Source organism: Rubellimicrobium arenae (genome assembly GCF_017916275.1).
GTDB lineage: Bacteria > Pseudomonadota > Alphaproteobacteria > Rhodobacterales > Rhodobacteraceae > Rubellimicrobium > Rubellimicrobium arenae.
The window spans coordinates 55,016-108,772 of record NZ_JAFMST010000008.1; the positions used below are offsets into that span (position 1 = coordinate 55,016).

The 53,757-nt window shown below is 66.3% G+C and carries 64 protein-coding genes and 2 tRNA genes (2 of these 66 only partly in view); 11 read left to right on the plus strand and 55 right to left on the minus strand.

Features of this window, described 5'->3' with window-relative positions:
• Positions 1-217: the 3' portion of a bactofilin family protein gene (locus tag J3P31_RS13745; RefSeq protein ID WP_210529054.1), read on the plus strand. It extends 158 nt beyond the left edge of the window; the window shows 217 of its 375 coding nt (coding positions 159-375); the start codon falls outside the window, past its left edge; the stop codon is at positions 215-217.
• A 248-nt stretch (positions 218-465) separates the two neighbouring features.
• Here the strand turns inward: J3P31_RS13745 and J3P31_RS13750 are convergent.
• Both J3P31_RS13750 and J3P31_RS13755 read right to left on the minus strand, forming a co-directional pair.
• Positions 466-542, minus strand: a tRNA-Arg gene (locus J3P31_RS13750).
• A gap of 99 nt (positions 543-641) precedes the next feature.
• Positions 642-2,111, minus strand: a complete 1,470-nt coding sequence (locus J3P31_RS13755; RefSeq protein WP_210529055.1) for a sensor histidine kinase — start codon at positions 2,109-2,111, stop codon at positions 642-644.
• A 206-nt stretch (positions 2,112-2,317) separates the two neighbouring features.
• Here J3P31_RS13755 and rpmH point away from each other — a divergent pair, with 206 nt between their 5' ends.
• From rpmH to J3P31_RS13805, 10 genes are all read left to right on the plus strand, one after another.
• A complete protein-coding gene (rpmH, locus tag J3P31_RS13760; RefSeq protein ID WP_210529056.1) occupies positions 2,318-2,452 on the plus strand; it encodes a 50S ribosomal protein L34 in 135 nt (44 codons plus the stop codon).
• Entirely contained in the window at positions 2,443-2,799 is a 357-nt protein-coding gene (gene rnpA / locus J3P31_RS13765; RefSeq protein ID WP_246849533.1) for a ribonuclease P protein component, read from the plus strand. The genes rpmH and rnpA overlap by 10 nt, the downstream gene beginning before the upstream one ends.
• Positions 2,796-3,017 carry a membrane protein insertion efficiency factor YidD gene (gene yidD, locus J3P31_RS13770; RefSeq protein WP_210529058.1) on the plus strand — a complete coding sequence of 74 codons (222 nt, stop codon included), beginning with the start codon at positions 2,796-2,798 and terminating at the stop codon, positions 3,015-3,017. Before rnpA ends, yidD begins: the two co-directional genes overlap by 4 nt.
• Before the next feature lie 32 nt (positions 3,018-3,049).
• On the plus strand, positions 3,050-3,937 hold the full coding sequence (ttcA, locus tag J3P31_RS13775; protein WP_210529059.1) for a tRNA 2-thiocytidine(32) synthetase TtcA: 888 nt from the start codon (positions 3,050-3,052) through the stop codon (positions 3,935-3,937).
• Positions 3,938-4,019: 82 nt separating this feature from the next.
• Entirely contained in the window at positions 4,020-5,531 is a 1,512-nt protein-coding gene (locus tag J3P31_RS13780) for a putative bifunctional diguanylate cyclase/phosphodiesterase (RefSeq protein ID WP_210529060.1), read from the plus strand.
• A 467-nt stretch (positions 5,532-5,998) separates the two neighbouring features.
• Entirely contained in the window at positions 5,999-7,885 is a 1,887-nt protein-coding gene (gene yidC / locus J3P31_RS13785; protein WP_210529061.1) for a membrane protein insertase YidC, read from the plus strand.
• Complete coding sequence (yihA, locus tag J3P31_RS13790) at positions 7,885-8,535, plus strand: ribosome biogenesis GTP-binding protein YihA/YsxC (protein ID WP_246849517.1); 651 nt, start codon at positions 7,885-7,887, stop codon at positions 8,533-8,535. Before yidC ends, yihA begins: the two co-directional genes overlap by 1 nt.
• A 25-nt stretch (positions 8,536-8,560) precedes the next feature.
• Entirely contained in the window at positions 8,561-9,439 is an 879-nt protein-coding gene (argB, locus tag J3P31_RS13795) for an acetylglutamate kinase (RefSeq protein ID WP_210529063.1), read from the plus strand.
• Positions 9,436-10,086, plus strand: a complete 651-nt coding sequence (locus J3P31_RS13800) for a 4Fe-4S dicluster domain-containing protein (protein ID WP_210529064.1) — start codon at positions 9,436-9,438, stop codon at positions 10,084-10,086. Before argB ends, J3P31_RS13800 begins: the two co-directional genes overlap by 4 nt.
• Positions 10,083-10,586 (plus strand): SixA phosphatase family protein, encoded by a 504-nt coding sequence (locus J3P31_RS13805; RefSeq protein ID WP_210529065.1) that lies wholly within the window; start codon positions 10,083-10,085, stop codon positions 10,584-10,586. Before J3P31_RS13800 ends, J3P31_RS13805 begins: the two co-directional genes overlap by 4 nt.
• Here the strand turns inward: J3P31_RS13805 and J3P31_RS13810 are convergent.
• The 53 genes from J3P31_RS13810 to J3P31_RS14070 form a co-directional block, all read right to left on the minus strand.
• Positions 10,583-11,368, minus strand: a complete 786-nt coding sequence (locus tag J3P31_RS13810) for an amino acid ABC transporter ATP-binding protein (RefSeq protein ID WP_303645126.1) — start codon at positions 11,366-11,368, stop codon at positions 10,583-10,585. The two genes, J3P31_RS13805 and J3P31_RS13810, sit on opposite strands and share 4 nt — an antisense overlap.
• Positions 11,369-11,379: 11 nt before the next feature.
• On the minus strand, positions 11,380-12,696 hold the full coding sequence (locus J3P31_RS13815; RefSeq protein ID WP_210529066.1) for an amino acid ABC transporter permease: 1,317 nt from the start codon (positions 12,694-12,696) through the stop codon (positions 11,380-11,382).
• A 2-nt stretch (positions 12,697-12,698) separates the two neighbouring features.
• The gene (locus J3P31_RS13820; RefSeq protein ID WP_210529067.1) at positions 12,699-13,913 is read right to left on the minus strand and encodes an amino acid ABC transporter permease; all 1,215 of its coding nucleotides are present in this window, start codon (positions 13,911-13,913) and stop codon (positions 12,699-12,701) included.
• A gap of 75 nt (positions 13,914-13,988) precedes the next feature.
• A complete protein-coding gene (locus J3P31_RS13825) occupies positions 13,989-15,005 on the minus strand; it encodes an amino acid ABC transporter substrate-binding protein (RefSeq protein ID WP_210529068.1) in 1,017 nt (338 codons plus the stop codon).
• Between the two features lie 205 nt (positions 15,006-15,210).
• A complete protein-coding gene (locus J3P31_RS13830; protein WP_210529069.1) occupies positions 15,211-15,936 on the minus strand; it encodes an ATP12 family chaperone protein in 726 nt (241 codons plus the stop codon).
• On the minus strand, positions 15,933-16,964 hold the full coding sequence (locus J3P31_RS13835) for an RluA family pseudouridine synthase (protein ID WP_210529070.1): 1,032 nt from the start codon (positions 16,962-16,964) through the stop codon (positions 15,933-15,935). The genes J3P31_RS13830 and J3P31_RS13835 overlap by 4 nt, the downstream gene beginning before the upstream one ends.
• Positions 16,961-17,320: a fluoride efflux transporter FluC gene (locus J3P31_RS13840; protein WP_210529071.1), complete on the minus strand. Its 360-nt coding sequence runs from the start codon at positions 17,318-17,320 to the stop codon at positions 16,961-16,963. The genes J3P31_RS13835 and J3P31_RS13840 overlap by 4 nt, the downstream gene beginning before the upstream one ends.
• A gap of 81 nt (positions 17,321-17,401) precedes the next feature.
• Entirely contained in the window at positions 17,402-18,724 is a 1,323-nt protein-coding gene (locus tag J3P31_RS13845) for a replication-associated recombination protein A (RefSeq protein ID WP_210529072.1), read from the minus strand.
• 37 nt (positions 18,725-18,761) lie between these two features.
• Entirely contained in the window at positions 18,762-19,352 is a 591-nt protein-coding gene (locus J3P31_RS13850; RefSeq protein ID WP_210529073.1) for an acyl-homoserine-lactone synthase, read from the minus strand.
• 62 nt (positions 19,353-19,414) lie between these two features.
• Positions 19,415-20,026, minus strand: a complete 612-nt coding sequence (locus J3P31_RS13855; RefSeq protein WP_210529074.1) for an autoinducer binding domain-containing protein — start codon at positions 20,024-20,026, stop codon at positions 19,415-19,417.
• Between the two features lie 153 nt (positions 20,027-20,179).
• Positions 20,180-20,599, minus strand: a complete 420-nt coding sequence (rplQ, locus tag J3P31_RS13860; RefSeq protein WP_210529075.1) for a 50S ribosomal protein L17 — start codon at positions 20,597-20,599, stop codon at positions 20,180-20,182.
• A gap of 125 nt (positions 20,600-20,724) precedes the next feature.
• Positions 20,725-21,741, minus strand: a complete 1,017-nt coding sequence (locus J3P31_RS13865; protein ID WP_210529076.1) for a DNA-directed RNA polymerase subunit alpha — start codon at positions 21,739-21,741, stop codon at positions 20,725-20,727.
• 124 nt (positions 21,742-21,865) lie between these two features.
• Complete coding sequence (gene rpsK, locus J3P31_RS13870) at positions 21,866-22,258, minus strand: 30S ribosomal protein S11 (protein ID WP_037277351.1); 393 nt, start codon at positions 22,256-22,258, stop codon at positions 21,866-21,868.
• Positions 22,259-22,270: 12 nt separating this feature from the next.
• Complete coding sequence (gene rpsM, locus J3P31_RS13875; protein WP_210529077.1) at positions 22,271-22,639, minus strand: 30S ribosomal protein S13; 369 nt, start codon at positions 22,637-22,639, stop codon at positions 22,271-22,273.
• 214 nt (positions 22,640-22,853) lie between these two features.
• Positions 22,854-23,537: an adenylate kinase gene (locus J3P31_RS13880; protein ID WP_210529078.1), complete on the minus strand. Its 684-nt coding sequence runs from the start codon at positions 23,535-23,537 to the stop codon at positions 22,854-22,856.
• Between the two features lie 37 nt (positions 23,538-23,574).
• Positions 23,575-24,939, minus strand: coding sequence for a preprotein translocase subunit SecY (gene secY, locus J3P31_RS13885; protein ID WP_210529079.1), 1,365 nt, complete (start codon positions 24,937-24,939; stop codon positions 23,575-23,577).
• Between the two features lie 103 nt (positions 24,940-25,042).
• Positions 25,043-25,534 (minus strand): 50S ribosomal protein L15, encoded by a 492-nt coding sequence (gene rplO / locus J3P31_RS13890; protein ID WP_210529080.1) that lies wholly within the window; start codon positions 25,532-25,534, stop codon positions 25,043-25,045.
• 600 nt (positions 25,535-26,134) lie between these two features.
• Positions 26,135-26,326 carry a 50S ribosomal protein L30 gene (gene rpmD / locus J3P31_RS13895; RefSeq protein WP_210529081.1) on the minus strand — a complete coding sequence of 64 codons (192 nt, stop codon included), beginning with the start codon at positions 26,324-26,326 and terminating at the stop codon, positions 26,135-26,137.
• A gap of 3 nt (positions 26,327-26,329) precedes the next feature.
• Positions 26,330-26,893: a 30S ribosomal protein S5 gene (gene rpsE, locus J3P31_RS13900; RefSeq protein ID WP_210529082.1), complete on the minus strand. Its 564-nt coding sequence runs from the start codon at positions 26,891-26,893 to the stop codon at positions 26,330-26,332.
• Between the two features lie 11 nt (positions 26,894-26,904).
• Positions 26,905-27,264 carry a 50S ribosomal protein L18 gene (gene rplR / locus J3P31_RS13905; protein ID WP_210529083.1) on the minus strand — a complete coding sequence of 120 codons (360 nt, stop codon included), beginning with the start codon at positions 27,262-27,264 and terminating at the stop codon, positions 26,905-26,907.
• 12 nt (positions 27,265-27,276) lie between these two features.
• Positions 27,277-27,816: a 50S ribosomal protein L6 gene (gene rplF, locus J3P31_RS13910; protein WP_210529084.1), complete on the minus strand. Its 540-nt coding sequence runs from the start codon at positions 27,814-27,816 to the stop codon at positions 27,277-27,279.
• Positions 27,817-27,826: 10 nt separating this feature from the next.
• Complete coding sequence (gene rpsH / locus J3P31_RS13915; RefSeq protein ID WP_210529085.1) at positions 27,827-28,219, minus strand: 30S ribosomal protein S8; 393 nt, start codon at positions 28,217-28,219, stop codon at positions 27,827-27,829.
• 10 nt (positions 28,220-28,229) lie between these two features.
• Entirely contained in the window at positions 28,230-28,535 is a 306-nt protein-coding gene (gene rpsN / locus J3P31_RS13920) for a 30S ribosomal protein S14 (RefSeq protein ID WP_210529086.1), read from the minus strand.
• A 19-nt stretch (positions 28,536-28,554) separates the two neighbouring features.
• Positions 28,555-29,118: a 50S ribosomal protein L5 gene (rplE, locus tag J3P31_RS13925; RefSeq protein ID WP_210529087.1), complete on the minus strand. Its 564-nt coding sequence runs from the start codon at positions 29,116-29,118 to the stop codon at positions 28,555-28,557.
• Positions 29,118-29,426: a 50S ribosomal protein L24 gene (gene rplX, locus J3P31_RS13930; RefSeq protein ID WP_210529088.1), complete on the minus strand. Its 309-nt coding sequence runs from the start codon at positions 29,424-29,426 to the stop codon at positions 29,118-29,120. The genes rplE and rplX overlap by 1 nt, the downstream gene beginning before the upstream one ends.
• Complete coding sequence (gene rplN, locus J3P31_RS13935) at positions 29,426-29,794, minus strand: 50S ribosomal protein L14 (RefSeq protein WP_002722508.1); 369 nt, start codon at positions 29,792-29,794, stop codon at positions 29,426-29,428. Before rplN ends, rplX begins: the two co-directional genes overlap by 1 nt.
• Before the next feature lie 70 nt (positions 29,795-29,864).
• Positions 29,865-30,104 (minus strand): 30S ribosomal protein S17, encoded by a 240-nt coding sequence (gene rpsQ / locus J3P31_RS13940; RefSeq protein ID WP_210529089.1) that lies wholly within the window; start codon positions 30,102-30,104, stop codon positions 29,865-29,867.
• 5 nt (positions 30,105-30,109) lie between these two features.
• A complete protein-coding gene (gene rpmC / locus J3P31_RS13945) occupies positions 30,110-30,322 on the minus strand; it encodes a 50S ribosomal protein L29 (RefSeq protein ID WP_210529090.1) in 213 nt (70 codons plus the stop codon).
• Positions 30,323-30,566: 244 nt separating this feature from the next.
• Positions 30,567-30,980 (minus strand): 50S ribosomal protein L16, encoded by a 414-nt coding sequence (gene rplP, locus J3P31_RS13950; protein WP_210529091.1) that lies wholly within the window; start codon positions 30,978-30,980, stop codon positions 30,567-30,569.
• 13 nt (positions 30,981-30,993) lie between these two features.
• Positions 30,994-31,728, minus strand: a complete 735-nt coding sequence (rpsC, locus tag J3P31_RS13955) for a 30S ribosomal protein S3 (RefSeq protein WP_210529092.1) — start codon at positions 31,726-31,728, stop codon at positions 30,994-30,996.
• On the minus strand, positions 31,728-32,120 hold the full coding sequence (gene rplV, locus J3P31_RS13960; RefSeq protein ID WP_210529093.1) for a 50S ribosomal protein L22: 393 nt from the start codon (positions 32,118-32,120) through the stop codon (positions 31,728-31,730). The genes rpsC and rplV overlap by 1 nt, the downstream gene beginning before the upstream one ends.
• Before the next feature lie 3 nt (positions 32,121-32,123).
• Entirely contained in the window at positions 32,124-32,402 is a 279-nt protein-coding gene (gene rpsS, locus J3P31_RS13965; RefSeq protein WP_210529094.1) for a 30S ribosomal protein S19, read from the minus strand.
• Between the two features lie 3 nt (positions 32,403-32,405).
• Positions 32,406-33,245: a 50S ribosomal protein L2 gene (gene rplB / locus J3P31_RS13970; protein ID WP_210529095.1), complete on the minus strand. Its 840-nt coding sequence runs from the start codon at positions 33,243-33,245 to the stop codon at positions 32,406-32,408.
• Positions 33,246-33,372: 127 nt separating this feature from the next.
• A complete protein-coding gene (locus J3P31_RS13975; RefSeq protein WP_210529096.1) occupies positions 33,373-33,672 on the minus strand; it encodes a 50S ribosomal protein L23 in 300 nt (99 codons plus the stop codon).
• Complete coding sequence (rplD, locus tag J3P31_RS13980; protein ID WP_210529097.1) at positions 33,669-34,286, minus strand: 50S ribosomal protein L4; 618 nt, start codon at positions 34,284-34,286, stop codon at positions 33,669-33,671. The genes J3P31_RS13975 and rplD overlap by 4 nt, the downstream gene beginning before the upstream one ends.
• Positions 34,276-35,136 carry a 50S ribosomal protein L3 gene (rplC, locus tag J3P31_RS13985; protein WP_210529098.1) on the minus strand — a complete coding sequence of 287 codons (861 nt, stop codon included), beginning with the start codon at positions 35,134-35,136 and terminating at the stop codon, positions 34,276-34,278. The genes rplD and rplC overlap by 11 nt, the downstream gene beginning before the upstream one ends.
• Before the next feature lie 13 nt (positions 35,137-35,149).
• Complete coding sequence (gene rpsJ, locus J3P31_RS13990; protein ID WP_139083083.1) at positions 35,150-35,464, minus strand: 30S ribosomal protein S10; 315 nt, start codon at positions 35,462-35,464, stop codon at positions 35,150-35,152.
• Positions 35,465-35,592: 128 nt separating this feature from the next.
• A complete protein-coding gene (gene tuf, locus J3P31_RS13995) occupies positions 35,593-36,768 on the minus strand; it encodes an elongation factor Tu (protein ID WP_210529099.1) in 1,176 nt (391 codons plus the stop codon).
• Between the two features lie 91 nt (positions 36,769-36,859).
• Positions 36,860-38,977: an elongation factor G gene (fusA, locus tag J3P31_RS14000; RefSeq protein WP_210529100.1), complete on the minus strand. Its 2,118-nt coding sequence runs from the start codon at positions 38,975-38,977 to the stop codon at positions 36,860-36,862.
• A gap of 9 nt (positions 38,978-38,986) precedes the next feature.
• On the minus strand, positions 38,987-39,457 hold the full coding sequence (gene rpsG, locus J3P31_RS14005; RefSeq protein WP_210529101.1) for a 30S ribosomal protein S7: 471 nt from the start codon (positions 39,455-39,457) through the stop codon (positions 38,987-38,989).
• An 11-nt stretch (positions 39,458-39,468) separates the two neighbouring features.
• Positions 39,469-39,840, minus strand: coding sequence for a 30S ribosomal protein S12 (rpsL, locus tag J3P31_RS14010; protein ID WP_209841671.1), 372 nt, complete (start codon positions 39,838-39,840; stop codon positions 39,469-39,471).
• Between the two features lie 378 nt (positions 39,841-40,218).
• Positions 40,219-44,430, minus strand: coding sequence for a DNA-directed RNA polymerase subunit beta' (rpoC, locus tag J3P31_RS14015; protein ID WP_210529102.1), 4,212 nt, complete (start codon positions 44,428-44,430; stop codon positions 40,219-40,221).
• 80 nt (positions 44,431-44,510) lie between these two features.
• Positions 44,511-48,650, minus strand: a complete 4,140-nt coding sequence (gene rpoB, locus J3P31_RS14020) for a DNA-directed RNA polymerase subunit beta (protein ID WP_210529103.1) — start codon at positions 48,648-48,650, stop codon at positions 44,511-44,513.
• Between the two features lie 243 nt (positions 48,651-48,893).
• Entirely contained in the window at positions 48,894-49,271 is a 378-nt protein-coding gene (gene rplL, locus J3P31_RS14025; protein ID WP_210529104.1) for a 50S ribosomal protein L7/L12, read from the minus strand.
• A 69-nt stretch (positions 49,272-49,340) separates the two neighbouring features.
• A complete protein-coding gene (rplJ, locus tag J3P31_RS14030) occupies positions 49,341-49,853 on the minus strand; it encodes a 50S ribosomal protein L10 (RefSeq protein WP_210529105.1) in 513 nt (170 codons plus the stop codon).
• Between the two features lie 254 nt (positions 49,854-50,107).
• Positions 50,108-50,809, minus strand: coding sequence for a 50S ribosomal protein L1 (gene rplA, locus J3P31_RS14035; RefSeq protein WP_210529106.1), 702 nt, complete (start codon positions 50,807-50,809; stop codon positions 50,108-50,110).
• 2 nt (positions 50,810-50,811) lie between these two features.
• Complete coding sequence (gene rplK, locus J3P31_RS14040) at positions 50,812-51,264, minus strand: 50S ribosomal protein L11 (protein WP_210529107.1); 453 nt, start codon at positions 51,262-51,264, stop codon at positions 50,812-50,814.
• Between the two features lie 140 nt (positions 51,265-51,404).
• Complete coding sequence (gene nusG / locus J3P31_RS14045) at positions 51,405-51,938, minus strand: transcription termination/antitermination protein NusG (protein ID WP_210529108.1); 534 nt, start codon at positions 51,936-51,938, stop codon at positions 51,405-51,407.
• 173 nt (positions 51,939-52,111) lie between these two features.
• A complete protein-coding gene (secE, locus tag J3P31_RS14050) occupies positions 52,112-52,309 on the minus strand; it encodes a preprotein translocase subunit SecE (RefSeq protein ID WP_210529109.1) in 198 nt (65 codons plus the stop codon).
• Positions 52,310-52,373: 64 nt separating this feature from the next.
• The gene (locus J3P31_RS14055; protein ID WP_210529110.1) at positions 52,374-52,916 is read right to left on the minus strand and encodes a 2'-5' RNA ligase family protein; all 543 of its coding nucleotides are present in this window, start codon (positions 52,914-52,916) and stop codon (positions 52,374-52,376) included.
• A gap of 55 nt (positions 52,917-52,971) precedes the next feature.
• The gene (locus tag J3P31_RS14060) at positions 52,972-53,343 is read right to left on the minus strand and encodes a hypothetical protein (protein WP_210529111.1); all 372 of its coding nucleotides are present in this window, start codon (positions 53,341-53,343) and stop codon (positions 52,972-52,974) included.
• 158 nt (positions 53,344-53,501) lie between these two features.
• A tRNA-Trp gene (locus J3P31_RS14065) sits at positions 53,502-53,577 on the minus strand.
• A 44-nt stretch (positions 53,578-53,621) separates the two neighbouring features.
• Positions 53,622-53,757: the 3' end of a tellurite resistance TerB family protein gene (locus tag J3P31_RS14070; protein ID WP_210529112.1), read on the minus strand. The gene runs 539 nt beyond the window's last position; 136 of the gene's 675 nt are visible here — the last part of the coding sequence; the start codon falls outside the window, past its right edge; the stop codon is at positions 53,622-53,624.

Here is a 53,757-nt window from a genome sequence, read left to right on the forward strand (position 1 = left end):
CGATTCGGTCGTGATCGAGGAGCGTGGCACCGTCAACGGAGAGGTGCAGGCCGCGGCCGTCGGCGTGAAGGGCACCTTCACGGGCCATATCTCGGGCGGGGCGGTGCGGGTTCATGCCACGGCGCGTCTGTCGGGGACCATCCGCTACGAGACGCTGAGCATCGATAGCGGGTCCGAGATCACGGCAACCTGCGAACGCGCTCAGACAGGCAGCTGATTCAGCCCTTCCACGGCCAACCCCAGCCCCTGCCCGCTCCGGCGACCTTCAGGCTGTCGTTCGGATTGCCGATCCGCGACCGCACCCAAGTTCCCGCTTGAACGAGGGCCGTCGGAGCAGACCCTAGTCACAGCCGGACACACCCGCTTCCCCTGCTGCCTTGGGACGTTCAGCTTGCAGGCAGCGTCATTGCCGCAGCCCTGCCGTGAACGCTGCAACTCATAGACTAGGGAGGACTTGGGAGTTTCTGGCGCGCTGGGGAGGATTCGAACCCCCGACCCCTTGATTCGTAGTCAAGTACTCTATCCAACTGAGCTACCAGCGCGCGGCAGAGTGGGGCGGATGTAACCGTGCCAGCGGGGGTTGGCAAGAGCCATTCGGCATCCGGATCGCTGGTTGCCGCAAGGTCCACCTGCGTGGGCCGTCACTCGGCTGCTTCGGAGCTTCCGCGATGGAGCGGCTCCTCCTCGCTCCCTTCTTCAGGGAGAGCCACGGCCGGGTTGGGCGGGGCCAGATGGACGTCTTCCTTGGGCAGCCGGATCGCGAACTGCGTGCCGCTCGGATCGCTACGACGCAGCTGAAGCTGACCCCCATGGCCCTGGATGATCTCGTTCGCGATGGCGAGGCCCAGGCCCGTCCCGCCCTTGGTGGCGCCGCCCTGGAACGCCTGGAACAGATGCTCGCGCGCACGGGGCGGGAGGCCCGGACCCGTGTCGGTCACGAAGATCCACCAGGCCTCGTCATCCTCCTCGGCCGAGAGTCCGATCTCGCCCGGCTTGCCGCTGGCCGCGATCGCCTGCCGGGCGTTCCGCACGAGGTTGAGGATCACGCGATACAACTGCTCCCCGTCGGCGCGCACGGTCATTCCGGCGGGAATGTTCTCGCTGAAGGAGATGTCGGCTTCGCCCGCCGCGAGCCTTTCCCCATCCACCACCTCGGCCACGATGGCCGCCAGGGGCACGCGGGTCAGGCGGGGCGGCGGCTCCTCGACGCGGCCGAAGGCGAGCGTCGATTCGCAAAGGCTGATCGCCCGCGACAGGGAGGCCACGATCTTGGGAGCCATCCGCCGCACCAGCGGGTCCTCGGTCTCCTCGAGGCGGTCCACGAAGAGCTGGGCGGACGCCAGGATGTTGCGAAGGTCGTGGCTGATCTTGGCCACGGCGCTGCCCAGCTGCGCCAGTCGCGCCCGCTGCCGAAGCGCCCCGGTCAGCTGCGTCTGCATGCTCCGCAAGGCCTCCTCGGCTTCCCGCAGCTCGGTCACCGAGGCGGTGGGCGCGATGATCCGGCGCGCATCCTCGGGCGCGGCGGCGTAGGCGCGCATATGCCCCACGACCCGGTCGATCGGACGTAGCAGCAGCACGCGCACCGCAAAGAACAGCAGCGCGGCGGTGAGGATCGTGATCACCGCCGACAGCGTCAGCACGCGCACCCCGTCTTCGATCATCGCGCGGCGGAGGGGCGCCTGGTCCAGTGTGACCTCGATCAGGATGCCCCCCTTCTGCACGGGACTGCCGATCACCCGGATGATGCGGTCCTCCGAATCGGCCAGGGTAGCCAGGGCGTCGCGGATCAGCGTCATGGCCGACGCGTCGCGCAGGTCGTAGGTCGCATAGATCGGCTCGGGGATCGGAGAGCTGAGCGCCAGCTGCCGCATCTCGTCCCGGCGCAGGACGACGTTGTAGACGCCGGCGTTGTCCAGCAGCTCCTGCTCGAGCGATTCGTCCAGGGAATCGGCGGCCAGAAGGGCCAGCGAGGCGATCTGCGCCGCTTCGAGCCGCAGTTCGAGGTAGTTCACCCGCGACCGGGCGACGGACGGCACGAAGATCAGGACCTCCGCCAGCATGACGAAGGCCGCCGTCAGGATCAGGAACCGCCCCGAGAGCGAGTTCAGCATGGCCCGGGCCTCATCGATCTTCGCGCCTTACCTAGAGCACGCTCGCGGATTTGTGTATGCCGCGCGAGGTAAACGGCCGAATAACGTCCGAGGTCCCATGAACGCCCTGCGGCGCGTTGACAGGGGACGCCCCTGACTCTATGGGACGGGCTTCGGATGATGCGCGCGGGCCGTGAGGGCCCGGTCGCGCCTTAGGAGTTCGCGACATGAAACGCACCTTCCAACCCTCGAACCGCGTGCGCAAGGCCCGTCATGGTTTCCGTGCCCGCATGGCCACCAAGGGCGGCCGCAAGGTCCTGAACGCCCGCCGCGCCCGCGGCCGCAAGGTCCTCTGCGCCTGAGCCTGCACCCGCAGGTCCTGACCAAGCGCGCCGATTTCATGCGCGCTTCCAGTGCCCTGCGTGCCTCGACCCCTGGCTTCACGCTCCAGGCCCGCCCGCGGGCCGAGGGCGAGGCCGAGGGCGTCAGGGTCGGCTTCACCTGCTCCAAGAAGGTCGGCAACGCCGTCGCCCGCAACCGTGCCAAGCGCCGGCTGCGCGAGGTGGCGCGCTCCATCCTGACCAGCGAAGGTCGGGCCGGATGGGATTATGTCCTGATCGGCCGCCCCCAGGTGACCGCCGCCCTGCCCTTCGCGCAGCTCCTGTCGGACCTGTCGCGCGCGCTCGCCCGCGTGCATCGCGCGCCATGACCCCGGCGGCCCGAGTGCTGGCCGTGCCGGTGCGGGCCTATCGCCTTGTGCTTTCGCCGTGGGTCGGCCACGGCTGCCGCTATACCCCCACCTGCTCGGCCTATGCCTTGCAGGCGCTGGAGCGGCATGGGGCAGTCAAGGGCGGCTGGCTCGCGCTTCGGCGGATCGGGCGCTGCCATCCCTGGGGCGGGTTCGGCGTGGACGACGTGCCCGACTGAAGGTATTCGCGGACCGCCTCCGGAGACGCGCCATGCTCGACGACATCGATGCCCCCGACGACATCCATCCGCTCTTTGCGGGTGCCCCCAAGAGCACGGAATTCCGCAAGCTCCGCAAGCGGCTCGTGCAGGACGTGCGCGAGGCCATCGACAGCTACGGCATGATCGAGCCCGGCACGCGCTGGCTCGTCTGCCTGTCCGGCGGCAAGGACAGCTACACGCTGCTCGCGATCCTGCACGAGCTGCAATGGCGTGGCCTCCTGCCGGTGGACCTGCTGGCCTGCAACCTCGATCAGGGGCAGCCCGGCTTTCCGGCGACGGTCCTGCCCGAATTTCTGGCCCGCATGAACGTGCCGCATCGGATCGAGTATCAGGACACCTATTCGGTCGTGACCTCCAAGATCCCCGAGGGCAAGACCTACTGCTCCCTGTGCTCGCGCCTGCGGAGGGGAAACCTGTATCGCATCGCGCGGGAGGAGGGCTGCTCGGCCGTCGTGCTGGGGCACCACCGCGACGACATCCTCGAGACCTTCTTCCTCAACCTGTTCCACGGCGGGCGGCTCGCCACGATGCCGCCCAAGCTCCTCAACGAGGAGGGCGACCTTTTCGTGCTGCGCCCCCTGGCCCATGTGGCCGAGGCGGATTGCGACCGCTTCGCCCGGGCGATGAACTATCCGATCATTCCCTGCGACCTTTGCGGCAGCCAGGAGGGCCTTCAGCGCGTGCAGGTCAAGGCGCTCCTGGACGATTGGGAACGCCGCTCTCCGGGGCGGCGGCAGAAGATGTTCCGGGCGCTGACCACGGTCCGCCCCTCGCACCTGCTCGATCCTGATCTGTTCGACTTCCTAAGCCTGGCCCGGAACCCCGAGCGCAAGGGCAAGCCGGACGGCGATCGCGACGGGATTCCTACCCTTCGTTAACTGTATTCTCAGACTCTCTGCCTAAGCGTGTGCGCCAGGGCGGCACGGAATCGCCGGACTGCCAGGAACGCAGGAGGCGTGAATGCCGATCGTCAGCCGACTGGTCAAAGGCGCGCATCACCTGCGCGCGCAGCCATATCCTTGCGCCATGGCCCTGGCGGCCCTGACGGCCGGAGCCTTTGGGGGTGGCTGGCCTCTCCTGTCGGCAGGCGCAGTGATCTGCGTGGGGCTGGTTCTCGCGCCCCTGGCGGACCCCGAGGCCCATGAGCGACAGGACGGGATCACCGGGCTGGGCCTTCGGACCGATCTCGTCGATGCGCTTGAGGCGAATCTTCACGAGGCGAGGCGCACCGGCCTCGGCACCGCGACCATGGTCCTTGAGATCGAGCATTTCCGCCAGATCGAGACACAGCACGACCGCCGGGACGTCGAGCGAATCCTCCGGATCACCGCCGACAGGCTGGTGGCCGCTCTGGAGGCCGACACCTTCGCGCGGCTGGAGGGTGCCACCTTCGCGGTGGCGCTGGCAACGGCCGGAGACCTGGGCCAGGCGCTGCGCCTGGCAGGACATGTTCAGCGGACCCTGTCCGAGCCCATCGCCCTTGGCGGCAGGAACCTTCACCCGACGATCTCGGTCGGCCTCGCGTTGCAGGACAGGACCAAGGCGCCGACCGGCGAGTCGATGCTCCAGGCGGCCACGATCGCCCTGCTTGAGGCTCAGCGCAGCGGTCCGGGGGCCATCCGAAGCTACTCGGATGCCATGAGGGCCCGAATCGGATCGCGTGACGACCTCGTCCGAGAGGTCGCCGGAGCCCTGGACCGAGGGGAGATCCGGCCCTTCTTCCAACCTCAGGTCTGCGCCCGGACGGGCGATCTCAGCGGCTTCGAAACGCTCGCCCGCTGGCAGCACCCGTCCCGCGGGCTGATTCCACCGATGGAGTTCCTGCCCGCCGTCGAAGAGGCCGGGCTCATGGGCCGGCTGGGCGAAGTGATGCTTCAAAGCGCGCTGCGCGCCCTCCACGATTGGGACTCGGCAGGGGTCCGCGTGCCCCATGTTGGCGTGAACCTCTCGTCCACGGAGCTTCGGGATCCCCGGCTCGTCGACCGCATCAGCTGGGAACTGGACCGGTTCGATCTTTCAGCGGATCGCTTGGTCATCGAAGTGCTGGAAACAGTGGTTGCCGCCCATTCGGATGACATGCTGATCCGCAACCTGGCGGGTCTGGCCAAGATCGGCTGCTGCCTCGACCTCGATGATTTCGGAACGGGCCATGCCTCGATCACGACCATCCGCCGGTTCTCCATCGAGCGGATCAAGATCGACCGCAGCTTCGTCACCCGCATCGATGAGGATCCGGAACAGCAGGGGATGGTGGCCGCGATCCTGACCATGGCCGACCGGCTGGGCCTCGACACGGTGGCCGAAGGGGTCGAGACCCGGGGAGAGCAGTCCATGCTGGCGCAGTTGGGGTGCGGCCATGTCCAAGGATTCGGCATCGCCCGGCCCATGCCCTTCGCCAACACCTCCGCATGGATCAGAGCGTGGGATGACAGGAACGAAGCGGGCCCGCCGCGGCAACTCAGGGCGGTCTGAGGCGGGATGCCGCCCCGAGGGAATGCAGGAGCAGATCCGGGCGGCGAGACCCCAAGGTCAAGACGGACGGCTGCGCCCCCTGCGGGAACCGGAACGGGGGACAGGACCGAATGGGGCATGTCGGCCCAAGGCGACATCTGGAGAACACGAAGGCCGACCCGCAGCCCGAAAGTCCGATGGCACATCAGACCGGCAGCCAGCGACCGAACGGGCAGTCGGAGCCGCACGAACGGTTCCCGGGCCCTGGCCTAGCCGTTCGCTCGGTGGAGCCACGGACGCTCCGGGCCGCGCTTGCCGCCCGCGCCAAGGGCGCTTCGGCCCCAGGGTCACGCGAAGGTGTTGCCGGACAGCCTCCGCCAGGATTGTTCACGGGCTGACTGCGGCCTTCCTTCGCAGGGAAAAGCGCTTGACCTTTCGCCCACTCGGGTCTTGAAGCGCCCAAACGTTTTGCGGCGGGGACCACTCCCATGGACGACCAGAACAAGAACCTCCTCCTGGCGACGGCGCTGAGCTTTGTCGTCATCCTGGCATGGTTCCTGATATTCCCGCCAAAGGAGCAGGCCCCCTCGCCCGATCCGGCGACCGTGACCTCGCAAACGGTTCCGGAGGCCGTGGCCGCGCCCGACGCCAACGAGGCCGGAGCCGTTGCGGCCGACGCCCTGGAAGAGGTTGCGCCGGCCGACGCCGCAGCCCGGGTCGCCATCGACACGCCATCCGTGACGGGCTCCCTGTCCCTGAAGGGCGCGCGGCTCGACGATCTTTCGTTGAAAGGCTACCGCGTCACGCTCGACAGCCCCGACCTGGTCAAGCTGTTGACCCCCGAGGGGTCGCCCTATCCCTACTACGTCGTCAACGGCTGGAAGGCCGACACGGGCGTCGCCGCCGACGCCGTGCCGGGGCCGGACACTGTCTGGACGCTGGCCGAAGGCGCGCCGCCCCCCGCAGGAGAAGGCGCTCAGTCCACCGAGGATGCGGCGCCAGCCTCCGCGATCGTGGCAACCCTGAGCCCGGACTCGCCCGTGACCCTGACCTGGGACAATGGCGCCGGCCTCTTGTTCACCCGCGTCATCAGCGTGGACGAGAAGTTCATGTTCACGGTGCAGGACACGGTCGCCAACAGCGGCGCATCGGCTGCCACCCTGTCGCCCTACGCCTTCATCGCCCGCGATGGACGCGAGGAGTCGCGGGCCATGTACATCCTCCACGAAGGCGTGGTCCGGATGTCGGACGGCGAGCTTCAGGAGATCAAGTACAAGGACATCCCCGACCTCGAGGCGGCGCCGGACGGCTCCCGCCAGGAGTCGATCGATGTCACCGAGAACGGCTGGGTCGGTTTCACCGACAAGTACTGGATGACGACGCTCATCCCCGACCAGGGCGCGCCCTTCCGGTCCGTCGCGCGCTATCTGCCCGGCGGCGAGGTGTTCCAGACGCTGGCCCAGGAGAACCCCCAGACCGTGGCCCCCGGCCAGCAGGTGACCGTGGAGAACCGCGTGTTCGCCGGGGCGAAGGAATGGGAGACCATCCGCGCCTACCAGAACGCCGGGGTGAGCCGCTTCATCGACTCCATCGACTGGGGCTGGTTCTTCTTCCTGACCAAGCCGATGTTCTGGCTCCTGCACCACCTGCACGAGCTTGTGGGCAACATGGGCGTGGCGATCATCGGGCTCACGCTGGTGATCAAGGCGCTGGTGCTGCCGCTGGCCTGGAAGTCCTACAGCTCGATGGCCCGGATGCGCGAGCTGCAGCCCGAGATCGAGAAGCTCAAGGAGCGGACCGGCGAGGACCGCATGGCGCTCCAGCAGGGCATGATGAAGCTCTATCGGGACAACAAGGTGAACCCGGCGTCCGGCTGCCTGCCGGTGCTGATCCAGATCCCGATCTTCTTCTCGCTCTACAAGGTGATCTTCGTCACCATCGAGTTGCGGCATGCGCCCTTCTTCGGCTGGATCCGCGACCTGTCGGCGCCGGACCCGTCCTCGATCCTCAACCTGTTCGGTCTGCTGCCCTATGCCGCGCCCGGGGCCGGGTCGGTGCTTCACGCCGTATCGCTCGGGGTGCTGCCGATCCTGCTCGGCATCTCGATGTGGCTCCAGCAGCGGCTGAACCCCGCCCCCCCGGATCCGACGCAGAAGATGATCTTCGCCTGGATGCCCTGGATCTTCATGTTCACGCTGGGTGGGTTCGCCTCGGGCCTGGTGCTTTACTGGATCGCGAACAACACCATCACCTTCACCCAGCAATACCTGATCATGCGGAGCCACGGGGCCAAGCCCGACGTGTTCGGCAACATCCGCGAGATGCTTCGCCGGACGCCCAAGCCCACCCCCGACGCGCCGCGCAAGGGCAAGTGATGGCCCTCCCCTTCCCGGAGGCCGAGATCCCGGACGAAGCCGCCCTGGAAGCAGGGCGGCTCTTGTTCGCGGGGCAGGTCGACTTCCTCAAGGGCGTGGTGGCCATGCAGGGCCTGCCTCCCGCCGACCGGGCCGAGGTCTGCTTTGCCGGCCGGTCCAACGTGGGAAAGTCGTCGCTGATCAATGCCCTGACGGGACGCAAGGCGCTCGCGCGGGCCTCGAACACGCCGGGCCGCACCCAGGAGGTGAATTACTTCACCCTGGGCGAGAGCCATTACCTCGTGGACCTGCCCGGCTATGGCTATGCCGAGGCGCCGGTCGCGGTGGTGGCCAAGTGGCAGGCCCTGCTCAAGTCCTATCTTCAAGGGCGCCAGACCCTGCGGCGGGCCTTCGTGCTGATCGATGCGCGCCACGGCGTAAAGGCCGTCGACGAAGAGATCCTGACCCTCCTCGACAAGTCGGCAGTGACCTTCCAGGCCGTGTTGACCAAGGCCGACAAGATCGGCCCACGCGACCGCGCCAAGGTGCTTGAACAGGTGCGCGGCGCGCTGCAAAAGCACCCCGCCGCCTATCCGGAGCTGGTGATGACCTCGTCCGAGACCGGCGACGGCATCGCGACCCTCCGGGCCATCATCGCCGGCATCGGCTGACGCCCCAGGCACAGGAAGGAGCCTCATGAAGCGCGACTGGATCGCCACTGCCCGCACGCTGAGCGAGGCCCTCCCCTACCTGCAGAAGTATGCCGATGCCGTGGTGGTCGTGAAGTTCGGCGGCAACGCCATGGGCGACGACGAGGCCATGGCCCAGTTCGCTCGCGACATGGTGCTGCTGCGGATGGTGGGCATCCATCCGGTCGTGGTCCATGGCGGCGGACCGATGATCAACGCCATGCTCGACAAGCTGGGCATCGAGTCGCACTTCGTCCGCGGCAAGCGCGTGACCGACAAGCCCACCGTCGAGGTCGTGGAGATGATCCTGTCGGGCCTTGTCAACAAGCGGATCGTCCAGGCGATCAACGATGCGGGCGGACGCGCGGTCGGGCTGTCCGGCAAGGACGACGACCTGATGGTCTGCGTGGCGGATGACCCGGAGCTGGGCTTTGTCGGCCGTCCGGTGGAGATGAACGTCCAGGTGCTGCGCGACCTTTACGAAGCCGGCATCATCCCCGTCGTGGCCCCGGTCGCCACCGGCATGGCCGAGAACGAGACCTTCAACGTCAACGGGGACACCGCCGCCGGGGCCATTGCCGGGGCGCTTCAGGCCGACCGGCTGCTGCTGCTGACCGACGTGGCGGGCGTCAAGGACGAGAGCGGGGAGGTCGTCACCAACCTGTCCGCCGATCGCGTGCGCGAGATGATCGAAAGGGGCGTCGTCAAGGGCGGCATGATCCCCAAGGTGGAAACCGCGCTCGCCGCCATCGAGGCCGGGGTTAAGGCGGTCGTGATCCTGGACGGGCGCCTGCCCAACGCCGCGCTGATCGAGCTTTTCACCGACTTCGGTGCGGGGTCCATCATCCGCGGGCCCGAGCCCGAGACCTGGCCCAAGCGGAGATGAGCCGGCTGGGCGCCCTTGAGGAGGCCGCCCATGCCCACGGCCTCTTCGTCTCGGGCGTGGCGCCGCTTCAGCCCCGGGACGGCTTGCCGGATCGATTCCGGTCCGTCGCCCTGCTGTCCCCGGACGAGCCGCGCTTCTGGACCATCTTCTCCGCCTCCGAGGAGCGGCAGGACGGTCGGCCCGACGCGCTCGACCGTTGGTCGAGGCGGGTGATCGGACAACTGGCCTGCAAGCTCGGCACCAAGGCCGCCTTCCCCTTCGCGGGCCCGCCCTGGCGTCCCTTCACGGAATGGGCGCGCCGGTCGGGCCGGGCTTGGCCATCGCCGGTGGGCCTCCTTGTGCACGACGCCGCGGGACTCTGGATTTCCTACCGGGGCGCCATCGCACTCGAGGAGGATGCCCGCCCTGCCAGCTTGGTTCAGCCTTGCGAGAACTGCGAGGCCCGTCCATGCCTGAACGCCTGCCCCGTCGCAGCCCTTTCCCGCGACAGCTACGACGTATCGTCATGCCACGACGTTCTGGACTCGCCCGGAGGCCAGAGCTGCCTATCCTCAGGATGTCGCGTCCGGCGGGCTTGCCCCCGGGGCGCAGAGCGTCGCCTGCCCGCGCAGTCGGCCTTTCACATGGAGGCATTCCACCCGGCATGACCTTGAACCTTCTTCTCGTGCGCCACGCCAAATCCGACTGGGACAGCCCCGAGCTTCCGGACCACGAGCGGCCCTTGAACAAGCGGGGACGACGCGACGCCCCCCGCATGGGCCGCTGGATCGCGGAGAAGGGCCTCGCGCCACGGCAGGTGCTGTGCTCGGACGCCGTGCGGACGCGGCAGACCCTCGACCTCATGCTCCCTCATTGGCCCGAGCCGCCGGTGGTCGAGCACGTGGCCGCGCTGTATCATGCCGAGCCGGACAGGATCCTGAGGGTGCTGGCCCGGGCGACGTCCGACCATGTGGCCGTGATCGGCCATAATCCGGGGATCGGCGGCGTCGCAGACTTCCTGGCGCGCGAGGTCCCGGCCCATTCCCGTTGGGTGGACTTTCCCACGACCTCGGTTGCCGCGCTGCGCTTTGACCTGGGGTCCTGGGCCGAGCTCGAGGAAGCCTCCGGCACTGTGATGGCCTTCGCGGTGCCCGCCGACCTCGGCTAGTGCCCGAGGATCTGGCTCAGGAACAGCTTGGTCCGTTCGCTCTGCGGGTTGTTGAAGAACTCGCGCGGCGTGTTCTGCTCGACGATCTGACCCTGGTCCATGAAGATGACCCGGTTCGCCACGGCCTGCGCGAAGCCCATCTCGTGCGTCACGCAAAGCATCGTCATCCCCTCCTGCGCGAGCTCGATCATGGTGTCGAGCACCTCCTTGATCATCTCGGGGTCGAGCGCCGAGGTCGGCTCGTCGAAGAGCATGATCTTGGGGCGCATGCACAGGGATCGGGCGATCGCCACGCGCTGCTGCTGGCCACCGGAAAGCTGGCCGGGGTACTTGTTGGCCTGCTCCGGGATCCGGACCTTGCGCAGGAAGTCCATGGCCGTTTCCTCGGCCTCGCGCTTGGGAACCTTGCGGACCCAGATCGGGGCCAGGGTGCAGTTCTCGAGCACGGTGAGGTGCGGAAAGAGGTTGAAGTGCTGGAACACCATCCCGACCTCGGAACGCACCTTGTCCACGTTGCGAAGGTTCGAGGTCAGCTCGGTCCCGTCGACGATGATCTGGCCGGTCTGGTGCTCTTCCAACCGGTTGATGCAGCGGATCAGGGTCGACTTGCCCGAACCCGACGGCCCGCAGATCACGATCCGCTCGCCCCGATCGACGGTGAGATTGATGTCCCGGAGGACATGGAACTGCCCATACCACTTGTTCATGCCGGTGATCTGCACGGCGACCTCGCCCGGGACGGGCGGCGGGACGGCCCCGAGCGGGACGGCGGCGTCGGACATGGCGAAGGCTCCTAGCGGTGGCTGCGCTCGAGCCGACGCTCGAGCCAGATGGAATAGCGGGACATGGCGAAGCAGAAGATGAAGAAGACCAGGGCGATGAAGACGTAGATTTCCCAGTAGATGCCCTGCCAGTCGGTGCTGGCCCGGATCGCCGTGGCGAGGCCGATGGGATCGTACATGCCGATGAAGGCCACCAGCGTCGTGTCCTTGAAGAGCCCGATGAAGGTGTTCACGATCCCGGGGATGGAGATCTTGAGCGCCTGCGGCAGCACGATCAGCCGCATCGCCTGCCAGTAGTCGAGGCCCAGCGCATCCGCCGCCTCGTACTGGCCCTTCGGCAGCGCGGCGAGGCCTCCTCGGACGACCTCGGCGATGTAGGCCGCGGCGAACAGGGTGGCCATGATGATGACCCGCAGCATCAGGTCGAAGTTGGTCCCGCGCGGGAGGAAGTAGTTCAGCAGCAGCTGCGCCGTGAACAGCCAGACGATCAGCGGCACGCCGCGGATCAGCTCGATGTAGGCGATGGCGATCTTGGAGATGAAGAACATGTCCGACCGGCGGCCCAGCGCGAGCAGGACCCCCAGCGGCAAGGACAGGCAGATGGCCGACAATCCGATGACGACCGACAGCGTGAAGCCCCCGAAGTCCTTGGAGGCCACGCGCGGCAGCCCCCAGGGGGCGAGCTGCGCCAGCTCGGCGGCAAGCGGCTTGGCCAGGAACATCCAGAACAGGAGGGGGACGAGGATCGTCGCGACCAGCGTCACGAGCGGGCTCCCCGTCCGGCGCCCGGTCAGCCAGACGACCCCGCCCAGCACGACGCCCAGCGCCATGGTCAGCGGCCCCCAGATCGTGCCGCCCCAGAGAAGGAAGAAGATCAGGAAGGGCGCCGCCACGGTCAGCCAAAGGAGGCGGCGCGGCAGATCGGTGAAGAGGATCGGCAGCACGGCGACCAGGAACACGGCCAGCGCCACCGGCGGCCTCCAATAGCCCCCGGGCGGGTAAAACCCGAAGATGAGCTGCTGCCATCGTTCGCTGATGACCGACCAGCAGGCGACCGACGTGCCCGCGGGATAGAGCTGGTCACGGATCTGCCGGCACTCCGTCAGGGACCCCGCGCCCCAGATCCCTCTCCAAGCCCAGGGCACGAAGCCGCTGAGCACGGTCCAGACGAGCCAGATCGCCAGGATCGTCAGCACGATGTTGAGCCAACCCGAGAACAGGTTCTCGCGCAGCCAGTGGATGGCCCCGGTTTCGCGACGGGGCGGCGGCGCGGGGGGCAGCATGGTGTCGCGCACCTGAGCGACGGTCTGGGCGTGGGTGTCCGACATCCCTAGCGCTCCTTGATCGCGATGCGCCGGTTGTAGAGGTTCATCGCCGCCGAAATGACGAGGCTCACCACCAGGTAGAACCCGGCCAGGAGCAGCATCCCTTCCAGCTCCCGCCCGGTCTGGTTGATGGTGATGCCCCCCAGGGTGGCCCGGACATCCATGTAACCGACGGCGATCGCCAGCGACGAGTTCTTGGTGAGGTTGAGATACTGCGAGATGAGCGGCGGAATGATGACCCGCATCGCCTGGGGCAGGATCACGAGGCTCATGGTCCGGCGCGGACGCAGGCCCAGGGCGTAGGCCGCCTCGGTCTGTCCCTTGGAGATGGCGAGGATGCCCGCGCGGACGATCTCGGCGATGAAGGCGCCGGTGTAGAGCGAGAGCGCGAGCCACAGCGCCATGAAGGAGTTGAGCACGGTCACGCCACCCCGGAAGTTGAAGCGCGCGGCCTCGGGCACGTCGAAGGTCAGGGGACGCCCAAGCGCCAGGAACGTGATCAGCGTGGGCAGGATCAGGATCGCCAGGGACACCCAGACGACCGGCAGGGTCCGCCCGGTGGCCGCCTGCCTGCGCCGCGCGACGCGACGCCAGACCCAGATCGCGATAAGCGAGAGCACGAACACGAGGACGAGGAGCCGCCCCCCCTCGCCCCAGATCGGCGCGGGAATGTAGGTGCCCCGATTGGTGATGGCGATCACGCCGAAGAGCATGGAGGCGGTCGGATTGTCGCCCGCGAAGTCGCGCGGCTGCGGGGTGGCTTCGGTCAGGAGCGCATAGATCAGGATGATCCACAGCACGAGGGGGACGTTCCGGAAGCCTTCCACGTAGACGGTCATGATCCGGGACACGAGCCAGTTCTTGGACAGGCGCAGCACGCCGGCCAGAACGCCGAATATGGTGGCGGCGACGCAGCCCAGGCTCGCCACCAGCAACGTGTTCAGCATCCCCACAAGCGCCGCGCGCCCATGGCTCATGTCGTTGCTGTAGGGGATCAGCGCCTGGTTGATGTCGTATCCGGCCCTGTTGTCCAGAAAGCCGAAGTTGATGTCCTTGCCCAGCGCGTGAAGGTTGTCGACGAGATTGCGGATCAGGTAGATCAGCAGCGCCGCGAGAAGAGCCAGCGCGATCGCCTGGATGGTCACGCTGCGGTACCGGCTGTCATACAGGAGCTGGCCCGGCCGGAAGCCGCGCGGCGGCGAATTTTCAGCGATGGACATGTCAGGCCGCTCCCTTCTGGACACCATCGTTGGGGCCGGAGACGGCCTATCGGCGCGTCTCCGGCGTCCTGCCGATCAGCGGAAGGGCATCGCGTACATCAGGCCGCCCTGCGTCCAGAGGGCGTTGAGGCCACGGGCCAGACCGATGGGGGTCTCGCTGCCGATGTTGCGCTCGAAGACCTCGCCGTAGTTGCCGACGGCCTGGATCGCCCGCACAGCCCACTGGTTGTCGAGCCCGGTCATGGCGCCCAGGTCGCCCTCGGTCCCGAGCAGCCGGTTGATCTCCGGGTTCTCGGTGGGCGCGGCCGCCATCTCGGTCACATTGGCCGAGGTGACGCCCAGCTCCTCGGCGGCGATGAGGGCATAAAGGGTCCAGCGCCCGATGTCCTCCCACTGGTTGTCGCCATGGCGCACGAGCGGACCCAGCGGCTCCTTGGAGATGATCTCGGGAAGGATGACGTGATCGTCCGGGTTCTCGAAGGACGAGCGCACGGCGGCGAGGCCCGAGGCGTCGGTGGTGTACACGTCGCAGGCGCCGGCCAGGTATTGCTGCTGCGCCTCGTCGTCGGTCGCGACGGGGACGGGCTCATAGGTGATGTTGTTGGTGCGGAAGAAGTCGGCCAGGTTCAGTTCGGTCGTGGTGCCGGTCTGGATGCAGACCGTGGCGCCATCGAGTTCCTTGGCCGAGGTCACGCCCAGCGCGCGGGGGGCCAGGAAGCCCTGGCCGTCATAATAGTTGACGCCGATGAAATCGAACTTGAGGTCCGTGTCGCGCGAGAAGGTCCAGGTGGAATTCCGCGCGAGGATGTCGATCTCGCCGGACGCCAGGGCCGTGAAGCGCGTCTGCGCGGTCGTCGGCACGAAGTTGACGGCCTGGGGATCCGAAAGGACGGCCGCTGCCAGGGCGCGGCAGTAGTCGACGTCGAAGCCGGCCCAGTTCCCGTTGGCATCGGGAGCGCCAAAGCCGGTGACGCCGGTGTTGACACCGCAGTTCAGCGTTCCGCGCGCCTTCACGTCGTCCAGCGTGGCCGCCTGCACCGCTCCAGCGAGGCCGGCCAGCGCGAGCGTGCCCAGCATTACGGATGTCTTCATGGGTCTTCCTTCCCGTTGTGGTGCGCCGTGTCGTCCGCCCCCGGCGCGCTCTTGTGGGCCTCCTCCGATCAGGCCGGAGCGAGGCGGGGTCGTGCCCCGACTGACCCAATTTGTCGGCGCAATCATTCGGCCCGGTCAAGCACTCTATCACGGAAAGCGAACAGCGATGCGGTCACCGGGTCGGCAAATGCCCGGTTCCGTGGCGTCACAGGCGGGGGCGGCGGGGCGTGAGCTGCGCATGGAAGCGCGCGGCGTCCAGAAAGGCGGCACGCCTCCGGGCGGCGGCCTCGGCGGCCTCCTCGTCCTCGCCCCATTCCTCGATCTGGTAGTCCTCGTCGAGCCGCGAGAGCCGCCAGGCTTCGTCGGCCGACAACCGCCCCTGCACCACGGCAAGGGCCAGCACCAGCGAGCCCGAGAGCGCCACAAGGTCATGGAAGGCCGCCAGCGCGAAGTCGTCCATGTCGTCCACATGCTCGCGCAACCGGGCCAGGTCGCCTTCGGCCTGGGCCACCGGCATGACGCCGCTCCCGGTGCAAAGGTCGGCGCCCAGCGCCTCGGCGCTCCAGGCGAGGAGCGGGTCCCATCCCGTCCGCTGCTTCTCGACCAGCGCCTCCGGCCGCTCGGCCCGGTAGCAGAGCAGGTCCGAGGCTCCATAGGCGGCGAGCATGTCCACCACCTCGGCTCTCTGGGCCGCGACCTTGTCGATAGCCGCATTGGCAAGGCGCGTAGCCGGCATGCTGGCGGGATCGACGGCGCCCTCCTGCGCGGCCCATTCGCGTGCGACCTCCTCGGCAAAGGCGCGCGTCGGAACCAGGAGCCGCGCCTTGGCAGGAGTCCGCACCGGGCGGCCATCCAGCGTCACGGCAAAGCTCTCCCCCTCGGGAACGACGGCGACCTCGGTCCAGAAGCGCTTGGGAGCCCAGCCGCTCATGCCCAGTCCTCGAACGGGTCCAAGGGGGCCTCCTTCTCGTCCCAGCCAAGATAGCGCCAGGTCGACTTCATGTGCTCGGGAAGCGGTGCGGTCAGGGTCAGCATGGCCTTGGTGATCGGATGCTCGATGATCAGGGTCCGGGCATGGAGATGTAGTTTCCGCGACAGGTCGCCGCCAACCCCGGCGCCCCATCCATCACCAAGGTTTTCCTGCGCGCTGCCGCCGTACTTGCCATCGCCCAGGATCGGGTGCCCGATCTCGGCCATATGGGCGCGAAGCTGGTGGGTGCGGCCTGTCACCGGCTGCATCGCGACCCAGGACAGCCGCCCGCCCGCGTTCTCGACGGTCATGAACTCGGTCATGGCGCGCTTCGCGCCTGGGGTCGATTCCACCTCGCGCGGGTGGATGGCCCGCATCTTCTCGTCCCCTCGCCCGCCCTCCTTGACGAGCCCGAACTTGATCGTGCCCGCACGCGGCGTGGGAACCCCGGCCACGGCGGCCCAGTAGATCTTCCGCACGTTCCGGTGGCGCAGCGCCTCGGAGAGGCCCCGCGCGACCCGGTCGGTCCGCGCCAGCAGCAGGATGCCGGAGGTATCCTTGTCGAGCCTGTGAACGAGCTTGGGGGGATCCTTGTAGCCGAAGGCCAGCGCGGGGGCGAGGCCGTCCACATGCCGGTCCCCCTGCCCCGACCCGCCCTGCGACGGCAGGCCCGGCGGCTTGTTCAACGCGATGATATGCTCGTCCTTCCAGAGGACGGCCGCCTGGATCATCGCCTCGTCCGACCGGCCGATACGCGAAGGCGCCGGCGCGGGCTGGGCCATGTCGGGCAGCGGCGGGACCCGCACGGTCTGCCCTTCGGCCACCCGCGACGCCGAGGTGACCCGGCCGCCGTCCAGCCGAAGCTCCCCCTTGCGGCACATCTTCTCGATGGCACCCTGCGTCAGGTGCGGGAACCGCTTGCGGAGCCAGCGGTCCAGCCTCTGGTCGCCCTCGCCGGAACCGACGGTCAGCATCTGTACGCCGCTCATGCGAGCCTCCCCAGCCACAGCCCCAGCGCACAGGCCAGGAGCGCAGATCCGACAGAGCCCACGACATAGGCCAGCGCCGCGGCGGTCCTCCCGCCCTCGATCAGCCGGAGCGTGTCGAGCGAGAAGGCCGAGAAGGTCGTGAACCCGCCCAGGACGCCGGTGACGAGCAGCGGGGCGAGCGGATGCGGATCGCGACCCGAGGCCAGGAGCGGCACGGCCAGCAGGCCGATCAGGAACGAGCCCGCAAGATTGATCGCGAGCGTCCCCCAAGGTGCGGGCCAGGCCAGAAGGAGGAGGTAGCGCAGGCTGGCGCCCAGCGCGCCGCCCAGGGCCACGGAAGGAAGGGCATAGGTCATGCGGGGCTTCTTGGGGCGTGGACGCGCGGTGTCAACCGGCCCAGGCCGCCTCGCGACCATTCCCCATGAAAATCTCTGGTCTCAGCCCTTCTGGCGCTTGGCGCGGAGCCTCGCGAAGAAATCGGTCCGCTTGCGCAACTCCCGCTCGAAGCCGCGATCCACGGGCACGTAGTAAACCCCACGCTTCATCCCGTCCGGGAAGTACTCCTGCCCCGAGAACGCGTCCTCGGCGTCGTGATCGTAGCGGTAGCCGGCCCCGAAGCCCTGGTCCTTCATCATGCGCGTCGGTGCATTCAGGATGTGCTTGGGCGGAGCGAGCGAACCTGTCGTCCGCGCCGCCTCGCGCGCGGCCTTGTAGGCGGTGTAGGCGGCGTTCGACTTGGGCGCCAGCGCGAGATAGACGACCGCCTGCGCCAGGGCGAGCTCGCCCTCGGGCGAGCCCAGCCGCTCATAGGTTTCCCAGGCGTCGATGCAGAGCGTCTGGGCCTGCGGGTCGGCCAGGCCGATGTCCTCGACCGCCATCCGCGTGATGCGTCGGGCGAGGAAGCGCGGATCCTCCCCGCCTTCGAGCATGCGTGCGAACCAATAAAGCGCGGCATCGGGGTCGGACCCTCGCACCGACTTGTGGAGCGCGGAAATGAGGTTGTAGTGCCCGTCCCCGCTCTTGTCGTAGTTGGCCGCCCGGCGGCGGAGCCGGCTGGACAGCGCGGCCGTATCGAGCGTCCCGCTCACCCGCCAGGAGGCCACCTGCTCGATCAGGTTGAGCAGCGCGCGGCCGTCGCCGTCGGCCATCTCGAGCATCGCCTCGCGGGCATGGCCATCCAAAGGCAGGGTCCGGCCCAGCTCCTTTTCGGCCCGCTGCGCCAGCTGCTCCATGTCGGCAAGCGTCAGGCGGTTCAGGACCAGCACCTGCGCGCGGGACAGGAGCGCGGCGTTCAGCTCGAAGGACGGGTTCTCGGTCGTGGCCCCGACGAGCACGATGGTCCCGTCCTCCATGAGCGGGAGGAAGCCGTCCTGCTGCGCCCGATTGAAGCGGTGGATCTCGTCCACGAAGAGCAGCGTGCCGCGCCCCTGCCGACGCCGCAGCCGCGCCGCATCGAACACCTTCCGAAGGTCCTGCACGCCCGTGAAGATCGCGCTGATCTGTTCGAAGTGGAGGTCCGTCTCGGTCGCGAGGAGGCGGGCGATCGTGGTCTTTCCGACGCCAGGCGGTCCCCACAGGATGAGGGAGGACAGGCTTCCCGCCGCCAGCATAGCCCCGATCGGCCCGTCCAGGGCCAGGAGGTGCTCCTGCCCGATGACCTCGGACAACCGTGCGGGTCGCAAGCGGTCGGCGAGCGGGCGGGGCGCGCCAGGTGCTGCGCCCTCCTCCCGGGGTATGAGATCATCGAACAGGTCGGCCATGGCCCGAGCATAGGGCCATGACCCCGCCTTGCACAGGTCAGTGAAGCTGGCTCGCGAAGTCGATCCAGACCGCCTGATACAGGATGCCGCCCATGTCCATCTCGCGCCCGGCGGCCTGCATCTCGAGCTTGCAGCGGGACGCCCAGCGGTCCCAGTTGACCGGCAGCAGCGCCAGCATCCGACGGATCCCCTCCTCGCGCGAGGTGCGGAGCATCTGCATCACGAGCCTCAGGCGCACCTTGTGGCGGATCTGCGCGGGAATATCGGCCTTCACGAAGCCCCGGGTCACCTCCCAGACCCCCTCGGCGACCGGAGCAGGCTCGTAGAGCAGGTCGGACGGGATGGAGTCGAGCAATCCCCTCTGGGCATCGCGGATCATGTAGGAGTAGATGCCGCAGCGGGCCGTCGTGGGCGTCAGGCGCACCCCGGCGAGGACCTGCCCGGTGTCGTCGTGGACGGCGAGCCAGCGGGAGACCGGCGTGTCGTACTGGTCGAATTCCATGCCCATGGTTTCGGGCAGGTTCCACTGGTTGCGTACGATGAAGCTTTCTCGCCGGGCACGAAGGATATTAGCGAACAACTCGCCGTGGTTGTGCATGTTGGCGAAGGACAGAGTCGTGCTGTGCATAGGCTTGCTCCTTTGGGGTGGGCAGTCATGGCGTCCGTCCCCGCAGGCCTATCCGTTGGGGCTCAGATCAGCCGGTAATCCCTCGCCCGCTGGATCGCCTCGGCGGTCGTGCGGGCCAGCAGAGTCTCACGCGCGGCGGCCAGGCGGGCCTTCAGGGCGGACTCGGAGATGCCAAGCTTGGCGGCTGCAGCGGCATAGCGGTCGCCTGCGGCGATGCAGCGAAGCGCCTCGATCTGGGCCGGTGTGATGGAGGTGGGGGGCTCGGTGACATCATGGAGATGCGAGATGACGGCTGCGAAGCTGCCCATCTCCTCGTCCGTGAACTCCCGGTCATCCCGCGATGCGCTGGCGATGGTGCGCGACTTCATGGGTCCGCAGGAGACGGCCACGCCGTAGACCATGCCGAACTCGCGGGCTTGGCCCAGGATATTGAATGGATCGGGAATGGTGATCTCGCTCCACCGGGCGACGCCGTTCGTGGAGAAGCCCCAGGCGATGATCGGATCGCGGAGCGCATAAGCCTGCTCGGTGTAGCGGTCCACCCAGCCCTGCGGGTAGGTCTGCAGATTGATGAGAGGCATCGCGAAGCGGATGTGGAGCGCGAAGAAGAATCCCTTCGGGGCCATTCGAGCCAGCTTCCGGGTGTGCAGGTCGATATCGGATTGAAGGGACATGCTGGTGTTGTGTCGCGCTCGCTTCGTTTCCGTCAACTCGTATGTGCGCCGACGGCCATAACCGACCTAAGTATTCAGAGATAGCTAACAAGGTGTTAATAAAAAGGCCCCGTCCAGAGGACAGGGCCTTGCTCAAACTAACCGGACAGAGGCTCAGGCTTCCTGCGCGTCTTCCGCTTCGAGGCGCGCACGGTCCGCCGCACCCTTGGCCGAAGCATCACGTTCCACGAGCTCGATGATCGCCATGGGCGCCATGTCACCGTAGCGGAAGCCCGCCTTCAGCACGCGGCAGTAGCCGCCCTGACGTTCCTGGTAGCGGGGGCCGAGCGTATCGAACAGCTTCTTGACGTGCATGTCCTGCTTCAGGGCCGCCGCGGCTTGGCGACGGGCATGAAGATCGCCGCGCTTGCCCAGCGTGATCAGCTTGTCGATGATCCGCTTCAGTTCCTTCGCCTTCGGCAACGTCGTCTTGATCTGCTCGTGCTCGATCAGCGAGCCGGCCATGTTGGCGAAGAGCGCCTTGCGGTGCTCGTGGGTGCGGTTCAGCTTACGGTAGCCGCTTCCGTGCTTCATGATCTTTCCTTTTCTCTATGCTTTGTCCGGCAGCCCATCGTTCGGCTGCTCACCTTGTTGGGGCGGGATTGCCCATCTTGGTTCGGTTGACCCGGCCCGCGCGCATCCGGCGGGACGGGCCCGTCTTAGAACTGGTCTTCGAACTTCTTGGCCAGCTCTTCGATGTTCTCCGGCGGCCAGTCCTCGACTTCCATGCCGAGGTGCAGGCCCATGCCGGACAGCACTTCCTTGATCTCGTTGAGCGACTTCCGCCCGAAGTTGGGCGTCCGCAGCATCTCGGCCTCGGTCTTCTGGATGAGGTCGCCGATGTAGACGATGTTGTCGTTCTTGAGGCAGTTGGCCGAACGGACCGAAAGTTCCAGCTCGTCCACCTTCTTGAGGAGGAGCGGGTTGAACTCCAGGCCATCCTCGAGCGCAGAGGCCGTCGCCGACTCGGGCTCCTCGAAGTTGAGGAAGATCGACAGCTGGTCCTGGAGGATGCGCGCGGCATAGGCCACGGCGTCGTCCGGAGTCAGGGCGCCGTTCGTCTCGATCTTCATGGTCAGCTTGTCGTAGTCGAGCACCTGACCTTCACGGGTGGGCTGGACGTCATAGCTGACCTTCTTGACCGGCGAGTAGATCGCATCGATCGGAATGAGGCCGATCGGCGCGTCTTCGGGCTTGTTCTTGTCGGCCGACACGTAGCCTTTGCCGGTGTTGACGGTCAGCTCCATGTAGAGCGACGCGCCCTCGTCGAGGTGGCAGATCACGTGGTCCTTGTTAAGGACCTCGATCCCGGCCGACTCGGAGATGTCGCCGGCGGTCACCGCGCCGGGGCCCTTGGCCTGAACGGTGAGGCGCTTGGGACCATCCACGTCCATGCGGATGGCGACGCCCTTGAGGTTCAGCACGATGTCCGTGACGTCCTCGCGGACGCCAGCAACGGACGAGAATTCGTGGAGCACGCCATCGATCTGGACCGAAACGATGGCCGCGCCCTGCAGCGAGCTCAGCAGCACACGACGCAGCGCATTGCCGAGCGTCAGGCCGAAGCCCCGCTCCAGCGGCTCGGCGACAAGGGTCGCCTGGCGCTGCGGATCGTTGCCGGGCCGGACCTCAAGCTGCTGCGGCTTGATCAGTTCGGACCAGTTCTTGTGGATCATGCGTCCCTCCATTCTCGCGGTGCCCTTCATGTCCAACAAGGCTCCACTCCCGAGGTTGACTGACTGAAACGACAGGACGGGGCTGCGCCAAAAGCGCAACCCCGCCCCAGGATATAAAGCGACCTCAGACGCGGCGGCGCTTCGGCGGGCGGCAGCCGTTGTGCGCGATCGGAGTCACGTCACGGATCGAGGTGATCGAGAAGCCGACCGCAGCCAGCGCACGCAGCGCCGATTCACGGCCCGAGCCCGGGCCCTGCACCTCGACCTCGAGGGTCTTGACGCCATGCTCCTGAGCCTTGCGGCCAGCGTCCTCGGCGGCCATCTGGGCGGCGTAAGGGGTCGACTTCCGCGAGCCCTTGAAGCCCATCGTCCCGGCCGACGACCAGGCGATCGCGTTCCCCTGGACATCCGAGATCAGGATCTTGGTGTTGTTGAACGAAGAGTTCACGTGGGCCACGCCCGCCGCGATGTTCTTCGAAACCTTCTTCTTGCCGCCGCGGCGGGTATCACGAGCCATCTGTTCTACCCCTTACTTCTTCTTGCCGGCGATCGGCTTGGCCGGGCCCTTGCGGGTCCGAGCGTTCGTGTGGGTGCGCTGCCCGCGAACCGGCAGGTTCCGGCGGTGACGCAGGCCACGATAGGCGCCCAAGTCCATCAGGCGCTTGATGTTCATCGTCGTCTCGCGACGAAGGTCACCCTCGACGACGTAGTTCGCATCGATATGCTCGCGGATCGCGAGGATCTCGGCGTCCGTCAGGGTATCCACACGACGGGTCTCGTCGACGTTGACGGCGGCGCAGATTTCCTTGGCGAAGGCCGGGCCGATGCCGTGGATATAGGTGAGGGCAATCGGAACCCTCTTCTTGGTCGGGATGTTGACCCCGGCGATACGTGCCACGTGGGTGGTCCTTTCGTTGCGGCTCCGTAGCACCGGAGCCTTTTTTCACAACCGCAGCCACAAGGCTGCGCCTCAGAGGCGATCAGGTCGCGGCCGAGCCAGCAAAGGCGTGCCCACGACCGGCGATTCCCGGCTGGGATGGGGCGTCCTAAAGGCTGCGGCGCGCCGCGTCAACCCTTAAGATCCTCGACGTCAACCCTGATGATGACGTGTTTCAGGCTGTCCTGACCGCAGCACCGGGAAGCGGGGAAGCCGAGAGGATACCCTCGACCTCCTGGGCGACTTGATCAATCTCGCCCATGCCATCGACGGGCCTGAGCAGCCGCTTCACATAGTAGTACCCGACGAGCGGCGCCGTTTCCTTGTAGTAGGCGAGCAGACGCGTCCGCATGCTGTCGGCGTTGTCGTCCCCCCGCCGGTTGAACGTCGTGCCACTGCACTTGGTGCAATGGCCGTCGTCCGGAATCGGCTTCGTCGCGTCGTGATACACTTCGCCGCAGGTGGCGCAGGTGGCTCGTCCCGAGACACGCTGCACCAGGGCTTCGTCGTCGTTCACGCGCATCTCGACCACATGATCGAGGCGCAATCCTTCCCGGGCGAGCATGTCGTCCAGAGCGTCGGCCTGCGCCAGCGTCCGGGGGAATCCGTCGAAGATGACGCCGCTCCCCAGATCCCCTTGGAGCAGACGCTCGCGGATCAGTCCGATCACGATGTCGTCCGTCACCAGATGTCCTTTATCCATGACATCGGCGACCCGGCGACCCATCTCCGTCCCCGACCGTCGAGCAGCCCGGAGCATGTCCCCTGTCGAAAGCTGGATCATGCCCAGCCGTTCGACCAGAAGACGCGCCTGGGTTCCCTTGCCAGCCCCCGGAGGTCCGAGAAGGATGATGTTCATGATGTGCCGCCCTCCCCCGGAGGCTTCCGAGCCGTTGTTACCGACGAGCGGGACCACCCGTGCGCGCGGCCCGGGGCTTACGTCCCCGAAGCTGCGACCGCTCAATGAGCCCCTCGTACTGATGTGCCAGGAGATGAGACTGGATTTGCTGGATCGTGTCCATGCCCACTGACACGATAATCAGCACCGATGTGCCTCCGAAGTAGAACGGCACCGCCAGCTCGGCACGGAGGATCTCCGGCAGCAGGCAGACCAGAGCGAGATAGGCCGACCCCAGGACGAGCACGCGGTTGACGACATACTCGAGATACTCGGCGGTCCGCTTGCCGGGCCGGATGCCCGGAACGAAGCCGTTCTGGTTCTTCAGATTGTCCGCGACGTCGTCCACCTTGAACGCCACTTCGTGGGTATAGAAGTAGGTGAAGAATACGATCATCGCGACGAAGAACAGCAGGTGAAGCGGCTGGCCCGGTCCGAAATAGGCCAGGAACGTCGACATGAACGGCCCAGAGGTGCTGTGCGAGAACGTTGCGATCGTCGACGGAAGCAGCAGGAGGGCCGACGCGAACACGGCCGGGATGACGCCCGCCGGGTTGACCTTGATCGGCAGGTGGGACGAACCGCCATCGTAGACCTTCATGCCGACCTGACGGCGCGGGTACTGGATGTGGATCTTGCGGAGCGACCGCTCCATGAACACCACGAAGGCCAGCACGACCACGACCATGACTGCCACGGCCAGGATCACGAGGGGGCTGACCGCGCCCGTCCGCCCTTGGCTCAGGAACTGGGCAATGGCAGCGGGCATGTTGGCGATGATGCCCACGAAGATGATGAGCGAGGTGCCGTTGCCGATCCCACGGGAGGTGATCTGCTCACCGATCCAGAGGAGGAACATCGTCCCCCCGACCAGGGTGATCACGCAGGTCGCCAGGAAGAACGGGCCCGGGCTTGCGACCAGGTTCCCAGCCTCCAAGCTGACCGCCATGCCATAGGCCTGGAAGGCGGCCAGCAGCACGGTGAAGTAACGGGTGTATTGATTCAGCTTCTTCCGGCCTTGTTGCCCCTCGTTCTTGAGGTTCTTCCAAGGCTCATAAAGCGAAGCCACGAGCTGGATGATGATCGAGGCCGAGATGTAGGGCATGATGCCGAGCGCGAAGATCCCCATGCGGGACAGCGCGCCCCCGGTGAACATCGCCAGGATGCCCCCGATCCCCGCCGCTGCATCGTTCATGAAGTTCTGGAGCGCCGCTCCATCGATTCCCGGGACGGGAATATACGTGCCGAGCCGGTACACGATCAGGAGGCCGATCGTGAAAAGGATGCGTTGCTTGAGCTCAGTGGCCTTGCCGAAGGCCGCCCAGCTCATGTTCGAGGCCATCTGTTCCGCTGCCGATGCCATGGCTTTCTCCGTCAAGACAGCGCCGCCGACCGGGGCTCCGGCGGCGGCGCGTTGAGACCTTATCCGAAAGGGACGCTCAGGGAAACGGGGCTGTTGCCCCCTCTCACGCGGCGGTGTCCGCCGGAGCCTCTTCGGCCGCCTGGGTGACGGTCAGGGTGCCGCCGGCGGCCTGCACGGCGGCAACGGCGCCCGCGGAAGCGCCCGTCACGTTGATCGTCACATTCGAAGTGATCTCGCCCTTGGCCAGGACCCGGACGCCGTCACGCGCACGGCGCAGCACGCCCGCGGAGACGAGGATCGCTTCGGTGATCGGCTGGGACGCGTCGATCCGTCCGGCGTCGATGAACTTCTGGATCAGGCCGAGGTTCACGACGGCGTATTCCTTGCGGTTCGGCTTGTTGAAGCCCCGCTTGGGCAGACGCATGTAGAGGGGCATCTGCCCGCCTTCATAGCCACCCAGAGCCACGCCCGAACGGGACTTCTGGCCCTTGATCCCGCGACCGGCGGTCTTGCCGATGCCAGAGCCGGGGCCCCGGCCCACGCGGACCTTCTTCTTGGCGGCACCCGGATTGTCGCGAAGTTCGTGAAGTTTCATGTCGCTTCTCCTGGCCGGAACTGCCCCCCGAGCGACCGAGGGAGCAAACACGGCATTGCTGAGTTGATTGGCCCAGTGGGCCACCGGCGGCCTATAGAACGCACGACCGCCCGTGACAAGGCTGTCGCTAGGATTTCCTCCGCCCCCTGGCGCGCAACGGCCTCCTCAGCCGTCCGACCAGGGGACGCGCCTGAGGTCCTCCGCCAGCCCCCGGAGGTCCGAAAATGATGATGATGTGCCGCCCTCCCCCGAAGGCTTCCGAGCGGTCGTTACCGAGTCCAACGATGAACTGGCCCTTCAGTGTCGCTCTGCTGGGGAGGCAAACCCGTTCGGATGCGGCGAGAGGGCGCCGCGAGGCGCTCGCACACTCTTCCGTGGATCACAGATGCGAACCGCTGAGGTCGCAGCACGGGGCTTCTGATCGAAGACTCGAAGGCGCTGTGAGGGGTCCCACCTACAGAGAGCCCGAGTATCTCGGCTGCGGCGGCCGAGCGTCTCCCCTCCGGGCACCGCGTGCGCAGATCAACAACAACAAAAAAAAGACCCCGGTCTTTCGACCGAGGTCCTTGGGGGTTCCGTAGCTCACGAGGAGCACCGAAACTACTCGCCGCGTTCCTCGACGATCTTCACGAGGTGCGGGATGGCATTCACCATCCCACGCACCGAGGGCGTATCCTCGAGTTCGCGGGTCTTGCGGATCTTGTTCAGCCCGAGGCCGATCAGCGTCTGGCGCTGGACGGCCGGACGCCGGGCCGGCGAGGCAATCTGCCGGACAACGATGGTCTTGGCCATGGATCAGGCCTCCGCCGGCTGGGCTTCGGCCTCGGGCTGACGGAGAATATCCGCAACCTTCTTGCCACGCCGCTGAGCCACCGAACGGGGCGACGCTTCCTTGGTCAGGCCGTCGATCGTCGCACGGATCATGTTGTAGGGGTTGTTCGAGCCGAGCGACTTGGACACGATGTCCTGGAGCCCCAGCATCTCGAACACGGCCCGCATCGGCCCGCCCGCGATGATGCCGGTGCCCGGAACCGCCGTGCGCATCACGACGCGGCCGGCGCCATGGCGCCCTTCGATGTCGTGGTGCAGGGTCCGACCTTCCCGAAGGGGAACGCGGATCATGCTGCGCTTGGCTTGCTCGGTCGCCTTGCGGATGGCTTCGGGCACTTCCTTGGCCTTGCCCTTGCCGTAACCCACTCGGCCCTTCTGGTCCCCGACGACCACCAGAGCAGCAAAGCCGAAACGCTTGCCCCCCTTCACCGTCTTGGAGACGCGGTTGATCGCAACCAGGCGATCGGCGAACTCGGGAGCCGCGTCTTCGCGGTCCCGACGATCGCGGCGTTGTTCACGTTCTGCCATTCTCTCGCCCCTTAGATCGTCAGGCCGTTTTCACGGGCCGCGTCGGCAAGAGCCTTGATCTTGCCATGGAACAGGAAGCCGCCCCGGTCGAAGTAGGCTTCGGTGACGCCGGCCGCCTTGGCGCGTTCGGCGATCGTCGCGCCGATCTTCGCCGCAGCCTCGACGTTATTCTTCCCAACCAGGCCCAGATCCTTCTCGAGCGTCGAGGCGGACGCAAGCGTCACGCCACGGGCGTCATCGATGAGCTGAACCGAGATGTTCTTGCTGGAGCGGTGGACGGAAAGCCGAAGCTTCCCGCCATTGACCGCTTTGAGCTTGTTCCGAACGCGCATCCGGCGCTTCTGGAACAGCTCGAGCTTCGTGCTGGCCATGATGTGCGTCCCTTACTTCTTCTTGCCTTCCTTGCGGAAGATGAACTCGCCCCGGTAGCGAATCCCCTTGCCCTTGTAGGGCTCGGGGCCACGCCATTCGCGGATCTCGGCGGCGACCTGGCCCACTTGCTGGGCGTCGATGCCTTCGATCACGATGACGTCGTTCCTGGGCGACGGCGTGGTGATCTTGATGCCGGCCGGCTGCTCGTAGCTCACGTCATGGGAATAGCCCAACGCGAGCTTGAGCGTGTTGCCCTGCATGGTGGCGCGGTAGCCCACGCCGGTGATGTCCAGCTCCCTCTTGAACCCTTGCGTGACGCCGGTCACGAGGTTCTCGACCATGGAGCGCGACATGCCCCACTGCTGGCGAGCCCGCTTCGACAGGCCGCGCGGAGCGACGCTGATCGCTCCGTCTTCCTGCGTCAGCGTGACGTCGTCCGTTGCCCGGAACGACAGGACCCCTTTGGGTCCCTTCACTTCGATGGTCTGGCCACTGATGTTCGCGGTCACCCCTGCGGGGAGCGGAACGGGCTTCTTGCCGATACGAGACATTCTGCCCTCCTTAGAACACGGTGCAGAGCACTTCGCCGCCGACATTGGCGGCGCGGGCATGCGCGTCCGACATCACGCCCCGGGGCGTGGAGACGATCGAGACGCCGAGTCCCTGACGCACCTGCGGCAGTTCCTTGACGCCCGAGTACACGCGGCGGCCCGGCTTCGACACCCGCTTGATCTCGCGGATGACGGGCGTGCCCTCGTAGTACTTGAGCTCGATGCGCAGTTCCGGGTGGCCAGCCGAGTTGGTGACCTGCTCGTAGCCGCGGATGTAGCCCTCGTCCCGAAGGACATCGAGGACGCGCGCGCGCAGCTTGGAGGCCGGGGTGAGAACCGCGTTCTTGCCACGCGATTGCGCGTTGCGGATGCGGGTCAGCATATCGCCGATAGGATCGTTCATCGTGACCTCCTTACCAGCTCGACTTCACCAGCCCGGGGATCTCGCCGTTCGAGCCAAGCTCGCGCAGCATGATCCGGCTGATCTTCAGCTTGCGGTAATAGGCGCGCGGGCGGCCAGTGAGCTGGCAGCGGTTGCGCACCCGGGTAGCCGAGGAGTTGCGGGGCAGTTCAGCGAGCTTGAGAGTCGCCTTGAACCGCTCCTCCACGGAGGCGTTCTTGTCGCTTGCGACAGCCTTCAGCTCAGCGCGCTTGGCGGCATACTGCTCGACCAGGCGCTGACGCTTCTTGTCGCGTTCAATCATGGATTTCTTGGCCATGGTGTTTCTCTCCCGCGGCTCAGCTGTTGAAGGGCATGTTGAAGTGCTTCAACAGCGCCTTGGCCTCCGCGTCGGTGTTCGCGGTGGTGCAGATGACGATGTCCATGCCCCAGACCTCATCGACCTTGTCGAAGTTGATCTCGGGGAACACGATGTGCTCCTTGAGGCCGGTCGCATAGTTGCCGCGGCCGTCGAACGACTTGCCGGACACGCCGCGGAAGTCGCGGATGCGCGGCATGGCGACGTTTACAAGACGGTCCAGGAACTCGTACATCCGGTCGCCGCGTAGGGTCACCTTGGCGCCCAGCGGCATTTCCTCACGGACCCGGAAACCGGCGATCGACTTCTTGGCCTTGGTGATAACCGCGCGCTGGCCGGCGATGGTCGACAGGTCTTCCTGCGCCGACTTGACCTTCTTGGAATCCCGGACGGCTTCGGCACCGGCCCCGATATTGAGCACGATCTTGTCGAGCTTCGGGATCTGCATGTCGTTCTTGTAGCCGAACTCTTCCTTGAGCGCGGCACGAACGCGTTCGCGGTACAAAGCCTTCAGACGCGGGGTGTAGCTGGTGGTATCGAGCATCAGATCACGTCCCCCGTGGTCTTTGCGAAGCGGACCTTCGTGCCATCTTCGGAGATGCGGAAGCCGACGCGGGTCGCCTTCCCGTTCGCATCGACGATGGCGAGGTTGGACAGGTCGATCGGCATCGCCTTGGGCTGCCGGCCACCTTGGTTGTTCGCCGACTGCTTGACATGGCGGATCGCCATGTTCACGCCGCCGACCACGGCACGGCCTTCCTTGGGCATGACGGCTTCGACTTCGCCAGTCTTGCCCTTGTCCTTACCGGTGAGCACGACCACTCGGTCACCCTTGCGGATCTTGGCAGCCATCAGAGCACCTCCGGAGCCAGCGAGATGATCTTCATGAAGTTCTTCGCGCGCAGCTCGCGAACGACCGGCCCGAAGATCCGGGTGCCGACCGGCTCGCCCTGGTTGTTCAGGATGACGGCCGCGTTGCGATCGAAGCGGATGGTGGTCCCATCCTCGCGACGCACTTCCTTCGCGGTACGAACGACGACGGCCTTGCGGACGTCCCCCTTCTTGACGCGACCCCGCGGGATCGCTTCCTTGACGGAGACGACGATGATGTCGCCCACCGACGCATAGCGCCGGTGTGAGCCGCCCAGGACCTTGATGCACTGAACCCGGCGGGCGCCGGAGTTGTCAGCGACATCCAGATTGGTCTGCATCTGGATCATATGGTTTCTCCCGACCTGTGGGGGGGCCTAGACCCGGATCCCCAGGGTTTCGCTTCGTTCAGGAAAGCTCTCAGGCCTGTTCGGCCAGAAGAACTTCCCAGCGCTTGGACGCCGACTTGGGCGCGCATTCGATGATGCGTACCGTGTCGCCCGACTTGAACGTGTTGTTCTCATCGTGAGCACGGTACTTCTTCGACATACGGATGGTCTTTTTCAGGACCGGATGGGTGAAGCGACGCTCGACGAGAACGGTGACGGTCTTGTCGTTCTTGTCGGAGGTCACGACGCCCTGAAGGATGCGCTTGGGCATGGAACTCAGGCCTCTTGCGCGGCCTGGGCCGCCTTTTCGTTGAGAAGGGTCAGGACGCGGGCGGCCTCACGGCGGGCCTGACGCATCCGGGCAGTATTCTCGAGCTGACCGGTCGCTTGCTGAAAGCGAAGGTTGAAGCTCTCTTTCTTGAGGTTCGCGAGTTGGTCGCGCAGCTGATCGGGCGTCTGCCCGCGAAGATCCTTGGCGGTGGTCGCCATCGTTCGTCCTTTCTTCAACATCACCGGAGGGCCCCGAGCCCTATGGGCTAGGTCACCCTGAGTCCCGGTGGAGGGAATGAGGGGGCCTCGTACAGCCTTGACGAGGTCGTGGCAAGCCTAAATCGCAGGCCTGCGACTGATCGCCCGGGGTGGTTCTCCTACCCTTCCAGAAAGTAAGAACCCCGGCCGAAGCCGGGGTCCTCTGTTCTTCACTCGACCCGCGCAAGCTGCACGGGAACGACCCTTACCAGTCCTCACGGACGATGGTGCGGGTCTTCACCGGAAGCTTCATGGCCGCGAGGCGGAGCGCCTCGCGTGCGATCTCCTCGGAGACGCCATCCACTTCGAACATGATCCGACCGGGCTTCACACGGCAGGCCCAGTAGTCGACGGAGCCCTTACCCTTACCCATACGCACTTCGATGGGCTTGGAGGTCACCGGGACGTCCGGGAAGATGCGGATCCACACCCGGCCCTGACGCTTCATGTGACGGGTCAGAGCACGACGGGCCGCCTCGATCTGGCGAGCGGTGACCCGCTCGGGCTCGGTGGCTTTCAGGCCATAGGTGCCGAAGTTAAGGTCCGAACCACCCTTGGCGTCGCCATGGATGCGGCCCTTGTGGAGCTTGCGGAACTTGGTGCGCTTCGGTTGAAGCATTTGTCTCTACTCCTCAGCGGTCGCGATCGCGATCACGGTCGCGACGCTCGGGGCGGGCACCACGCGGAACGGCCGTGTCCTGCAGCTCGGCGGCCTTGCGGTCGCGAGCCTGCGGATCGTGCTCCATGATCTCGCCCTTGAAGATCCAGACCTTGATGCCGATGATCCCGTACGGCGTCTCGGCCTCACTCAGCGCGTAGTCGATGTCGGCGCGCAGGGTATGCAGCGGCACACGACCCTCGCGATACCACTCGGTCCGGGCAATCTCAGCACCGCCTAGGCGGCCGGAGACATTCACCCGGATGCCCAGGGCACCCATGCGCATCGCGTTCTGCACGGCACGCTTCATGGCGCGGCGGAACGAAACCCGACGCTCGAGCTGCTGGGCGATGGACTCCCCAACCAGCGCGGAGTCGAGCTCGGGCTTGCGGACCTCAACGATGTTGAGGTGCAGCTCCGACTTCGTGAGCGCCGCAACTTTCTTGCGAAGCGTCTCGATATCGGCGCCCTTCTTGCCGATGATCACGCCAGGACGAGCGGCGTGGATCGTCACGCGGCACTTCTTGTGCGGACGCTCGATGATCACGCGGCTGATGCCGGCAGCCTTGGCTTCCTTCTTGATGAAATCCTTGATGCGGATGTCCTCGAGGAGGAGGTCGCCGAAATCCTTGGAATTCGCGAACCACCGGCTGTCCCAGGTCCGGTTGACCTGCAGACGCATGCCGACGGGATTGACTTTGTTGCCCATCAGGCTTGCTCCCCCTGGACAGCGTCGATCTGACGCACGGTGATTGTGAGTTCCGAGAACGGCTTCACGATCCGGCCGAACCGACCACGGGCACGCGGGCGGCCGCGCTTCATCGTGAGGTTCTTGCCCACCCAGGCCTCGGCCACGATCAGCGCGTCGACGTCCAGGTTGTGGTTGTTCTCGGCATTGGCGATGGCCGACTGGAGGCACTTCTTCACGTCGCCGGCGATCCGACGCTTGGAGAAGGTCAGATCGGCGAGAGCCTTCTCCACCTTCTTGCCGCGGATCATTGCCGCGACGACGTTCAGCTTCTGCGGGCTGGTGCGCAGCATGCGCGCCTTGGCCATCGCCTCATTGTCCGCCACGCGGCGCGGATTCTTCTCCTGACCCATGGCTTACTTCCTCTTGGCTTTCTTGTCGGCAGCGTGGCCGTAATAGGTCCGCGTCGGCGAGTACTCACCGAACTTCTGGCCGATCATCTCCTCGGTCACCAGGACGGGGATATGCTTCTTGCCATTGTAGACGCCGAACGTGAGGCCCACGAACTGGGGCAGGATGGTGGAACGGCGCGACCAGATCTTGATGACCTCGTTGCGGCCGGTGCCCCGCGCTGCTTCGGCCTTCTTGAGGACGTAAGCATCGACGAAGGGGCCCTTCCAAACGGAACGCGACATGGATTAGCGGCCTTTCTTCGCGTGGCGCGAACGAAGGATGAGCTTCGCGGACGCCTTATTCGGGTTGCGGGTGCGGTTGCCCTTGGTGCCCTTGCCCCAGGGAGTCACGGGGTGACGACCACCGGAGGTCCGGCCCTCACCACCACCATGCGGGTGGTCGATGGGGTTCATGGCGACGCCGCGAACGGTCGGGCGAATGCCCATGTGACGCGACCGACCAGCCTTGCCGAGGTTCTGGTTCGAGTTGTCCGGGTTGGACACGGCACCGATGGTGGCCATGCACTCCTGGCGAACGGCGCGCAGCTCTCCCGAGGAAAGACGGATCTGCGCGTAGCCGCCGTCCCGGCCGACGAACTGGGCGTAGGTGCCCGCGGCACGGGCGATCTGACCACCCTTCCCTGCCTTCAGCTCGACGTTGTGGACGATGGTCCCGATCGGCATGCCCGAGAACGGCATCGCGTTGCCGGGCTTCACGTCGGTCTTGGCCCCGGCCACGACGGTATCACCAACCGCCAGGCGCTGGGGCGCGAGAATATAGGCCTGCTCGCCATCCTGATAGCGGATGAGGGCGATGAACGCGGTCCGGTTGGGATCGTACTCGATCCGCTCCACGGTCGCGGGGACGTCGAACTTGCGACGCTTGAAATCGACGACACGGTAGAGACGCTTCGCGCCGCCACCCTTGTGCCACATCGTGATCCGCCCGGTGTTGTTCCGGCCGCCGGTCTTGGTGAGACCTTCCGTCAGGGTCTTGACGGGGCGCCCTTTCCAAAGCTCCGAACGGTCGATCAGAACCAGCCCACGCTGGCCAGGCGTCGTCGGCTTGTACGACTTGAGTGCCATGCTTTCTGTCTTCCGTCTGCTTCGCGGACCGTTGCCGGTCCGTCTCTGATGTGAAGGGCCCCGAAGGTCCCCGGTTAGAACGACGAGGCCCCGGGACTTGCCCGGGGCCGGTCAGTGGTGCGGTCCCTTACGCGAGACCGGTCGAGACGTCAATGGTGTGACCCTCTTCGAGCGTCACGTAAGCTTTCTTGACATCGTTGCGGACCCCGGGACGGCCACGGAAGCGCTTGTTCTTGCCCTTGGTCACCACGGTGTTCACCGCCTTGACCTTCACGCCGAACAGAGCCTCGATCGCCGATTTGATCAGCGGCTTGGTGGCTTCGGCGGCAACCTCGAAGACGACCGCATTGGACTCGGACGCGAGGGTCGCCTTCTCGGTGATGACCGGGCGACGGATGATGTCGTACTGAGACGGCGTGGCGGTCATTTCAGGCGGGCCTCCAGGGCTTCGACGCCGGCGCGAGTGAGCACGAGCGTGTCACGGCGCAGGATGTCGTAGACGTTGGCGCCGATGGCCGGCAGCACGTCCAGGGTCTCGATGTTACGAGCGGCACGAGCGAAGTTGTCGTTCACCGCGGCGTCGATGACGAGGGCGCGCTTCCAGCCGAGCGATTCGACCTGCTTGGCCAGAACGCGGGTCTTGGCTTCCGGCAAATCCAGGTTCTCGACGACGACCAGTTCACCAGCGCGAGCCTTGGCCGAGAGCGCGTGCATCAGGCCGAGCTTGCGGAACTTCTTGGTGAGGTCATGCGCGTGGCTGCGGGGGGTCGGCCCCTTCACAACGCCGCCGTGACGGAAGATCGACGCCTTCTTGGAACCGTGGCGGGCACCGCCCGTCCCCTTCTGGCGATAGATCTTCTTGGTCGAGTAGCTGACCTCGGCCCGCGTCAGGGTCGAGTGGGTGCCCTGCTGGGCCTTGGCGCGCTGCCAGCGGACCATGCGGTGCAGGATGTCGGCGCGCGGCTCAAGGCCGAAGATCGCGTCATCGAGCTCAACGGGGCCAGCCGCTTCGCCGGCGAGGGTGATGGCGTTAGCCTGCATTGTTCTCGCCTCCTTCAGCGGCGGTGTCGTCGCCCGTGGGGGCAGCAGCAGCGGCAGCCTCGGCAGCTTCGATCGCAGCTTGTTCCGCTTCGGCCGCGGCGCGTGCGGCGGCTTCGGCTTCGGCGGCGGCCTGAGCGGCAGCTTCTTCGGCCAGGCGCTTGGCTTCACGTTCGGCGGAACGCAGCGCCGCCGGCAGGATGATGTTCTCGGGCTGCGGCTTCTTCACGGCGTCCTTGACCGTGACCCAGCCACCCTTGTTGCCCGGAACGGCGCCCTTCACCATGACGAGGCCACGGTCCGTGTCGATGCGGACGACCTGCAGGTTCTGGGTGGTGACACGGGTCGTGCCCATGTGACCAGCCATCTTCTTGCCTTTGAAGATCCGGCCGGGATCCTGGCACTGGCCGACAGAGCCGTGCGAGCGGTGAGACACCGACACGCCGTGGGAGGCCCGGAGGCCGCCGAAGTTGTGCCGCTTCATGACGCCCGCGAAGCCCTTACCAATCGACGTGCCGGACACGTCGACGAACTGGCCGGGGAAGTAGTGCGCCGCGATGATCTCTTCGCCCACGCCGATGAGGTTCGCGGGATCGACCCGGAACTCAACGATCTTGCGCTTGGGCTCGACATTCGCCTTGGCGAAGTGGCCGCGCATGGGCTGCGGAGTGTTCTTGGCCTTGGCGGCGCCGGCACCAAGTTGGACGGCCGTGTAGCCGTCCTTCTCGACCGTGCGCTGCGCGACGACCTGAACGTTGTCGAGTTGAAGAACGGTGACAGGGACCTGCTTGCCGTCTTCGAGGAACAGGCGGGTCATCCCCACCTTCTTGGCGATCACGCCCGAACGAAGCATGCTCAAAGCCTCCTCAGACCTTGATCTCGACGTCGACGCCGGCGGCGAGGTCGAGCTTCATCAGCGCGTCCACGGTCTGCGGGGTCGGGTCCACGATGTCCAGGAGCCGCTTGTGGGTGCGGATCTCAAACTGGTCGCGGGACTTCTTGTCGATGTGGGGGCCACGCAGCACCGTGAACTTCTCGATCTTGTTCGGAAGCGGGATGGGGCCGCGGACGTTGGCGCCGGTGCGCTTGGCGGTCGACACGATCTCGGCGGTGCTGGCATCCAGCACGCGGTAGTCGAACGCCTTCAGGCGAATGCGGATGGTCTGGCTCTGGGCGGCCATGGATCTGCCTTTCAAGGCTCAATAACGATCGAGAGGTGAACCGGCGGGATTGCCGGGCCACGTCGGACCGGTCGTCAGTAATGCTGAGGGCGCGCGTCTAGCGCGCGCCCTCAGCGAAGTCAACAGACTTAGGCGATGATCTTCGACACGACGCCGGCGCCGACGGTGCGGCCGCCTTCACGGATGGCGAAGCGCAGGCCGTCTTCCATGGCGATGGGGGCAATCAGTTCGACGTTGAACTTCAGGTTGTCGCCCGGCATCACCATCTCGGTGCCCTCGGGCAGCTGCACGGTGCCGGTGACGTCGGTGGTGCGGAAGTAGAACTGCGGCCGGTAGTTGGCGAAGAACGGCGTGTGCCGCCCGCCCTCTTCCTTGGTCAGGATGTAGGCCTCGGCCTCGAACTTGGTGTGCGGCTTGACCGAGCCCGGCTTGCAGAGCACCTGGCCCCGCTCCACGCCCTCGCGGTCGATCCCGCGCAGCAGCGCGCCGATGTTGTCGCCCGCCTCGCCGCGGTCCAGCAGCTTGCGGAACATCTCCACGCCCGTGCAGGTCGACTTGCGGGTGTCGCGGATGCCCACGATCTCCACCTCGTCGCCCACGTTGATCACGCCCCGCTCCACGCGGCCCGTCACCACCGTGCCCCGGCCCGAGATCGAGAACACGTCCTCGATGGGCATCAGGAAGGGCTGGTCCACCGCCCGCACCGGCGTCGGGATGTACTCGTCCACCGCCGCCATCAGCGCGCGGATCGAGTCCTCGCCGATCTCCTTGGACTCGCCGATCATCGCCTGGTGGGCCGAGCCCTTGATGATCGGGATGTCGTCGCCGGGGAACTCATAGGAGGACAGAAGCTCGCGCAGCTCCATCTCGACGAGCTCGATCAGCTCCTCGTCGTCCACCAGGTCGACCTTGTTCATGTACACGACCAGAGCGGGCACGCCCACCTGGCGGGCCAGCAGGATGTGCTCGCGCGTTTGCGGCATCGGGCCGTCGGAGGCCGCGCAGACCAGGATCGCGCCGTCCATCTGCGCCGCGCCCGTGATCATGTTCTTCACGTAGTCGGCGTGGCCGGGGCAGTCCACGTGCGCGTAGTGCCGGTTCGGCGTCTCGTACTCCACGTGCGCCGTCGAGATCGTGATCCCACGGGCCCGCTCCTCGGGCGCCGCGTCGATCTGGTCGTACGCCTTGAAGTCGCCGAAGTACCGCGTGATCGCCGCCGTCAGCGTCGTCTTGCCATGGTCCACGTGACCAATGGTCCCAATGTTCACGTGCGGTTTGTTCCGCTCGAACTTCGCCTTCGCCATGATGGCTTCTCCTGTGCGTGACTAGTTTGGCTGGCCGGGGCCCGCCGATATGGGATGGTGGGGCGCTTGTCTCAAGCGCCCCGCCCCGCCGTCAGGCGTACTTCTTCTGGATCTCTTGCGAGATGTTCTCAGGCACCGGCTCGTAATGGTCGAACTGCATCGTGAACTGCGCGCGGCCAGAGGACATCGAGCGCAGGTTGTTGATGTAGCCGAACATGTTCGCCAGAGGCACGAAGGCGTTGATGACGTTCGCGTTGCCGCGCGAGTCCTGTCCCTGCACCATGCCGCGGCGCGAGGTCAGGTCGCCGATGACACCACCCGTGTATTCCTCGGGAGTCACCACCTCGACCTTCATGATCGGCTCGAGCAGCTTGGCGCCCGCCTTCTTGAGGCCTTCACGCATGCACATGCGCGAGGCGATCTCGAAGGCGAGGACCGACGAGTCCACGTCGTGGAACTTGCCGTCGACCAGCGACACCTTGAAGTCGATCACCGGGAAGCCGGCGAGCGGACCCGAGTCCATCACGGACTTGATGCCCTTCTCCACGCCCGGGATGTACTCCTTGGGCACGGTGCCGCCGATGATCTTCGACTCGAACGAGAAGCCCTCGCCCGGCTCCGTCGGGTTGATCTCCAGCTTCACTTCCGCGAACTGGCCCGAGCCACCGGTCTGCTTCTTGTGCGTGTAGGTGTGCGTGACCGGATGCGAGATGGTCTCGCGGTAGGCCACCTGCGGCGCACCGATGTTCGCCTCGACCTTGAACTCGCGACGCATGCGGTCGACGAGGATGTCGAGGTGAAGCTCGCCCATGCCCTTCATGATGGTCTGGCCGGACTCGATGTCTGTCTCGACGCGGAAGGACGGGTCCTCGGCAGCCAGGCGAGCGAGGGCGGTCGCCATCTTCTCCTGGTCGGCCTTGGTCTTGGGCTCCACGGCGATCTCGATCACCGGCTCAGGGAAGGTCATGGTCTCGAGAACCACGGGTTCCTTCTCGGCGCAGAGCGTGTCGCCGGTGGTCGTGTCCTTGAGGCCGGCCAGCGCGATGATGTCGCCCGCGAAGGCTTCATCGATCTCTTCCCGGTTGATGGCGTGCATCATCATCATCCGGCCCACGCGCTCGCGCTTGCCTTTCGTGGAGTTCAGCATCGCGTCGCCCTTCTTGAGGACGCCGGAGTAGATCCGCGTAAAGGTGAGCGAGCCCACGAAGGGGTCGTTCATGATCTTGAACGCCAGCGCCGAGAAGGGCTGCTCGTCGTCGGCCGAACGGGCGATGTTCCGGGTTTCGGTCTCGTCGCCCGGCTTGAAGCCCATGTAGGCGGGGACGTCGAGCGGGGACGGCAGGAAGTCGATGACGCAGTTCAGCATGGGCTGGACGCCCTTGTTCTTGAAGGCCGAACCCGCGGTGACGGGGACGAACTTCATCGACAGGCAGCCCTTGCGGATGAGCTTGCGCAGCTCTTCGGCACCGGGCTCCTCGCCCTCAAGGTACCGCTCCATCGCGTCGTCGTCCATTTCGACGGCGAGTTCGACCATCTTGCCGCGCCACTCGTTGGCGAGCTCCTGGAGCTCGGCACGGATGGGCTGGCGGGTCCAGGACGCGCCGAGATCTTCGCCCTTCCAGGTCCACTCTTCCATCGTGACGAGGTCGATGATGCCCTCGAGCTTGTCCTCGGCCCCGATCGGAAGCGCGACGGGGCACGGGGTCGCCCCCGTGCGGTCCTTGATCATGCGGACACAGTTGAAGAAGTCCGCGCCGATCTTGTCCATCTTGTTGACGAACACGATCCGGGGGACCTCGTACCGGTCAGCCTGGCGCCAGACGGTCTCGGTCTGCGGCTCGACGCCGGCGTTGGCATCGAGGAGGCAGACGGCGCCGTCGAGCACGGCCAGCGAACGCTCAACTTCGATGGTGAAGTCGACGTGGCCGGGCGTGTCGATGATGTTGAAGCGGTGCTTCTCGCCGATGTGCTCACCGGGGTTCTCGGTGCGCTCCCAGAAGGTGGTCGTCGCTGCCGAGGTGATGGTGATCCCGCGTTCCTGCTCCTGCTCCATCCAGTCCATGGTGGCGGCGCCGTCATGGACTTCGCCGATCTTGTGGGACTTGCCGGTGTAGTAGAGGATCCGCTCGGTCGTGGTGGTCTTGCCGGCGTCGATATGCGCCATGATACCGAAGTTACGGTACAGGCGCAGAGGATATTCGCGTGCCATGGGGGGCCCTTACCAGCGGTAGTGGCTGAACGCCTTGTTGGCGTCGGCCATCTTGTGGGTGTCCTCGCGCTTCTTCACCGCGCTGCCGCGATTGTTCATCGCGTCCAGAAGCTCGCCGGCGAGGCGCTCTTCCATGGTGTTCTCGTTGCGCTTCTTGGACGCGTCGATGAGCCAGCGGATGGCCAGAGCCTCGCGGCGCTCGGGGCGCACCTCCACGGGGACCTGGTAGGTCGCGCCGCCGACGCGGCGGGAACGGACTTCGACCGCCGGCTTGATGTTGTCCAGCGCCTCGTGGAACACTTCCACGGGCTCGCGGCGGACGCGGCCCTGAACGCGCTCGAAGGCGTTGTAGACGATGGTCTCGGCGACGGACTTCTTGCCGTCGACCATCAGGTTGTTCATGAACTTGGAAACGACCCGATCGCCGTACTTGGCATCGGGCAGGACTTCGCGCTTCTCGGCGGCGTGGCGACGGGACATTCTCTAGATCCTCACTTCGGACGCTTGGCGCCGTAGAGCGAACGGCGCTGCTTGCGGTTCTTCACGCCTTGCGTGTCGAGCACGCCGCGCAGGATGTGGTAACGCACGCCCGGAAGGTCCTTGACCCGGCCGCCGCGGATGAGCACGACAGAGTGCTCTTGCAGGTTGTGGCCTTCGCCGGGGATGTACGAGATCACCTCGAAGGAGTTGGTCAGCCGCACCTTGGCGACCTTCCGCATGGCCGAGTTCGGCTTCTTCGGGGTGGTGGTGTAGACGCGCGTGCAGACGCCGCGCTTCTGGGGGCAGCCCCCGAGGTGCTGCGACTTGGATTTGTTCACTTGGCGCTGCCGGGGCTTCCGGATCAGCTGCTGAATCGTCGGCATTGGGCTCTTTCCCGTTTCCTACCGTTTTGTGCCGCGGGCCCGAAGGGCTCCGCCGTCGATGAAGCCCCACGGCACGCGTGAAGCACAAAAAGCCCGCCCAGTTCACGCTACCTGCAGAACGGGGCGGTGGGTCTTCAGAGGATCGGGGCGTTGCCGGCCCGGATCGTGACCACGACAAATTTTGGCACTCGGACTCAGGGCAGACGTCTCCCTTGGCCGAGGTGCGGGGGACATATGGGAATCCCGCCTGGGTGTCAACACCGCCCACGGTGACGTCAGGTCGCAGGCCCCTGCGGGCCAGGCGCGCCATCGTGGTCGGGAAGCGAAAAGGCCCCCGCGCCGGGGGGCCTTTCCGTTGGCAGAGCCTGTCGGCTCGGCTCAGTCCTCGGTCGTGACGTCGCCCAGGTCGGCCGGGCTCGGTGCCGCGAGCGCGACGGCAGCGGTGGCTTCATCGCGCCGCTGCTCGATCACGGCATGGTCGCGATCCGTTGCGATCTTGCGGATACGCGAGGTGGCGCCACCGGTGCCGGCCGGGATGAGCCGGCCGACGATGACGTTCTCCTTGAGACCGACGAGCTTGTCGACCTTGCCCTGGACCGCCGCCTCGGTGAGGACGCGGGTGGTCTCCTGGAACGACGCCGCCGAGATGAAGCTGCGGGTCTGCAGCGACGCCTTGGTGATGCCGAGCAGGATGGGCTCGCCCTGCGCCGGACGTCCGCCCCGCGCGATGGCCTTGTCGTTCGCCTCGTCGAACTCGGACTTGTCGACCGTTTCGCCCTTGAGGAGCGTCGTGTCGCCCGAGTCCGAGATCTCCCACTTCTGGAGCATCTGCCGGACGATGACCTCGATGTGCTTGTCGTTGATCTTCACGCCTTGCAGACGATAGACCTCCTGCACCTCGTCGATCATGTACTCGGCCAGAGCCTCGACGCCCATGATCGCCAGGATGTCGTGCGGGGCGGGGTTGCCGTCCATCACGAAATCCCCCTTCTGGATGAAGTCACCTTCCTGGACGGGAATGTGCTTGCCCTTCGGGATCATGTACTCGCGCTTTTCCTGCTTCTCGTCGATGGGCTCGATCGTGATGCGGCGCTTGTTCTTGTAGTCCTTGCCGAAGCGGACGTAGCCGTCGATCTCGGCGATGATGGCGTGGTCCTTCGGGCGACGTGCTTCGAAGAGCTCGGCCACCCGCGGCAGACCCCCGGTGATGTCCTTGGTCCGGGCGCCTTCGCGCGGGATGCGCGCGACGACGTCGCCGGCCTGGATCTGCTGCCCGTCCTCGATGGACAGGACCGCGTCCACGGACATCGGATAGGACACGGGGTTGCCCGCGTCGTTCCGCACCGGCTGGCCGTCCTCATCGACGATGATGATCTCGGGCTTGAGATCGCCACCCTTCGGCACCGAGCGCCAGTCGGACACGATGCGCTGGGTCATGCCCGTCGCTTCGTCGGTGTCCTCCCGGACCGAGATGCCGCTCACCAGGTCGACGTAGCGGGCCACGCCACCCTTCTCGGCGATGATCGGCAGGGTGTAGGGGTCCCATTCGAAGAGCTTGGTGCCCCGCTCGACCCGCTGGCCGTCCTTGACGAAGACCTTGGTCCCGTAGCCGACCTTGTGCTGCGCCCGCTCCTCGCCCTGGTCGTCGACGATCGCCACGACCATGTTCCGGCCCATGACGATCTGATCGCCCGAGGCGTTGACCAGGATGTTGGCGTTCCGGAACTGGATGGTCCCGGTCTGGCTCGCCTCGAGGAAGGACTGCTGCCCGCCCTGCGCCACGCCCCCGATGTGGAACGTCCGCATGGTGAGCTGGGTTCCCGGCTCGCCGATCGACTGGGCGGCGATGATCCCCACGGCTTCGCCGATGTTGACCATCGTGCCGCGCGCCAGGTCGCGCCCGTAGCACATCGCGCAAACCCCGTCGTCGCTTTCGCAGGTCAGGGGCGAACGGATGCGCATGCGCGCGATGCCGGCCGTCTCGATCATGTCGGACTTCCGCTCGTCGATGAGCTCGCCCGCGCGGACCAGCACCTCGTCCGTGCCGGGACGCAGGACGTCGTCGGCTGCGACGCGGCCCAGAACCCGCTCGGCCAGCGAGGACACGACCTCGCCGTCGTTGACCGCCGCGGTCGCGGTGATCGCGCGGTCGGTCCCGCAGTCGTTGATCCGGATGATGCAGTCCTGCGCCACGTCCACGAGGCGGCGGGTCAGGTAACCCGAGTTCGCCGTCTTGAGCGCGGTGTCCGACAGACCCTTCCGGGCCCCGTGGGTCGAGTTGAAGTACTCGAGCACCGTGAGGCCTTCCTTGAAGTTCGAGATGATCGGCGTCTCGATGATCTCGCCCGAGGGCTTGGACATCAGGCCGCGCATCCCGCCCAGCTGCTTCATCTGCGTGACGGAACCCCGGGCGCCGGAGTGGGCCATCATGTAGACCGAGTTCGGCTCCTTCGCCCGGCCGTTCTCATCCTTCTGGACGGCCGAGATGGTCTCCATCATGGCGGCGGTGACCCGGTCGTTGCACTTCGACCAGGCGTCCACGACCTTGTTGTACTTTTCGCCCTGAGTGATCAGGCCGTCCATGTACTGCTGCTCGAAGTCCTTGACCTGCTCGCGGGTCTCCTCGACGAGCTTCCACTTGGCTTCGGGCACGACCATGTCGTCCTTGCCGAAGGAGATCCCGGCCCGGAACGCTTCCTTGAAGCCCGCGCCCATGATCTGGTCGCAGAAGATGACCGACTCCTTCTGGCCGCAGTAGCGGTAGACGGTGTCGATGACCTGCTGGACTTCCTTCTTCCGCAGCAGCCGGTTCACGAGGGAGAACGGCGCCTTGGCGTTCAGCGGCAGGAGGTTGCCCAGACGCAGCCGGCCGGGCGTGGTCTCGACGCGCTGCCAGACCTCGTTGCCGGTCTCGTCGATCTGCTTGATCCGCGCGGTGATCTTGGCGTGCAGGTGCACGGCCCCGGCGGTCAGCGCCTGCTCCACCTCGTCGATGTCGCGGAAGGTCATGCCTTCGCCCGGCATGCCCTCGCGCTCGATGGTGGTGTAGTAGAGGCCGAGCACCATGTCCTGCGACGGCACGATGATCGGGCTGCCGTTCGCGGGCGACAGCACGTTGTTCGTGGACATCATGAGGACGCGCGCCTCGAGCTGGGCTTCCAGCGAGAGGGGGACGTGAACGGCCATCTGGTCGCCGTCGAAGTCGGCGTTGAACGCCGAGCACACGAGGGGGTGCAGCTGGATCGCCTTGCCTTCGATCAGGATCGGCTCGAAGGCCTGGATGCCCAGGCGGTGCAGCGTCGGCGCGCGGTTGAGCAGAACCGGGTGCTCGCGGATGACTTCATCCAGGATGTCCCAGACCTCGGGACGTTCCTTCTCCACGAGCTTCTTGGCCTGCTTGACGGTGCTGGACAGCCCCTTGGCCTCGAGCCGCGAGTAGATGAACGGCTTGAAAAGCTCGAGCGCCATCTTCTTGGGCAGGCCGCACTGGTGCAGCTTGAGCTCGGGGCCGGTCACGATGACCGAACGGCCCGAGAAGTCCACGCGCTTGCCGAGCAGGTTCTGGCGGAACCGGCCCTGCTTGCCCTTGAGCATGTCGGACAGCGACTTCAGCGGACGCTTGTTGGCGCCGGTGATGACGCGGCCGCGACGGCCGTTGTCGAAGAGGGCGTCCACCGACTCCTGGAGCATCCGCTTCTCGTTCCGGACGATGATGTCCGGCGCGCGCAGCTCGATCAGCCGCTTGAGGCGGTTGTTCCGGTTGATGACCCGGCGGTAGAGGTCGTTCAGGTCGGACGTCGCGAAGCGACCCCCGTCGAGCGGCACCAGCGGGCGCAACTCGGGCGGGATGACCGGGATCACGGTCATGATCATCCACTCGGGCCGGTTGCCCGACTCGAGGAACGACTCGACGATCTTGAGCCGCTTGATGATCTTCTTGGGCTTCAGCTCGCCGGTGGCTTCCTTCAGCTCCTCACGCAGACGCTCGGCCTCGCCCTCGAGGTCGATGGCGGCCAGCATCTCGCGGATGGCTTCGGCGCCGATGTTCGCCTGGAAGGCGTCGGCCCCGTACTGGTCCTGCGCGTCGAGGAACTGCTCCTCGGTCAGCAGCTGGTTCTGCTGGAGGTCGGTCAGGCCCGGCTCGATGACGACGTACTGTTCGAAGTAGAGGATGCGTTCGAGGTCACGGAGCGTCATGTCCAGCATCAGGCCGATCCGGGACGGGAGCGACTTGAGGAACCAGATATGCGCGACCGGGGCGGCGAGCTCGATATGGCCCATCCGCTCGCGGCGGACCTTCTGGAGCGTCACTTCCACGCCGCACTTCTCGCAGACGACGCCGCGATACTTCATGCGCTTGTACTTGCCGCAGAGGCACTCGTAATCCTTGATCGGCCCGAAGATGCGCGCGCAGAACAGGCCGTCACGTTCCGGCTTGAACGTGCGGTAGTTGATGGTTTCCGGCTTTTTGATCTCGCCGAAGGACCAGGACAGGATGCGTTCGGGCGAGGCCAGCGACACGCGGATCTCGTCGAAGGTCTTGGCGGGGGTCAGGGGGTTGAACGGGTTGTTCGTCAGTTCCTGGTTCATCTCATGCCCTTCCGAGGGTCAACGGAGGTGGGGAGGCGGACGGCCCCCCGCAAGGGGCCGTCCCGAAGCCGTGAGGAGGATTACTCCTCTGCCTCCGCGTCCATCAGCTCCATGTTGAGGCCGAGGCCCCTGACTTCCTTGACGAGAACGTTGAACGATTCCGGCACGCCGGCCTCGAAGTTGTCCTCGCCCTTGACGATCGACTCGTAGACCTTGGTCCGGCCCGCCACGTCGTCCGACTTCACCGTCAGCATCTCCTGCAGGGTGTAGGCGGCGCCGTAGGCTTCGAGGGCCCAGACCTCCATCTCCCCGAAGCGCTGGCCGCCGAACTGCGCCTTGCCGCCCAGCGGTTGCTGGGTGACGAGCGAGTACGGGCCGGTCGAACGCGCGTGGATCTTGTCGTCCACGAGGTGGTGCAGCTTGAGCAGGTACTTCACGCCGACCGTGACCTTGCGCTGGAACTGCTCGCCCGTGCGGCCGTCGAACAGCACCGACTGCCCCGAGGTGTCGAAGCCCGCCCGCACCAGCGCATCGTCCACGTCGCCTTCCTTGGCGCCATCGAAGACCGGCGTGGCGATCGGGACGCCCTTGGCGACGACCTCGGCGGTGGCCACGATCTGCTGCTCGTCCATCTCGGCGAGAGCTTCCTCGTAGGCCTCCTCACCGTAGGCGATGCGCATGGCTTCGCGAACCGGCGTGAGGTCGCCCGAGCGGCGGTAGTCGTGCAGGGCGTCGTCGATCTGGATCCCCAGGCCACGCGAAGCCCAGCCCATGTGCGTCTCGAGGATCTGACCCACGTTCATCCGCGACGGCACGCCGAGCGGGTTGAGGCAGAAGTCCACGGGCGTGCCGTCCGCCAGGAACGGCATGTCCTCGATCGGCACGACGCGCGAGATGACGCCCTTGTTGCCGTGACGACCGGCCATCTTGTCGCCGGGCTGAAGCTTGCGCTTCACGGCCACGAAGACCTTGACCATCTTCATCACGCCGGGGGGCAGGTCGTCGCCGCGACGGACCTTCTCGACCTTGTCCTCGAAGCGGGCGTCGAGCGTGCGCTTCTGCACCTCGTACTGCTCGTTCAGGGCTTCGACGATCTTGGCATCGGCCTCGTCCGCCAGGGCGAACTGCCACCACGCGCCGCGCCCGATCTCGGACAGCGACTCTTCGGTGACGATCGAGTTGGCCTTGAAGCCGCGCGGCCCCTTCACGGCGGTCTTGCCGAGGAGGACGCCACGCAGGCGGGCGTAGATGTTGCGATCGAGGATGGCGAGCTCGTCGTCCCGGTCACGGGCCAGGCGCTCGACTTCCTCGCGCTCGATCTGCAGCGCACGCTCGTCCTTGTCGACGCCGTGGCGGTTGAACACCCGCACCTCGACCACCGTCCCGAAGTCGCCGGGCGGCAGGCGAAGCGAGGTGTCGCGCACGTCGGACGCTTTTTCCCCGAAGATGGCCCGGAGGAGCTTTTCCTCGGGCGTCATCGGGCTTTCGCCCTTGGGCGTGATCTTGCCCACGAGGATGTCGCCCGGCCCCACTTCGGCGCCGATGTAGACGATCCCCGCCTCGTCAAGGTTGCGGAGCGCCTCTTCACCCACGTTCGGGATGTCCCGCGTGATCTCCTCGGGCCCGAGCTTGGTGTCACGGGCGGCGACCTCGAACTCCTCGATGTGGATCGAGGTGAAGACGTCGTCCTGGACGATCCGTTCGGAGATGAGGATGGAGTCCTCGTAGTTGTAGCCGTTCCAGGGCATGAACGCGACGACGACGTTCTTGCCGAGCGCCAGTTCCCCCATATCGGTGGACGGGCCGTCGGCGATGACCTCGCCACGCGCGACCCGGTCACCCACCTTCACCAGCGGACGCTGGTTGATGCAGGTGTTCTGGTTCGAGCGCTGGAACTTGCGCATCCGGTAGATGTCGACCCCGGCGTCGCCGAGTTCGAGATCCTCGGTCGCGCGCACCACGATGCGGGTCGCGTCCACCTGGTCGATGATCCCGCCGCGACGGGCCATGATGGCCGCCCCGGAGTCGCGGGCCACGACCTCCTCGATGCCGGTGCCCACGAGCGGAGCCTCGGCCTGCAGGAGCGGCACGGCCTGCCGCTGCATGTTCGAGCCCATGAGCGCGCGGTTCGCGTCGTCGTTCTCGAGGAACGGGATCAGCGAGGCGGCCACGGACACGAGCTGCTTGGGCGACACGTCGATCAGGTCCACCTGCTCGCGGGGCGCGAGGGTGTAGTCACCCGACTGGCGAGTGTTGACCAGCTCGTTGGCGAAGCCGCCATCCTCGGTGAGGTTGGCGTTCGCCTGGGCGACGATGTGGCGCATCTCCTCGGTCGCCGACATGTACTGCACGTCGTCGGTGACCTTGCCGTCCACCACCTTGCGGTAGGGGGTCTCGATGAAGCCGTACTTGTTCACGCGGGCGTAGGTGGCCAGCGAGTTGATCAGGCCGATGTTCGGACCTTCCGGCGTTTCGATCGGGCACATCCGGCCGTAATGGGTCGGGTGAACGTCGCGCACCTCGAAGCCCGCGCGTTCCCGCGTCAGGCCGCCCGGCCCGAGCGCCGAGAGACGCCGCTTGTGCGTGACCTCGGAGAGCGGGTTGGTCTGGTCCATGAACTGCGACAGCTGCGAGGAGCCGAAGAACTCCCGCACCGCAGCAGCGGCGGGCTTCGCGTTGATCAGGTTCTGCGGCATCTCGGTGTCGATGTCGACGGACGACATGCGTTCCTTGATCGCGCGCTCCATGCGAAGCAGGCCGACGCGGTACTGGTTCTCCATGAGCTCGCCGACCGAACGCACCCGGCGGTTGCCGAGGTGGTCGATGTCGTCGATCTCGCCCTTGCCGTCGCGCAGCTCCACCAGCGCCTTGATGCAGGCGATGATGTCGTCGCGGTCGAGCGTGCGCTGGGTGTCCGGCTTCTGGAGGTCCAGGCGCATGTTCATCTTCACGCGGCCGACGGCGGAAAGGTCGTACCGCTCCTTGTCGAAGAACAGCGTGTCGAAGAGCGCGGAGGCCGCCTCGACGGTCGGCGGCTCGCCGGGGCGCATGACGCGGTAGATGTCCATGAGCGCGGTGTCGCGGCCCAGGTTCTTGTCCGACGCCATGGTGTTGCGGATGTACGGGCCGACATTGATGTTGTCGATGTCGAGCACGGGGATCGTGGTCAGGCCCGCGTCAAGAAGCGCCTTCACGGTCCCGCCGATGATCTCGCCGTCGCGGTCCACCTCGAGGGTCAGTTCGTCGCCGGCTTCCACGTAGATGGCGCCGGTTTCCTCGTTGATGATGTCCTGCGCGACGTAGCGGCCCTGGATGCTCTTGAACGGCACGAGCAGCTCGGTGACCTTGCCCTCGTCCTGGAGCTTCTTGACCATGCGCGGGGTGACCTTGTCACCGGCCTTGGCGATGACCTCGCCGGTGGCGGCGTCGATCAGGTCGTAGGTCGGCCGGGTGCCGCGGACACGCTCGGGGAAGAAGCGGGTGACCCACTGGCGGGTCCGCGGCTCCAGCTTGAAGTCCACCGTGTTGTAATAGGCGGACATGATCGCCTCCTGATCCATGCCGAGGGCATAGAGCAGGGTCGTCACCGGCAGCTTGCGGCGGCGGTCGATGCGCGCGAACACGAGATCCTTGGCGTCGAACTCGAAGTCGAGCCAGGAGCCGCGGTAGGGGATGATCCGGCAGGCGAACAGCAGCTTGCCCGACGAGTGGGTCTTACCCTTGTCATGGTCGAAGAACACGCCGGGGGACCGGTGCATCTGGGACACGATGACCCGCTCGGTGCCGTTCACGATGAACGTCCCGTTCGGGGTCATGAGGGGCATGTCCCCCATGAACACTTCCTGGTCCTTGAAGTTCTTGACGGTCTTGGCGCCGGTGATCTCGTCCACTTCGTAGACGATGAGGCGCAGCGTGACCTTGAGCGGCGCGGCATAGGTCATGTCGCGGGCCTGGCATTCGTCGACGTCGTACTTGGGCTTTTCCAGCTCGTACTTGACGAACTCCAGGCGGGCGGTGCCGTTGAAGTCCTCAATCGGGAAGACGGACTGGAAGACGCCCTGGATGCCCTCGCCGTCGTTCGGCTTGTCGCCGTCGCCGGACTTCAGGAACAGGTCGTAGGAGGATTTCTGAACCTCGATGAGGTTCGGCATCTCCAGCACTTCACGGATCTTGCCGTAATACTTGCGGAGGCGCTTCTGGCCGCGGACGGACTGGGGCATGGGCGTCGTCACCTATGGTCTCTGCGAGGGAGGCTCCGCCGGGGGCGCGGGGCCTCGCTCTGTGAGAGCGGACTGTCGGAGGTCCATCCGATGCCGCCTTCCCAAGGGCGACATCACGACCCGTTCGACCGGTCCAAAAGGCGGGTCCCTCAGGACCGGCCTTTAAGACGGGTCAGGCTGGAACCGCCGGTCGGCGGCTCCAGCCCAATTCAGACTAGTGAAGCGCGCCGGAGCGCATCTTCATTAGGCCAGCTCGACCTTGGCACCAGCCTCTTCGAGCTTCTTCTTCATGGCTTCGGCGTCGGCCTTGGAGATACCTTCCTTGACCTTGCCGCCGGCTTCCACGAGGTCCTTGGCTTCCTTGAGGCCCAGGCCCGTGATCGCACGGACTTCCTTGATCACGTTGATCTTGTTCGCGCCGGCGTCCTTGAGGACGACGTCGAACTCGGTCTTTTCTTCCTCGGCGGGGGCGGCAGCCGCACCCGGGGCAGCGGCCATCATGACAGCGCCGCCGGCGGCGGGCTCGATGCCGTACTGGTCCTTGAGGATCTGCTTCAGCTCTTGGGCTTGCAGGAGGGTGAGGCCAACGATTTGTTCGGCCAGTTGGTTCAGATCAGCCATTTGTGCTTTCCGTCTAGATAAGGGTTCCAACGCAAGGGGCCAAAGCCCCCCGCGGCATCACGTCGCTGCTCAGGCGGCCTTCTCTTCGATGGTCGAGAGAATGCCCGCGATGTTCGCGGCAGGCGCGCCGATCGCCCCGGCCAGTTGCGCGGCGGGCGCACCGATGCAGGCCACGATGGAAGCGATGAGCTCCTCGCGGGACGGCAGCGATGCGACAGCCTTGACTCCGGCCGGGTCAAGCGCCGCGTTCCCCATCGCCCCGCCGAGGATGACGAACTTGTCGTTCGTCTTGGCGTAGGCGTCGACCACCTTGGCCGCAGCCACGGGGTCTTCGGAGTAGGAGAACACGGTCATGCCCGTGAGAAGGGGAGCCATGCTGGCGCCGGGCTTCCCTTCCAGGGCGATCTTGGCGAGCTTGTTCTTGGCCACGCGAACGGAGCCACCCGCATCGCGCATGCGCGCGCGGAGGTCCTGCATCTGTGCAACCGTCATGCCTTCGTAGTGGGCAACCACCACGACGCCAGAGCTTTCGAAGATCTGGCCGAGTTCCTCGACCACTTTCTCTTTCTTGGCTCTATCCACAGTTTCACTCCAAGTTGGGGTTTCCCCCGGCTCATGATGCGGCATCCGGAGACACCGCGTTCGGGTCCTTGTTACGGAACCCGAGCCTCAGATCGCCCGCCCCGGGGCGCTGGGCCCCCAAACGGAAATCCTGGTCTCGCGTCCCGTCTCAGGAAGGATTTACGAGGTTTCCCCCGACCCTCCGTCTCGGACAGGACGGGGCCTGTCGGGGCCCCGCCAGACCCCCCGGCCTAAGCCGGAGGGAATCTCTACGGTCAGGCGTTGCCGGTCGCCGACGCGAGGTCGATCGACACGCCCGGGCCCATCGTCGACGCGATGGACACCTTCTTCAGGTAGGCGCCCTTGGCCCCGGTGGGCTTGGCGCGCTGCACGGCATCCACGAAGGCGCGGATGTTCTCGGCCAGCTTGTCGGCGTCGAACGAGGCCTTGCCGACGCCGGCGTGGATGATCCCCGCCTTCTCGACCTTGAACTGGACCTGGCCGCCCTTGGCCGCGCGAACGGCCTCGGCAACGTCCGGCGTCACGGTGCCGATCTTCGGGTTCGGCATCAGGTTGCGCGGGCCGAGGATCTTACCGAGGCGACCGACGATCGGCATCATGTCCGGGGTGGCGATGCAACGATCGAAGTCGATCGTGCCGCCCTGGATCGTCTGCATCAGGTCCTCGGCGCCGACGATGTCAGCCCCGGCGGCGCGGGCCTGGTCGGCCTTCTCGCCACGGGCGAAGACCGCCACGCGCACCGTCTTGCCGGTGCCGTTCGGCAGGTTCACCGTGCCGCGGACCATCTGGTCGGCGTGGCGCGGATCGACACCCAGGTTGAGCGCGATCTCGACGGTCTCATCGAACTTCGCGGAGGCGTTCGCCTTCACCAGTTCGACGGCGGTCTGGACGGGAAGGTTGTCCTTGCCGTCGAAGGCGGCGCGGGCCGCGCGGATTCTCTTGCCAAGCTTCGCCATGATCAGCCCTTCACATCGATGCCCATGGACTTCGCCGAGCCCATGATCGTCTGCATGGCCGCCTCGACGGAGACCGCGTTCAGGTCCTTCATCTTGGCGGTCGCGATCTCGCGCACCTGCGCGAGGGTCACGCTCCCGGCGACTTCCTTGCCGGGCTTGGTGGAGGCCTTCGGGCGGTTGCGCTTGCCCACGGGCTTCAGGCCGGCCGCCTTCTTGAGGTAGTAGGACGCGGGCGGCGTCTTCAGCTCAAGCGAGAACGACTTGTCGGCGTAGTAGGTGATGACCACCGGGACGGGGGCACCGGCCTCGATCTCGGCCGTCTTGGCGTTGAATTCCTTGACGAACGCCATGATGTTGATCCCGCGCTGACCGAGCGCGGGACCGACCGGCGGGGACGGGTTCGCCTGCTGGGCTTTCACCTGCAGCTTCAGCGAACCAATGACTTTCTTGGCCATGTGGCCTCTCCTTCATCGCGGGGGCGCGGCCCCCTTGGTCCAACTCCCGTCCCGGCGCGCCGGGCGGGCCTTCGTTGCGTGGTCCGGATCGGGTGCCGCGGCCCCCTCCCCTCCCACGGACCCCCGGAGGGGCCGTCCGCTCAGGCGAGCTTCGTCACCTGAGAGAATTCCAGATCGACCGGGGTGGCCCGGCCGAAGATCGAGACCGACACCTTGAGGCGCTGGTGCTCCTCGTCGACGCCCTCGACCATCCCGTCGAAGTCCTCGAACGGGCCGTCGTTGACTTTGACCCGCTCGCCGATCTCGAAGCGGATGAGGTTGCGGGGCTGCGTCTCCCCGACCTCGACCCGGTTCAGGATCGCGTTCACCTCGCTGTCCCGCATCGGCATCGGCTTGCCCTGGGGACCCAGGAAGCCGGTGACGCGGTTGATCGAGGTGATCAGGTGGTAGGTCTCGTCCGACATTTCCATGTGCACGAGGACATAGCCGGGCATGAAGCGGCGCTCGGCCTGGACCTTCTTGCCGCGACGCATCTCGATGACTTCCTCGGTCGGGACCATGACCTCGTCGATCTTGTCCTGGAGGCCCTGCTCCGCGGTCTTGGCGCGGATCTGCTCGGCGATCTTCTTCTCGAAATTCGAGAGGACCGAGACCGAATACCAGCGTTTCGCCATGTCTGCCGCACCCATGCCCGACCGGCCAAGCCGGCTTATTCCTGTCCGGGAGCCTGCCTTGCACCCCGGCTCCAAATGAAAACGGGGCGCCCGCGCGATTCGCCGCGCCCGCGCCCGTCCGTTCAGAGCCCGGCGCTCTTACGCCCCTGGGCGCCCGAGCGCAAGGGCCTTGATCAGCTGCCGAAGACGCCGAGGATCGTCGTGAGCCCGGTCCGGATCAGGAGATCCACCAGGCTGAAGAACACGGCGGCGAGCGCGGCCAGCGCCAGCACCATGACGGTGGTCAGCACCACTTCCCGCCGCGTGGGCCAGACGACCTTGCCGATCTCGGCGCGGGCCTGCTGAATGAATTCGACGGGATTGGTGGCCATGGGATGTCCTCCGGGCGGAACCCGCGCGACATACGCGGGCCGCGCGGCGAGCGCAAGGGTGCGCTCAGACTCCTCCCGCGAACGCGAACTCGGCGACGGACTCCCAGGGGCCTCCCTTGTAGCGCCAAAGGAGCAGCCCCCGGGCTTGCGCCTCCCAGGGCACGAAGGCGGCCCGGAGCTGAGACAGGGTGTCGCGGGCCACCTCGGGGGATACCTTGTTCTGTACGGTCACATGAGGGCGCCAAGGCTGGCGGTCCTGCGGCGTCAGCCAGTCCGCCCAGTGCCTGGCCAGCCCGGCGCGCAGTTCGGCGAGGCCGGGGGCCTCGAGGCGGTAGGCCACCCCGCGTCCGAGCGGCATCAGGCCGGTGACCTGCACCGCCTCCGGCCCCCTCCCCCCGCACGCGGCAAGAAGGGTGGCCGCGATGTCGACCTCGGCCTCGCCAGGGAGGTGATGGAACAGGGTGACATGCGCCGGAATGCGATTGAGGTGCGGAGGGAAGTAGGCCCTCCGCTCGGCATCGAAGCGCGCAAAGCTCGCGGGGTCGAGCGCCACCGTCAGGATGAGCGGCTCGGGACGGAGGCGCGGGGCGGGGTCGTCCTGGCTCATGGTTGATTCCGGCGGCTGGCGTCGCGACGGGGCGCCGCCCACGGCGATCTGCGACTCAGGCGGCTCCGGGCAAGGCCTCGCGCAGATGGCGGAACGGCTCGGCGGCGGACGCGCCGAGTCCCCGTCGGACTTCCTCGGAGGCGAAGTAGGCGTCGGCCGCGCGGGTCAGGACGGCGAAGGCCGCCTCCTCGGCCGTGCGCATCCGATCGAGCACCGACCGGGTCAGTCCAACCTGGGACAGCGAATTCGCCACCGTCATGCAGGCGGCCACGTCCGCCACCACCGTATCGCCGTCGTCGCCGGCGCGAAGCTCCGACGAGGGCACGCCGGCGATCCGCATCGCGGTCCTTTGGCGTTGATAAGCCGTCATCAGGTTGTCCGCGATCATGCGGGCACGGCGGGCAGTCAGGTCGGGGATCTCGGCCATCCAGGACATCTCCTTGCTCGGTCCCGAGCGTCCTACGATGCGAGCCGAGCGAAAAGCGCCCCATGGCATGGCAGGAAGATGGCGGCGCGCAGCGTGGCCATCACGCCTCGGCGAGCCACGATCACGACGGAGGCGAATCCGCGAAGATGCAGGAAGGTTGGCAGGGGCAGCAGGGTTCGAACCCGCGACCTACGGTTTTGGAGACCGTCGCTCTACCGGCTGAGCTATACCCCTAGGCCGATCCCCGACTAGCCCGAACGCCGCCGGGGATCAAGGGGTCAGGCGATCGCAATCACATCCTCTTCGATCCGCCGCGCCTCCTCCTCGGAGATCCCGAGCGCCCGGGCGAGCCGGTCGAGGTAGTCCATCTCTTGGGGGTGGTCCCGGCCGCACATCAACGCCGACGCGGCATAG

Bases quoted from the DNA above. Each gene is read 5' to 3' on its own strand.
- J3P31_RS13755 (WP_210529055.1), bottom strand. From the start codon at position 2,111: ATGCTGAACTCGCTCTCGGGGCGGTTCCTGATCCTGACGGCGGCCTTC.
- rpmH (WP_210529056.1), top strand. From the start codon at position 2,318: ATGAAACGCACCTTCCAACCCTCGAACCGCGTGCGCAAGGCCCGTCAT.
- yidD (WP_210529058.1), top strand. From the start codon at position 2,796: ATGACCCCGGCGGCCCGAGTGCTGGCCGTGCCGGTGCGGGCCTATCGC.
- ttcA (WP_210529059.1), top strand. From the start codon at position 3,050: ATGCTCGACGACATCGATGCCCCCGACGACATCCATCCGCTCTTTGCG.
- J3P31_RS13780 (WP_210529060.1), top strand. From the start codon at position 4,020: ATGCCGATCGTCAGCCGACTGGTCAAAGGCGCGCATCACCTGCGCGCG.
- yidC (WP_210529061.1), top strand. From the start codon at position 5,999: ATGGACGACCAGAACAAGAACCTCCTCCTGGCGACGGCGCTGAGCTTT.
- yihA (WP_246849517.1), top strand. From the start codon at position 7,885: ATGGCCCTCCCCTTCCCGGAGGCCGAGATCCCGGACGAAGCCGCCCTG.
- argB (WP_210529063.1), top strand. From the start codon at position 8,561: ATGAAGCGCGACTGGATCGCCACTGCCCGCACGCTGAGCGAGGCCCTC.
- J3P31_RS13800 (WP_210529064.1), top strand. From the start codon at position 9,436: ATGAGCCGGCTGGGCGCCCTTGAGGAGGCCGCCCATGCCCACGGCCTC.
- J3P31_RS13805 (WP_210529065.1), top strand. From the start codon at position 10,083: ATGACCTTGAACCTTCTTCTCGTGCGCCACGCCAAATCCGACTGGGAC.
- J3P31_RS13810 (WP_303645126.1), bottom strand. From the start codon at position 11,368: ATGTCCGACGCCGCCGTCCCGCTCGGGGCCGTCCCGCCGCCCGTCCCG.
- J3P31_RS13815 (WP_210529066.1), bottom strand. From the start codon at position 12,696: ATGTCGGACACCCACGCCCAGACCGTCGCTCAGGTGCGCGACACCATG.
- J3P31_RS13820 (WP_210529067.1), bottom strand. From the start codon at position 13,913: ATGTCCATCGCTGAAAATTCGCCGCCGCGCGGCTTCCGGCCGGGCCAG.
- J3P31_RS13825 (WP_210529068.1), bottom strand. From the start codon at position 15,005: ATGAAGACATCCGTAATGCTGGGCACGCTCGCGCTGGCCGGCCTCGCT.
- J3P31_RS13830 (WP_210529069.1), bottom strand. From the start codon at position 15,936: ATGAGCGGCTGGGCTCCCAAGCGCTTCTGGACCGAGGTCGCCGTCGTT.
- J3P31_RS13835 (WP_210529070.1), bottom strand. From the start codon at position 16,964: ATGAGCGGCGTACAGATGCTGACCGTCGGTTCCGGCGAGGGCGACCAG.
- J3P31_RS13840 (WP_210529071.1), bottom strand. From the start codon at position 17,320: ATGACCTATGCCCTTCCTTCCGTGGCCCTGGGCGGCGCGCTGGGCGCC.
- J3P31_RS13845 (WP_210529072.1), bottom strand. From the start codon at position 18,724: ATGGCCGACCTGTTCGATGATCTCATACCCCGGGAGGAGGGCGCAGCA.
- J3P31_RS13850 (WP_210529073.1), bottom strand. From the start codon at position 19,352: ATGCACAGCACGACTCTGTCCTTCGCCAACATGCACAACCACGGCGAG.
- J3P31_RS13855 (WP_210529074.1), bottom strand. From the start codon at position 20,026: ATGTCCCTTCAATCCGATATCGACCTGCACACCCGGAAGCTGGCTCGA.
- rplQ (WP_210529075.1), bottom strand. From the start codon at position 20,599: ATGAAGCACGGAAGCGGCTACCGTAAGCTGAACCGCACCCACGAGCAC.
- J3P31_RS13865 (WP_210529076.1), bottom strand. From the start codon at position 21,741: ATGATCCACAAGAACTGGTCCGAACTGATCAAGCCGCAGCAGCTTGAG.
- rpsK (WP_037277351.1), bottom strand. From the start codon at position 22,258: ATGGCTCGTGATACCCGCCGCGGCGGCAAGAAGAAGGTTTCGAAGAAC.
- J3P31_RS13880 (WP_210529078.1), bottom strand. From the start codon at position 23,537: ATGAACATCATCCTTCTCGGACCTCCGGGGGCTGGCAAGGGAACCCAG.
- secY (WP_210529079.1), bottom strand. From the start codon at position 24,939: ATGGCATCGGCAGCGGAACAGATGGCCTCGAACATGAGCTGGGCGGCC.
- rplO (WP_210529080.1), bottom strand. From the start codon at position 25,534: ATGAAACTTCACGAACTTCGCGACAATCCGGGTGCCGCCAAGAAGAAG.
- rpmD (WP_210529081.1), bottom strand. From the start codon at position 26,326: ATGGCCAAGACCATCGTTGTCCGGCAGATTGCCTCGCCGGCCCGGCGT.
- rpsE (WP_210529082.1), bottom strand. From the start codon at position 26,893: ATGGCAGAACGTGAACAACGCCGCGATCGTCGGGACCGCGAAGACGCG.
- rplR (WP_210529083.1), bottom strand. From the start codon at position 27,264: ATGGCCAGCACGAAGCTCGAGCTGTTCCAGAAGCGCCGGATGCGCGTT.
- rplF (WP_210529084.1), bottom strand. From the start codon at position 27,816: ATGTCTCGTATCGGCAAGAAGCCCGTTCCGCTCCCCGCAGGGGTGACC.
- rpsH (WP_210529085.1), bottom strand. From the start codon at position 28,219: ATGAACGATCCTATCGGCGATATGCTGACCCGCATCCGCAACGCGCAA.
- rpsN (WP_210529086.1), bottom strand. From the start codon at position 28,535: ATGGCCAAGAAATCCATGATTGAACGCGACAAGAAGCGTCAGCGCCTG.
- rplE (WP_210529087.1), bottom strand. From the start codon at position 29,118: ATGCTCGATACCACCAGCTACACCCCGCGTCTGAAGGCTTTGTACCGC.
- rplX (WP_210529088.1), bottom strand. From the start codon at position 29,426: ATGGCTGCCAAGATCCGCAAGGGTGACCGAGTGGTCGTGCTCACCGGT.
- rplN (WP_002722508.1), bottom strand. From the start codon at position 29,794: ATGATCCAGATGCAGACCAATCTGGATGTCGCTGACAACTCCGGCGCC.
- rpsQ (WP_210529089.1), bottom strand. From the start codon at position 30,104: ATGCCCAAGCGCATCCTTCAGGGCGTCGTGACCTCCGACAAGAACGAC.
- rpmC (WP_210529090.1), bottom strand. From the start codon at position 30,322: ATGGCGACCACCGCCAAGGATCTTCGCGGGCAGACGCCCGATCAGCTG.
- rplP (WP_210529091.1), bottom strand. From the start codon at position 30,980: ATGCTTCAACCGAAGCGCACCAAGTTCCGCAAGCTCCACAAGGGCCGC.
- rpsC (WP_210529092.1), bottom strand. From the start codon at position 31,728: ATGGGCAACAAAGTCAATCCCGTCGGCATGCGTCTGCAGGTCAACCGG.
- rplV (WP_210529093.1), bottom strand. From the start codon at position 32,120: ATGGGTCAGGAGAAGAATCCGCGCCGCGTGGCGGACAATGAGGCGATG.
- rpsS (WP_210529094.1), bottom strand. From the start codon at position 32,402: ATGTCGCGTTCCGTTTGGAAGGGCCCCTTCGTCGATGCTTACGTCCTC.
- rplB (WP_210529095.1), bottom strand. From the start codon at position 33,245: ATGGCACTCAAGTCGTACAAGCCGACGACGCCTGGCCAGCGTGGGCTG.
- J3P31_RS13975 (WP_210529096.1), bottom strand. From the start codon at position 33,672: ATGACCGCCACGCCGTCTCAGTACGACATCATCCGTCGCCCGGTCATC.
- rplD (WP_210529097.1), bottom strand. From the start codon at position 34,286: ATGCAGGCTAACGCCATCACCCTCGCCGGCGAAGCGGCTGGCCCCGTT.
- rplC (WP_210529098.1), bottom strand. From the start codon at position 35,136: ATGCTTCGTTCGGGCGTGATCGCCAAGAAGGTGGGGATGACCCGCCTG.
- rpsJ (WP_139083083.1), bottom strand. From the start codon at position 35,464: ATGGCCGCCCAGAGCCAGACCATCCGCATTCGCCTGAAGGCGTTCGAC.
- tuf (WP_210529099.1), bottom strand. From the start codon at position 36,768: ATGGCGAAGGCGAAGTTCGAGCGGAACAAACCGCACGTGAACATTGGG.
- fusA (WP_210529100.1), bottom strand. From the start codon at position 38,977: ATGGCACGCGAATATCCTCTGCGCCTGTACCGTAACTTCGGTATCATG.
- rpsG (WP_210529101.1), bottom strand. From the start codon at position 39,457: ATGTCCCGTCGCCACGCCGCCGAGAAGCGCGAAGTCCTGCCCGATGCC.
- rpsL (WP_209841671.1), bottom strand. From the start codon at position 39,840: ATGCCGACGATTCAGCAGCTGATCCGGAAGCCCCGGCAGCGCCAAGTG.
- rpoC (WP_210529102.1), bottom strand. From the start codon at position 44,430: ATGAACCAGGAACTGACGAACAACCCGTTCAACCCCCTGACCCCCGCC.
- rpoB (WP_210529103.1), bottom strand. From the start codon at position 48,650: ATGCCCCAGTCCGTCCGCGGCCAGAAGCGCCTCCGCAAGTATTACGGC.
- rplL (WP_210529104.1), bottom strand. From the start codon at position 49,271: ATGGCTGATCTGAACCAACTGGCCGAACAAATCGTTGGCCTCACCCTC.
- rplA (WP_210529106.1), bottom strand. From the start codon at position 50,809: ATGGCGAAGCTTGGCAAGAGAATCCGCGCGGCCCGCGCCGCCTTCGAC.
- rplK (WP_210529107.1), bottom strand. From the start codon at position 51,264: ATGGCCAAGAAAGTCATTGGTTCGCTGAAGCTGCAGGTGAAAGCCCAG.
- nusG (WP_210529108.1), bottom strand. From the start codon at position 51,938: ATGGCGAAACGCTGGTATTCGGTCTCGGTCCTCTCGAATTTCGAGAAG.
- secE (WP_210529109.1), bottom strand. From the start codon at position 52,309: ATGGCCACCAATCCCGTCGAATTCATTCAGCAGGCCCGCGCCGAGATC.
- J3P31_RS14055 (WP_210529110.1), bottom strand. From the start codon at position 52,916: ATGAGCCAGGACGACCCCGCCCCGCGCCTCCGTCCCGAGCCGCTCATC.
- J3P31_RS14060 (WP_210529111.1), bottom strand. From the start codon at position 53,343: ATGGCCGAGATCCCCGACCTGACTGCCCGCCGTGCCCGCATGATCGCG.